The following is a 56,596-nucleotide window of genomic DNA, read 5'->3' as shown; positions in this document are numbered from 1 at the left end:
CGCCCCACGTTTTTTGTCCTGCACGGCGTTATTCGAAACGTCCGTGATCGTGCCGTTCAGATATCCGTACCGCATATACGGAAACGCCTCGATCTTCACCGCTGCGCGCTGGCCGACCTCGACAAAGCCAACATCCTTGTTGTCGAGTCGCGCTTCGACCTCCAGCGCATCATCCGGCACGATCTCCATCAACGGTTGCGCCGTCGTCACGACGCCACCCAATGTATGCACGGAGAGTTGCTGCACCGTGCCCGCGACCGGCGCTGTCAGGCTCAGAAGTGCTTGCCGCGTCTGCGCCTTGGTCTCATCGGCCTGGCTCTGCCTGACCTGCTGCATCGCCTTCTCCAGCGCGTCGAGTTGATCGCGACGGAACTTCGAAGTGATCGCCTCCATCTGCGCCCGCTGTACCGCGATAGCCGCCGTCAGCTCACCCGCATGGCTGCGTTGCACCTTCAATTCGTATTCCTTGTCGAGCGCGCCTTGCTCTTTGTCGAGAAAATCGTTACGTGCGACATATCGATCTGCGACCAGCCCGCGATAAGCGTCCGCCTGCTGACGCGCAAGCGGCGCCATTTCCGCCAGCTTGGCGATCTGCGCGCGGGTGCTTGCAAGTGCAGCTTCGCGCTTGAGCAACTCGGCCTGCTCCCCGTTGTAGCGGTCTTGATATTCAAGCCATGCGCCCTCTGCAAGGCGCTGTGCCTCTCGCGCTCGATCCGTCGGCGCATCGTTCACCACGACCACTACCGGCGCGCGGTTGTCGCGCTGCGCTGCCAGCAGGGCGGCGGCGCGTGCGGCGGCCAGTTGCGCATCGAGGCGCGCAGAACGCGCCTTGTCCGCGTCGGCTGCTGCCTGCGTCGTGTCGAGTTTCATTAGCAGTTGACCGCTTTTTACGCGATCACCGTCACGAACCCGAATCTCGCGGACCACGCCCGTAATGGCAGGCTGAATGACTTTCACGCGCGCGTCAGGGATGAACTGCCCATTCGCCGTGACCACGATGTCGAGACGCCCGACGAGCGCGACGAGTAACACAATGGCCGCGAGCAAGACAAGAATCCGCATCGCCCAGCGCGGCGCTGGATGAACCGGCGTTTCCAGCAGCTCCAGTTCAGCCGGCAGAAATGCGAGTTGATCGGCATCGCGCAACGGGCGTTCGAGTTCCTTGCGCATATCCCAAACCGCGCGCCATGCATCCGCATGGCGTTTCATCAGATCGTGCAGGGCCTGTAGTTTCATCGATCGTGTCATCAGGCGGCGTCCTGCAGAGAAACGAGATGCGCATATAAGCCGCCGTGCGCCAACAGGGAGTCATGATTGCCGTGCTCCACGATGCGCCCGCGATCCATCGCGATGATTCCGTGCGCGTGGCGCACCGCGCTCAGACGATGCGCGATGATGATGACCGTGCGTCCCGCGCAGATCATCCTCATGTTCTCGCGGATGACACGCTCGGTTTCGAAATCGAGCGCACTGGTCGCCTCGTCGAAAATCAGGATGCGCGGGTCGTTCAGCAGGGCGCGGGCGATGGCCAGCCGCTGGCGCTGCCCGCCCGAGAGGTTGCTGCCGTGCTCGCCAACGACCGTGTCATATCCTTCGGGCAGCTCGCAGATGAACTGATGCGCGCCCGCCAGCGTTGCCGCATGGATCACGGCCTCCAGCGGCGCTCCGGGATCGGTGAGAGCAATGTTCTCGCGCACGGTGCGGTTGAACAGCAAGTTCTCCTGCAGCACTACGCCGATCTGTCTGCGCAGCCAGGCGGGATCGGCGAGCGCAAGATCGACACCGTCGATGCGCACCGTTCCTTGTTCGGGCAGATAGAGTCGCTGCAACAGCTTGGTGAGCGTGCTTTTGCCCGACCCTGAACGCCCCACGATGCCGATCACCTGTCCCGCGCCAATCTTCATCGACACGCCATCGATGATGAGCGGCCCGTCCGCTCGATAGCGGAAGCGGATATTCTCAAACGCGATTTCGCCGCGAATCGCCGGTAACGCCTGCCGGCTTTGCGGCAACTCGGAGCGCGTATTCAGGATGTCGCCGAGGCGTTGCATCGAGATGCCGATCTGCTGGAAGTCCTGCCACAACTGGGCGAGGCGCAGCACCGGTCCACTCACGCGCTGCGCCATCATGTTGAAAGCGACGAGCTCGCCAACGGAGAGCTGGCCGTCGATCACGAAGCGCGCACCGAAGAACAGCGTGCCGAGCGAAACCAGCTTGCCGACCAGTTGAATCAACTGCTGGCCGATATTACCGAGCTGGCTCACGCGAAAGCCTGCGCTGACGTAAGCCGCGAGCTGCGACTCCCAGCGGCGGATGAACTGCGGCTCGACCGCCATCGCCTTGAGCGTCTCGACGCCCGAGACGGACTCGACCAGAAACGACTGGCTGTCCGCGCCGCGCGCAAATTTCTCGTTCAGCCTCGCACGAAAAGCCGGCATCAGCCCGCCGGAGATTACCGCGTAGAGCGGCAGGGAAGCCACCACGAGCAGCGTCAGCCAGACGCTGTACACACACATCACGGCGATGAAAACGACCGAGAACATCAGGTCGATGAATGCGGTCAGCGCCTGGCCTGTGAGGAAGTTGCGAATGTTTTCCAGTTCGCGGACACGCGCCACAGTGTCACCCACGCGCCGCGCGCCAAAGTAGCCGAGCGGCAGCGCGACGAGATGCCGGAACAACCGGGCGCCGAGCTCGACATCGATGCGGTTCGTCGTGTGGGAGAACACGTAGTTCCGAAGCCCCGTTAGCAAGACCTCGAAGATCGAACTCACCAGCAGCGCGACACACACGACGTTTAGCGTGCTGTAGGTGCGATTCACCAGCACCTTGTCCATGACCACCTGAAACATCAGCGGCGATACCAGGCCGAAGAGTTGCAGGACCAGCGACACGCCCAGCACTTCGAGCAGTAGTACGCGGTAGCGGACGATGGCGGGAATGAACCATGAGAAGTCGAAGCGCGCCAACTCGCCAGCGAGCGATGCACGCGACGCAAACAAGATCATCCGCCCGTCGGATCGCGCAATCACTTCGTCTAAAGGTTCGATCTTCGGAGCAACGGCACCGGGTTCCAGCACCAAGCCGGTTTTTCCATCCGTTTTGGCGAGGATCACATGACGCCCCTCGCGACCCAAAACGAGTGCGGGCATAGGCACAGTGCCGAGCGTCGCCGGACGAAGCGCAACGGTTCGAGCCTTAAGTCCAAGCGTACGGGCTGCACGGACCAAGTCCTTGTCGGTGAACCGGCCCTTGTCGTTCGCCGCCTGATGTTTCAACTGAGCGGCATCAGCGGCGATGTCGTGAAACCGCGCGATAATAATTAATGCTGCAATTCCCGGATCATCCTCGGTTGACGCAGACTCCATTTCCTTACTTTTTAACATTCGAGAAACTTACTCTTATTGCCTATGGGGATGCTTTTATCGGTCGCATATTGGAAATCCGGGCGCGGCCTTAACACCAACCGAATATCAACGATATGCGTTTCCGCTTCGGATTCAAGCGGTTTCGAATATCGTTCAGGGCGCGGACACGCAGGAGAAGTGGCCTGACATATCCGATATTCGCGCGCTACCACGAACGGTCGCACAGTAGCGCTTGCTCGGCGGGCGAAACTTAAAGGGGGTTTATTTCAAGAGAAATGGGGATAAACCTTTAGGCCAAAAACACTGACAATCGGCAGTCTTTAAAATTTTTAATTCTCTTAAAATCAAGAAGCGGTGTTGTCATTCATGTTTTCGGCTCCGGCGCGTGATGCGTCGGAACAGGCCTGGAAACCTCACAGCCAGGAAATAGCCGCTCGCGACGCCGACCCAATATGTGCGTCTAGAACTGCTCGATCATCCCCACCTGCACACCGCGAACCGGCGCTCCCGGATATGCCGCCGGAATCCCGGCGACGTTCACCCCGCGAAGCGTGAACGTCGCGTCGCCGCGATTGCGCAGCATCGCACCGCTCGCGTAGAGCAGTAGCTTCGGCGACACATCGTATTCGCACGCCACGCTGAACTGGTCTGCATCGTCGTCGCCGCCCGACCGGTCGCGCGCGTACGTGTAACCGAGCGAAGCCCTCAGGCGCGACGAAACCGCATAACGCATCGATACGGAAAGGCCATCGTCGTGATATCGCGGCGAGCCGCCGTCGCCGTTGAAGAAGGCAACGAATGCAGTCGCCTTGCCGACGCGATACGACACGCCGCCGAGATTCGAGCGCAATGCCCCGCTGCCGTTCGTCTGCTGATGCGCATAGGAGATGCGAAACGGTCCGTTGTGATAGGCGAATGTCTCGTAGGAACCGGACAGTCCATTGCCGTCGCCGCTGTCGCGCAACGCGAGCATGAGCGTCGTCGAGAACCCGTGGATGTCGGGCGAAAGCCAGGCGATGCCGTTATCCGTATAAGGCGTGATCTTCGACAGGTTGTTGAGACCCGACGCGATGGTGCCCGCGCCGAACGCATCGAGTTGCCCCTTGAAGGGAATATAGATCGGCGAATACTGACGACCCATGCGAACTTCGCCCCAGGGCGCGCCGAGACCGATCCACGCCTGGCGGTTGAAGATGGTGTTGGCCGTGGCGAACGTGCCGTCGGCGGAACTGAAGCCGCTCTCCAGATCGAACAGAAGGCGCGTGTCCGAACTCAGCGGCTCCGCGCCGCGCAAGCCGAATCGGGAACCGCGATACGCGCCCGAGTCCATGCGCGGCGTCCACGACGAACCGGGATTGGTGACCTCGATGCTGGTGTCGATCGTTCCATAGAGTGTGACGACGCTTTGCGCATGAACCGCCGCTGCAAAACCGCCGCATGCGATCGACGCGGCCAGGAGCACGCCGCGTCTCGTGGCGCGCCGATCAGAAAGAAATGTCGGACGCATGAATCCTTGGGCGGATGTATCGATCCACCGCGATCAGGCTTGAGTTGTTATTCGAATGAAAGCGGCGGCACGCATGACGGCTGCCGACGCCGCCCGCCATGATAACCGCCGCTCGGGGAATCAGGGCTTCAGCGCATACGCGATGAACACGAGCCCGCATAGTCAATCGTTTGCCTGAATCGCCGCGTTACCGCCGCCTGTCGCTCACAGCAAGGGAAGCTTCGCCCTGATGTGCGCCGCGAAAGCCGCGGTCAGGGGCGACGGACGCCCGCGCTCGAATTTCAGCGAAATGCCGACGCTCGGCAACGCCGGAAGCTCCGGATCCGCATCGAGCACGCAAAGATCCGGCGGCACCGCGGTCCGCGTGATGACGGCGAACGCCTGTCCCGAACGAACGAGCGCGGTAAGACCCGCGAGACTGCTGCTCGCATAAGCGATGCGGTAAGCCCTGCCCGCGCGCTTCAGCACGTCGCAGGCCGCGGTGTGATCGAGCGTATCGGGGTCGGAGAGCGCCAGCGGCAAGGGATCGAAGTGCGCGGCGTCCATCCCCGGGTAGCCGATCCACACCAGTTGCTCGCGTCGAATGACGTCGACGTTCGGGGCGGCTTCGGGCAACGAGATCATCGCGAGATCCAGCGCACGCATGTCCAGTTGTTCGAGCAGTCTCGGCGTAGGCCCGCACACGACCTCGACGAGCGCATGCGGATGCCGGCTCGAGAACTGCCGCAGCAGCGAAGGCAAAAAGACGGCGGCATAATCGTCCGGACAGCCGAAGCGGATGTTGCCCGACAGCCCCTTGCCGCACAGATCGGCCATCGCCTCGTCGTGCAGGCGCAGAATGCGCTGGGCGTGGACGAGCAGCCGCTCGCCGGGGTTCGTCAGCACGACCCCGCGCCCGGTGCGCCGAAACAAGGGTTGATCGACGATTTCCTCGAGCCGCTTCATCTGCTGACTCAGCGCGGATTGGGTCCGGCCGATCCGTTCGGCCGCGCGGCTCAGCGCCCGCACTTCGGCGATGACGGCAAACGAGCGCAACAGATCGATCTCAAGCGAAAGGCTCAAGATATTAGCCCCTCTTCTGGCCGGCATTAGAACTATTCGTTTCTATAAAACCAGAGGGCCGTCTAGACTGCAAGTTCTTTCCATCATTCGCCGGGAGAAGCACCGTGTCCCTGAACAACGACGCAGGCTTTTGGCGCAACGCCCAAGAACATCTGATTCGCTACGGCGCCACGTTCCAGCCGATGATCATCGAGCGCGCCCAGGGAAGCTTCGTCTATGACGCGGACAGCCGCGCGATCCTGGATTTCACTTCGGGACAGATGAGCGCGGTGCTGGGTCACAGCCATCCGGAAATCGTCTCGGTCATAAGCGAATACGCCGGCAAGCTGGACCATCTCTTCAGCGGCATGCTCTCGCGGCCGGTAGTGGACCTGGCCACCCGTCTGGCCGAAATCTCGCCCGACGGCCTCGACCGGGCACTGCTGCTCAGCACCGGCGCGGAGTCGAACGAGGCCGCCATCCGCATGGCGAAGCTCGTCACCGGAGGATACGAAGTCGTCGGCTTTGCCCAGTCGTGGCACGGCATGACGGGCCATGCGGCATCCGCGACGTACAGCGCCGGGCGCAAGGGCGTCGGTCCCGCGGCCGTCGGTTCATTCGCGATTCCCGCGCCCTTTACGTATCGGCCGCAGTTCGAGCGCAACGGCAAGTACGACTACCTCGCGGAACTGGACTACGCGTTCGATCTCGTCGATCGCCAGTCGAGCGGCAATCTCGCGGCTTTCATTGCGGAGCCGATCCTGAGCTCCGGCGGGATCATCGAGCTTCCGGAAGGCTATATGGCGGCACTCAAGCGCAAGTGCGAGGAGCGCGGCATGCTGTTGATCCTCGACGAGGCGCAGACCGGCATCGGGCGCACGGGCACGATGTTCGCCTGCCAGCGCGACGGCGTCACGCCCGACATTCTCACGCTCTCGAAGACGCTGGGCGCCGGCCTGCCACTCGCGGCCGTGTTGACTTCCGCGGAAATCGAGGAGCGCGCGCATGAACGGGGCTATCTGTTCTATACGACGCACGTGTCCGATCCGCTTCCCGCGGCGGTCGGCCTGCGCGTGCTGGACGTGGTCGAGCGCGAGGGGCTGGTCGCGCGTGCGGGCGTGATGAGCGAGCGGCTCAGGCGGGGCCTGCTGGATCTGATGGAGCGCTTCGACTGCATCGGCGACGTGCGCGGACGAGGCTTGCTGCTGGGCGTGGAGATCGTGAAGGACCGCCGCACGAAAGAGCCTGCCGATGGATTGGGCGCGAAGATCACGCGCGAGTGCATGAATCTCGGGCTCAGCATGAACATCGTCCAGTTGCCCGGCATGGGCGGCGTGTTCCGGATCGCGCCGCCGCTGACCGTGAGCGAGGACGAGATCGATCTGGGTCTCGAGTTGCTCGGCAAGGCGATAGAGCGGTCGCTTTGACTTCGCCGCTTGCAGCGAACTGACCGCGTCAGTTCGCATCCCCTTCGAAGCGCGCCTGCAATTCCGCGAACGACGCGATGCTCCCGAGCAGCGCGCTCGCCGCGACCGTCGGCGGACTCGCGAGCCACACTTTTCCCGGACCCGAGCGGCCAGGAAAGTTTCGATTGGTCGCGCTGATGCTCACCTGCGCCGCATCCGTCGACGATCCCGGTCCGCAGTTCGCGCACGCACCGCACGATGGCTGAAGCAGAATCGCGCCGACGCGTTCGAAGGCCTCGACATAGCCTCGCGCGGTGCAATAGTCGCGCACGTCCTGCGTGCCGAATTGCAGATACAGCTTCACGCCATCCGGCACGCGAAGCCCGCGCGCCGCCGCCCACGAGAGCACTTGGTGGTAGTGATCGAAGTCCTCACGCTTGCCCGCCGTGCAGGAGCCGCCATACGCGATGTCGATGCGCGGCCTTTCATCGAGTGCCTGAAGCGCGACGCCATTGCCCGGATCGCCGGGCGCGGCGAGCATCGGCGTGAGTCGCGCGCAATCGATGCCGATCACATCGGCATAGCGCGCGCCCTCGTCGCTTCGCATCCACGGTTCGATCGTGAAGTCGATGCCGCGACGTTCCTTCAGGAAGCGCACTGTCTCTTCATCCGGCGCGACGATGCCGGTGAAGCCGCCGAGCTCCGCCGTCATGTTGGTGAGCGTCGTGCGCTCGTCGGTGGAGAGGCTCGCGATGGCCGTGCCCGCGAACTCGAATACCTTGCCCACGCCCACACCTGCGCGAATCCGCGCGTCCGCGAGCAGATGCAGCACGATGTCCTTCGCCGTCACGCCCGCGGGAATCGGCCCATGCAGTTCGATCCGCAACGATTGCGGCACGGTCATGCGTACCGCGCCCGTGACGAACGCGTTGGCCATGTCGGTCGTGCCGACGCCGAAGGCCACGCAGCCCAGCGCGCCGCTATGCGGCGTATGCGAATCCGTGCCCGCCACGATCTGACCCGGCAACGCATAACGCTCGGCCATCATCGCGTGCGAGATGCCTTCCGAGCCTTCGTCGATGCCGCTGTTCGCTTCGTTCAGATAGCCGTGATTGCGCACGCCATAGTCGCGCGCGAACGCCCGATGCGCCTCCGACAACTCGCGCACGTTCGGCAGCAAGCCGTTCTTCACATGCAGTTCGCTTCGATGCGAATACGACAGATGATCCTCGAACGCGAGCATGCCGTGCGGGTCGCGAAGCGTCAAAGGACGTCCGAACGTCGCGTGCAGCATGTGCGCGGCCATGCCGGTGTAGTACTCGTGGATGAAGCGCCAGTCCGCGCGCACGAAGACGCCGCTGCCCGGCTCCAGTGAGGCGCCCGTCGCATCGGTCGTCAGTGCGCGGCGCGCGAGTATCTTTTCGACGAGCGTGCGCGGCGTAGCGTCGTTCGTGACCTGACCGACGCTCACGCGCCGCATGTGCGACTGCCCGTATCGCAACAGGCCGCCGCTCTTGAGAATCGCCGCCGCCAGCGGATCGCGATCGGCGACGAGTTCCTCCACATCGATCGCCTCTCCGCGCCGGATGCGCTCGATGAGCCCGAAATCCGTCGACGTGAAAAGCCCCAGATTGTCCGCGTTCTGCCGGTAGATGCGCTCGAAGCTGCGGGCGATGACGAGGCGGATGCCCGCGTGATATTCCGCGAGCGGACTGTGCTCGCGCGACGAGCCCTTGCCGTAGCGATTGCCCGCGACCGTCACCTGAAAGCGCCCGGCGCGAACCGCGTCGTGGCCGACCGGATTGCGGCCGCCCGCATGAAAGCCGACATACGGACACTGACCGAGGCGCTCGTCGAAGCGCGTGAGCACGCTGATCGGCGTGATCTCGTCGGTGGAAACGTCGTCGCGCAACGCGCCGGCGTCGTCGGGCGACAAATCCTCGCCCGCAAGCTGACGCTCGACTTTCGCCGGGTCCGCGCAAAGAAACAGCATCCGCCCGCTTATATCCAGTCTGGCCATCGCATTCTCCCTGGCCGCCAATCTAGACGCAAAGCCGTGCCGCCGCGAAGTGTTCGTTCGGCAAAAGGGCCATCGCGAGATGCGATGTCAGCGTTTACCCTCGGAACCGGTCAGCGTATCGATCAGCGCCTGCACGGCCTTCAGCCGCGAGGACTTGCGCGGCGCATGCACGCGCAGGCAACGGCCGCTGCCCCAGGTCTCGCGCAACGGCACGCGCGCGAAATTGCGCGATCCCGCGAACGCGGAAGCCGCGCTCGTCGGCACGATGCCGATGCCGAGCCCGGCCTCCACCATGCGGCATTGCGCGTCGAAGCTGTTGACGGTCACCGTCACGTTGAGCGCCGCGCGCGCGGCCTCGGCGTGCTCCTTGAGCGTCTGATCGAGCGATCCGCCCGCCTGCAATGCGACGAGCGGAAAGCGGATCGCTTCCGCGAAGCTCAACGCGGCCGCCGAGGCGAGTTCGTGATCGGGCGGCAGCACGACCATCAGCGGATCGTTGGCGAAGTGCCACGATTCCAGACCTGCGGGCGTTTTCGTGCTCGCCGATATGCCGACGTCCGCGCGATCGTCGAGACAGGCGCGGATGACTTCGTCGCTGATCTGCTCGGTCAGCGCGATGTCAACCAGCGGATAGCGCGCGTTGAACGACCTCAGCCGCTCGGGCAGAAAGCCCACGATCGCCGATGCGTTCGCATGCAGCCGCACGACGCCCGCGATCTGGCCGCTCATCGACCGGACCTCGCGCGCCATGCGTTCGAGCTGGCCATGAATGGAGCGCGCGCTGGAATAGGCGTGCTGGCCCGCTTCGGTCAGTTGCACGCCCGACGGCGAGCGAATCAGCAGCGCCGCGCCGATGGCCGATTCCAGATCCGCGATGCGCCTGCTCAAGGCCGAAGGCGCGATGTGATTGCGGCTCGCGGCGCGCGCGATCGATCCTTCCTCGACGACCGAGATGAAGAGCTCAAGACTGTAGGGATCGATTCTCATCGCCTCTCGACTATCGTCCGCCGACCAGCGACGTGATGATCGCATACGCGGCCTTCACACGTTCGTCGTTCGGTATGTTCCTGTTCGCCAGCATGACGATGCCCACGCGCTCCTTCGGCACGAACGCGACATACGCGCCGAAGCCGTTGGTCGAGCCGGTCTTGTTGATCCAGACGTCGTCGCGCGGCGCTTGCGGCGGTTCGATCGCGGTGACGGGCGTCGCGTTCAGGATCATCGACTGCGAGTTTCCATCCAGCAGCGACTGCAATGCGACCGGATACGGATACTGCTCCCAGATCAGGTCCTGCGTCAGCGGGCCGGCGTGGAAGTAGCCCGTGTGCGTCGCGATGACCGCGCGCTGGAACGGCGGATCGATGCGCACCATGTTCATGTTGATTTGCATGAAGCGCGTCATGTCGTCTGCCGTCGATCTCACGCCATAGGCCTCGGAAGACAGCACGCCGCCCTTCATGCGGATCGGCGCGTCGTCCTTCCCATAGCCTTGAGCATAATCGCGCTGCTTCGCGGCGGGCACGTCGACATAGCTGTGCTTCAGGCCGAGCGCGGGAAAGAGGCGCGTCTGCATCAGCGCGTCGAAATCCTGCCGCATGCTCTTCGCGGTGATCAGACCGAGCGCCCCGATGCCGGGATTCGCGTAGGTGCGGATCGTTCCGGGCGGCTGCGCCGGGCGCCACGATTTGAAGTACCGCAGCAACTGGTCGTTGTCGTGAACGTCGTCGGGCACTTGCAGCGGCAGGCCGCCGGGCGTGTGCGTGCCCAGATTCAGGAGCGTCACCTTGCCGAATTCGCTTCCCGCCAGCGACGGCAGATGTCTGCTCACCGGATCGTTCAGCGAGAGATCGCCTTCGAGCTGCGCGTACGAGGCCAGCGTCGCGGTAAAGGTCTTGCTGATCGAGCCGAGCTCGAACAGCGTATCGCGCGTCACGGGCTGCTTCGTTTCCTTCGACGCCACGCCGTAATCGAACACATACGGCCTGCCTTGCACGACGACGCCCACCGCCATGCCCGCGATGCCGTGCAGCGCCATCATCGGCTTGATCGTGTCATCGACCGTCTTCCTGATCCTCGCGTCGTCGGCATCGGCCGCGTGGGCGGCGACGGATATCGCGCCAAAAGAAAAAATGGCTGCCGCCAGAAAACTCAGCGTACGAAACTTCATGGGTGTCGATCCTTCGCCTGGTTGCCGTGATTGGACTGAAGCGAAATATCCGCTCTTTCAGCCGCTTCGACAATCGAGGATAATTTGCCGCAGGCAAAAGAAAATCTTGTGCGAGCCATGCGCCCTCATCTTCCGCTGAATGCACTGCGCGCGTTCGAAGCCTCGGCGCGGCACCTGAGCTTCACGCGCGCCGCGCAGGAGCTGAACGTCACGCAGGCGGCCGTCAGCCAGCAGGTGCGCGCGCTGGAGGAACGGCTCGGCACGCCGCTCTTCAGGCGTCTGCCGCGCGGGCTCGGCGTCACCGACGAAGGCCGCGCGCTCCTGCCCGTGCTGAGCGATGCCTTCGGCCGCATCGAAGCCGTGCTCAAGCAATTCGAGGGCGGTCATTTTCATGAGGTGCTGACAGTGGGCGTCGTCGGCACGTTCGCAGTCGGCTGGCTGATGCCTCGGCTGAAGGCGTTTCGCGAAACGCATCCGTTCGTCGAGTTGCGGCTGCTCACGCATAACAATCTCGTCGATCCGGCTTCCGAGGGTCTCGACTTCGCGATCCGCTTCGGCGCGGGCATCTGGCCCGCGACGCACAACGCGCCGTTGCTCGACGCGCCGCTCGCCGTGCTGTGCGCACCCGACATCGCGCGACGCCTCGGCACGCCGTCCGATCTCGCGAACGAAGTGCTGTTGCGCTCCTATCGCGCGGACGACTGGATGAACTGGTTCGATGCCGCCGGCCTCGACGCGTGGACCATGAACGGCCCCGTGTTCGATTCGTCGCGCCTGATGGTGGAAGCTGCGGTGCAAGGCGCGGGCGTCGCGCTCGCGCCGCCGCGCATGTTCGTGCGCGAGCTGCAGGCGGGGCTGCTCGTGCGCCCCTTCGATATCGAGGTGAAGACCGGAAGCTACTGGCTCACGTGGCTCAGGTCGCGGCGCCTGTCTCCCGGCATGCGGCTGTTCCGCGACTGGATCATCGCGGAGGCAGCCGCGGCGCCCTGATTCGGACTCGATGGCGCGCCTGCGCGTCGCTCCGGTGATCAGCCGATGGCGCGTCGCGACGTGATGCCGCCGTCTACCGTGATGATCGTGCCCGACGTGTACGCCGATCGGTCCGACGCGAGGTAGACGAACAGGTCCGCGATTTCATCGACGGTCGCGGCTCGGCCGAGCGGGTAGTTCGCCAGCAAATCGCCTGAGCGTGACGCATCGCCGAAGCGCGCCTTGGCCCGCACGCTCAGCACCTTGCGGATGCGCTCGGTGTCGACGGGGCCGGGATTCACGCCCACGACGCGAATGCCGTCGTCGGCAAGACTGCGGCCGCCCAATGCGCGCGTGAACGCCATCAAGGCTGCGTTGCCCGTCGTCCCGGCGATATAGTCGAAGTCGAAGTTCTCGCCGCCGTTGCCGATGTTGTTCAGGATCACGCCACCGCCGCGCGCCTTCATGCGCGGATAGATCGCGCGCGTCAGATTGATGTAGCCGAAGACCTTCAGCTCCCAGCCCTTACGCCACGCGTCTTCGTTCACGTCCCACAGCGTGCCGCCGGGAATGCCGCCCGCGTTGTTCACGAGCACGTCGATATCGCCCGCGAATTCGGCGATCCGGTCGATCTCGCCCGGCGCCGTCATGTCGAGCGCGAGCGTCTCCGCGCGCTCGCCGGACAGCGCCGCCGCACGTTCCGCGAGCGCGGCGAGCTTGTCCGCCGAGCGCGCGACGAGCTTCAACGCGCAGCCTTCGCGCGCGAATGCGAGCGCGAGCCCTTCGCCGATGCCCTGCGACGCGCCCGTGATCAGCACGCGCCTGCCCTTCAGGTTCAGTTCCATGTGCGCTTCCTTCCGTCACTCATCGGATGTCCATTTTGAAGCAGCATTCCTTGTATTGCTACATGCCGAGATAGGCGCGTTGCACGCGTTCGTCGCGGGCGAGGGCCTTGGCGTCACCGTGCTGGATGACCGTGCCGCCTTCCAGCACGTAGGCGTAGTCCGCGACGTCAAGCGCGACCTCCGCGTTCTGCTCGACGAGCAGCACGTCGACGCCCGTATCGCGGACCACATGAATCACGCGCGCGATCTTCTCGACCACGGCGGGCGCGAGCCCGATGGTCGGCTCGTCGAGCAGGAGCATGCGCGGCGCGGACATCAGGGCGCGCGCCACCGCCACCATCTGCTGCTGGCCGCCGCTCAGCGTGCCGGCGGGCGCGCCGAGCTTCGGCACCAGATCGGGGAAGTAGCCGAGACAGCGCTCGAGATCGGCCGCGACCGCGCGAGCGTCGTCGCGACAATATGCGCCCAGCTCGAGGTTCTCGCGCACGGTCATGCCGCCGAAGAGGCGTCTGCCTTCGGGCACGAGACAAAGCCCGTGCCTCACGCGAACGTCCGCCGATGCGCCCTTCATCTCCTGGCCGTTCAGCTTCACGCTGCCCGCATTGGCCTTGATGAGGCCCGCGACGCACTTCATGAGCGTCGACTTGCCCGCGCCGTTCGCGCCGACGAGCGTCACGACCTGGCCACGGCGCACTTGCAGGCTCGCGCCGCGCACGGCGGGCACCGCGCCATAGCTGATCGACACATCGCTCACGTCCAGCACGATTTCGTCAGTGCCCATGGTTTGCTCCGAGGTAGGCTTCGATCACGCGCGGATCGCGGCGAATCTCGTCCGGCGTGCCGGTCGCGAGCATGCGGCCGTGATGCAGCACGACGATGCGGTCGCACACCTGCATCACCGCCTTCATGTTGTGCTCGACGAGCAGCACCGAGCTGCCGAACTCATCGCGGATGCGCTCGAACACGTCGAGCGTCGCCGCGACTTCCGTCTGATTGAGTCCGGTGAGCGGTTCGTCGAGACACAGGATGCGCGGACGCGACGCGAACGCGATCGCGATGCTCACGAGCCGCTGCAAGCCGTGCGGCAGGATGCCGGCGATCTCATCGAGCCTGCCTTGCAGGCCGAAGAGGCCCGCGGTCTCGCGCACGCGCTCTGCTCGTTCCGCACGCGGCAAGGCGCCGAGCGTGCCGATCAGGATGTTGTCGGCCACGCTCATGCTGCGCATCAGGCTGCCGTGCTGGAAAGTGCGCACGAGCCCTTTTCTGCTGATCCGCTCGGGCGACATGCCCGTCGCGTCCGCGCCGTCGATGAAGAGCCTGCCGCGCGTTGGCGTGTAGAAGCCGCTGATCAGATTGAACGTCGTGCTCTTGCCCGCGCCGTTCGGTCCGATCAGTCCGAGCACTTCGCGCTCGCGGATCTCGAAGCTCAGCTCCGACACCGCGAGCAACCCGCCGAAGCTGCGCGCGATGTCCTTCGCCTCGAACAATGGAGTGGCTGTCTGCATCACACGCCTCCGTTCGGACGAGCGAGCGCGGCGCGGCGTGTCTTCGCGCTGGCCATGCGGCCGCGCAGGAGACCCATCAGGCCACCGGGCAGCAGCAGCATCGCAATGACGATGGCCGCGCCGTAGAAGATATGCTCGCTCGCGCCGAGGCCCATCGTGAAGCTGCCGAGCAACACGAGCAGGATCGCGCCCGCAACCGGCCCGAGCGGATGATGCTCGCCGCCGACCTTGAGATAGGCGAGCGCGAGCGTCGACAGCAGGAAGCCGAAATCGGGCGGGCTGATGACGTTGTTCGCGAACGCGTGCAGGGAACCGGCGATGCCCGTCACGAAGCAGGAGATGCAGAAGCACGCGATCTTCACGAGATGCACGCGAATGCCGACCGAGCGCACGACGTTCTCGTTGTCGCGCACGGCGATCAGCAGCTTGCCGAACTGCGACGTCTCGATCGCATGCAGCACGAGCAGCAACACGCCGACGATCAACACGACGAACGCGGGAAAGCCCGTGCCGAACGCGGCGGGCGGAAAGATGCCCACCATGCCCGAGTTGCCGCCGAGCCAGTCCGAGCGCGTATAGACGATGCGCATGACCTCCGCGAACGCAAAGCCGATCAGCAGGAAATACGGCCCTTTCGCGCGCAGCGTGATGAAGCCGAACACCGCGCCGATCGCGCAGGCGAGCACACCGCTCAGCAACAACGTCACGGGGAACGGAATGTCCCACAGCGTCGTGCATACGCCGGCCGTATACGCGCCGATGCCGAAGAACGCGGCGGTGGCGAAGTTCAGTTCGCCCATCAACAACACGAAGCGCAGGCTCGACGCGGTCAGCGCGGCGATCGCGCACCACACGACGAGATCGGCCGCGTAGCCGCCGCCGGCGAAGAGACTGGCGGCGCCGAGCGCCAGCACCGCTAGCCCCCAGAACGGGAAAGACCTGTCAGGCATGACCGAGCACTCCTTTCGGGCGAACCAGCAGCACCAGCATGACGAGCACGAAGATCGCGAGATTCGCGCTCGACGGATCGAAATAGAAGCCGCCGAAGCTCTCGATGAACGCGATGAAGAGACTGCCGAGAATCGCGCCCGGCACCGAACCCAGCCCGCCGATCACGACCGCGATGAAGCCCTTCACGAGATAGCTTTCGCCGAATTCCGGCGAAACGATCGACACCGGCGCGATCAGCGCGCCCGCGATCGCGCCGAGCGCCGTCGCGACGACGAAGCCGCGAAATGCGATCGCGTTGTAGGGAATGCCTTGCAGCATGGCCGCTTCGTGATCGATGGAGACGGCGCGCATCGCGCGGCCCAGGCGCGTCGCGTCGAGCGACCACAGCAACCCGCCCGCGAGCGCCACGGCCACCGCGCAGAGAATCAGGCGCTGCGTGGCGAGCGTCGCGCCGAAGATCGCAACGTTGCCGTCGACGAGCGGCGGCACCGAGCGCACCGCGCCGCCGAATACATCCCGAAAGATGCCTTCGAAAAGCAGCACGAAGCCCGCCGACAGAATGAACGAGCCCGCCAGGTCGCGCTGAAAGCGGCGGAACGCGAAGCGGAACACGAGCGCGCCGAGCGCCGAGGCGAGCACCACGCCCGCGACGAAGGCCGCCAGATACGCAAGCTGCACCGGCACGCCGCGCGCGACGAGCCACGGAATCGCGACCGACACGATCAGCGCGGACAGCGTGAAGAACTGCCCGTGCGCGAAGTTCACGATCCGCAAGACGCCGAAGATCAGCGTGAGGCCGAGCGCGAACAGGACGTAGACCGAGCCGATCTGCAGCGCGGTCAACGTGAGCTGGAAGAGTGTCTGCATGACTGCTCCGCATCCTCGACGTGCGTTATTGGCCGGTCCGCTGCTTCAGTTCGGCCGGGCTGATGCGTGCGAGCTCCACGAGCTTCTCGCCCTGAATCTGCGTGACGATCACCGGCACGAGAATCTGCTGCGGGCTGCCGTAGACGCCTTTCTCGCCGAACGCGGCGCGTCCGTAGAACGAATCGAACGTGACGTTGGGCAGCGCGCTCGCGACCGCCGCGGGCTCGACGCTCTGCGCCTTCTCCATCGCGGCCTTGAGCGCCTTCACGGAATCGTAGAAGCCGATCTGCACCGCGTTGAGCGACTCGCCCGTCAGTGCGCGCGCGCCCTGATTCAACTCGCGCTGACGCGCCGTGACGCCCGGGCCGTCGAAGGTGACCGCGGCGCCGAGATACGCGCTGTCGACCGCGCGGCCGCCGGTTGCGAGCAGGCCGTCCGCGCCGGTGCCAACCTCGACCACCTTCACGCCGCTCCAGCCCATCGCGCCGAGCTCCTTGAAGACCAGGCCGCCGTCGGCCGGCGGGCTCGAGCACAGGTCGACGACATCCGGCTTCAGGCCCGCGAGCTTTGCCGCGACCGGCTGAAACTCGGTCGTGCCGCGCTCGTACCAGTCGCTCGCGACGACCTTCACGCCCACCGCTTCCCATGCCTTGCGCGCGAGCTTCTCCGTTTCCTGGCCTGTCGCGTCGTTCGGGTTGAGCAGCGCGACGGTCGTGATCTTCGGATTCGCTTCCTTCACGTAGCGTACGAGCGGCGGCGCGATTTCGATCGGCGTGTTCATCTGCGTGAAGGTCAGCGGATACTTCGGGCCCTTGATGCTCGCCCCCCACGACGTCGTGAAGAGCACCACGCCCTCGCGCTCCGTGCGCGCCTGCAACGCGCGCGTGGGCGCCGTGCCCAGCGCGCCGCCGATGAACTTCACGCCGTCCTTGCTCAGCAAGGTCTGCGCGACCCTGGCGCCGTCAGCCGCGTTGTACTTGTTGTCGTACGCGATGCATTCGTAGTTGTAGACCTTGTTCGCGACCTTCACGCCGCCCGCTTTCCGGATCTCGTCGGCGGCCTGCTTGCAGAGCCACTCACCGCCCTTTCCCCAGTTCGCTCCCGAGCCGGAAAGCGGCACGGACAACCCGACCTTGATGATGCCGGGCGCATCGGCGAATGCGCTGGGCACGGCGCCCATCGCGGCCAGCCAGAGCGCGAGCGCGCGTCGCACTGTTCTCCGTACCATGTGTGTCTCCAATCGATCTCGTTATGTGGCGTCCATTTGACGGTCGCGACGCATGAGCGTCAATCGAAGCAGACGAAGTGATCCGTACGTTGAAACGAATGGTGCTGGAGTCGATGGCGCACGGCGTTGCGCAAAGCGTGCGCCGACGCGGCCGCGGGTCGCCATGACGTGATTTCGGCCGATGAAACGAACAGCGGCCGGACATGAAGGCCGGCCGCCGTTCGACAGGATGCGGATGCGAGTCCGATCAGATCGGCGGCTTCTCCGGCAGCCCCGAGAAATGATGCTGACGAATGCGCCACTCGCCATCGCGCAGCGCGATGATCCACGTCGTGCGCAAGCGCGATCGCGAGTCACGATTGCCCGGGAATCTGCTCGACAACACGCCGTAGCCCTGCGCGACGAAGCAATCGGACGCGAGCGTCATCACATGCTGCTCCTCGAGTTCGAGCGATGCGGAGTCGATCACGCCTTCATACGACGCAAAGTACGCGCGAATCGCATCCCTGCCGATGGAATGCGCAGGCCTTCCTCCGAAGAAGAGCGCGTCCTCCGTATACAGCGCGGCGAAGGCGTCCGCGTCCCAGCGTTGCGCCGCGGCACTCCATGCGGCATTGACGGTTGCAAGCGCGCGGCGATATTCATCGTCGTTCATTGGTCTTTCTCCATGGACGTCAGCCGCATTTTCACATCGAACATGCGCGCGCGTCGCGTTCAAGTTGTTCGCGATGGTCCGGATGCGCTATCGCGATCATCCGCGGCACGCGCTGCGCGAGCGACAGCCCGCGCAAATCCGCCGCGCCGTATTCGGTGACGATCACGCACGCATCGCTGCGCGGCACGGTCACCGGTCCCGAAACGCGGACGACGATGCGGCCGTGCCTTCCCGCGGTCGAAGGAAGCGCGACGATCGGCACGCCACCGCGGCTCGCCTGCGCGGCCCGCAGAAAATCGCCGACGCCGCCGACCGCGCCCACATACGTGCCCGCCGCGACTTCCGCGTTCACCTGCCCCGTCAGATCGACCTCGACCGCCGAGTTGATCGCGACGAACCGCTCGATCCTGCCGAGCACGCACGGATCGTGCGTGTACTCCGTGCCGCGCAGTTCGAGCGATGCATTGCCGTGCGCGAAGCGCCGCAGCCGCTCCGAGCCGATCAGCACGCCGCCGACCGTGATGCCCGCATCGATCGTCTTGCGCGCGTTGCTGATCGCGCCGCTCTGGGCGAGCGCCGCGATGCCGTCGCCGATGCTGCCGCTGTGCACGCCGAGCTCGCGCCGGTCGGCAAGCGCGGCGAGCACCGCATCGGGAATCGCGCCGATGCCGGTCTGCAGCGTCGCGCCGTCATCGACGAAATCGGCGACATGCCGCCCGATTGCCTGTTCGATCTCGCCGGGCGCGTTCTTCGGATGCTCCGGAAACGCCGCATCCGAGCGCACCAGCAGATCGAGATCCGATGCACGCAGATACGGACCGCCGAAGGTCCACGGCACGCCCGGATGCACTTCCGCGATCACCGTGCGCGCGCCCTTCACCGCCTCGACGAGATACTCGCGCGCGAGACCGAGGCTATGACGGCCCTGCGCATCCGGCGGCGAGACCTGAAGCATGACGACATCGACGCGCAGCGCGCGGCTGCGGATCAAACCGGGAAGCTGTGAATAGTGCGCGGGCAGAATGTCGAGCACGCCGGCGCGCGCGAGCTTGCGGTTCGAGCCGCTGCCGCAATAGGCAAGAAAGTCGATCGAATCAGCATGCTCGGGCTCGAGCACCTCGGCGAACCCGATGCCGAGAAACACGCGAATGCGCGCGAGCCGCCTGCGCGCCCGCACGAGCGCGCGCATCAGCGTGACCGGCTCGGCGTGAGACTGGCCCCACATGATCGTGTCGCCGGGACGGATCAGGCCGTCGAAGTCGATAGCGGTTGATTCCATGCTGCGGAGCGATGCTCGCCTATTGAGTGTTCCGGTCGATTGCAGCATGCGGTACTTTCGAGGGTCAACGCGGCACGAACGACCGTTCCGTACTTTGGCGCTCCCCGGGCTCGCCACATGAAAGCGAATGGCCCATCGTTTCAAACGACGAAACCTGAAATAAAAATCCTCACTCGATAGGATGCTAACGAATAAGCTTCTCGCTATAATCCCGCCGCATGACCCAGCTAGATACATTGCGCCGCTCCGTGAGCAGCACGCTCGTGCTTGCCGCGCGACGCTGGCGGCGCACGAGCCACGGCGTGCTCGCCTCATACGGCGTGTCGGAAGCCTGCGCCGTGCCGCTTCTCACCGCCAACCGGCTCGGCGCGGCGGTGCGTCAGGTGACGCTCGCGGAACATGTCGGCATCGAGGGGCCGTCGCTCGTGCGGCTGCTCGACCAGCTCTGCGCGGCGGGCCTCGTGCGTCGCGACGAAGATCCCGAGGACAGGCGCGCCAAGACCATCACGCTCACCGACGAAGGCCGCGCCGTCACCGCGCGCATGGAAGCGCGCCTCGTCACGCTGCGCGCGCGATTGTTGAAGGGCGTGACCCGCGAGGATCTGGAAACGACGCTGCGCGTGCTCCACGCCTTCAGCGCGCCGGCCGATGCAAAGATCCTCGCCGCGATGGCCGCGGCCGAGGAGCCCGCCAAGCCTGCCCGGCTCGCCGGAAAGCGCGGAGCGTAGCACCATGTCCTTTCCTTCCGCGCGCGAGTGGCTCTTTTCCGCAAAGACCTTCGCCGCCGCGATGATCGCGCTTTATATCGGCCTCGCGCTCGAATTGCCGCGTCCCTATTGGGCGATGGCGACCGTCTACATCGTCTCGAATCCGTTCGTCGGCGCGACGCGCTCCAAGGCGCTCTATCGCGCGCTCGGCACGATGATCGGCGCGGCCGGCGCGGTGCTGATCGTGCCGCCTTTCGTCGAGTCGCCGTTTCTGTTCAGCGTGATCGTCGCGTTGTGGACGGGCACGCTGCTCTATCTGTCGCTGTTCGACCGCACCGCGCGCAGCTATGTGTTCATGCTCGCGGGCTACACGCTGCCGCTGATCGCGCTGCCCGCCGTGACCAACCCGACGACCGTCTTCGATCTCGCGATCACGCGCACCGAGGAGATCCTGCTCGGCATCGTGGTGGCGAGCATCGTCGGCAGCGCGGTGTTTCCGAGCCGTCTCGCGCCAACGCTCATCGAACGGACGGACGCATGGTTCCGCGACGCTGTCTTCTACGCGAGCGAAACCCTCTCGGGGCATATCGCGGGCGCATCGATCTCGGCGGCGCGACAGCGGCTCGCGGCGACAGTCAACGGCCTCGAACTCCTGCTGAGCCAGCTGACCTACGATCACACGCGGCCCGACATCATCCGCCGCGCGCGCGCGTTGCAGGGCCGCATGCAGATCTTCCTGCCGCTGATTTCGTCGATGGCCGATCCGCTGATCGAACTGATCGACAAGCACGGCAAGCACCCTGAAGGACTCGACAAGCTGCTCAAGGACGTGGCCGCGTGGGTCGCCTCGCCCGCGCCGCGCGCGGAGAAGGCCATCGAAAACGAGCGCGAGCCCGATGCGCTGCGCGAACGTGTGGCCGCGATGCGCCCATCTGTCGAAGCACTGGCGAGCGCCGAAGGCGCGCTGCTCTCGAATGCGCTCTGGCGTCTCGGCCAGGTCATCGACGTATGGCAGGACATTCGCGCGCTGCGCGCGGCCATTCTGAACGAGACGAGCGAATGGCGTCCGCACTTCCGTCACTGGCGTCTCGGCGGCACGGCGCGCTTCTTCGATCGCGGCATGATGCTGTTTTCGACGGGCGTCGCGGTGAGCGCGATCATCGTCGCGTGCGGACTGTGGATCGAATCGGGCTGGAACGACGGCGCGGGCGCCGTGACGCTTGCGGCGGTCTCGACCTGCTTCTTCGCCGCGCTCGACGAGCCCGCACCGCAAGTGTTCAAGTTCTTTCTCGCGACCTGCATGAGCGTGGTGCTCGCCGGCCTTTACGTGTTCGTCGTGCTGCCGCACGTGCACGACTTCCCGATGCTCGTGCTGATTTTCTCGGGGCCCTTCCTCATCATCGGTACGCTGATTCCGCAGCCGCGCTTCACGCTCGTGACGCTGCTCGTCGCGGTGAACACGGCCACCTTCATCAGCATCCAGAGCGCGTACGAAGCGAACTTCTTCGTCTTCGTCAACAGCAATCTCGCGGGCGTCGCGGGCCTGCTCTTCGCGTTCATCTGGACGCGCATGACGCGCCCCTTCGGCGCGGAGCTCGCCGCCGAGCGCCTCACGCGCTCGGCGTGGGCGGATATCGTGTTGAGCGCGTCGTCGGCGGAAGTCATCGAGGATCAGCGCAATCTGTACGCGCGCATGCTCGACCGCCTGATGCAACTGCTGCCCCGTCATGCGGCGACGGACTCGCATCGTCATCCGTCGATCGAAAGCTTCCGGGATTTCCGCGTCGCGTTGAATGCGCTCGATCTGCGCCGCACGCGCCGCAAGCTCCCCCTCGAATTGCAGACATCGGTCGACGATGTGCTCGACGCATTGCGCCGCTACTTCGAACTGTGCATCGCGCGGCGCTCGCGCCAGCCCGTGCCGCCCGAACTGATCCGCAACATCGACGCCACGAGCGCCCAGGTCACCTCACGCGCCATTGCGCAATCGCAAGCGGTCGATCCCGTCGCCGAGCGCTGGCTGCGCGATACGCTGCACGCACTGGTCGGCATGCGCCTGTCGCTGCATCCGCCCGCGACGCAAGCGCAACCGGGCGCAGCCAACGGCGCGCCGCCGCGCGAGGAGCCGGCATGACCCTCGTCCTTCATCTTTCACCGGAACGCCACACATGATCGGCGAAATCGACATTCTCGGCGTGTTCGTGCCGGCCGTGCTCGTGCTGATGTTCATCGCCTATCTCGTGAATCTGGCGATCCGCACCGTGCTTGCGCGCGTCGGCTTCTATCGTTTCGTCTGGCACCGTTCCATTTTCGATCTCGGCATCTATGTACTGGTGCTGGGTCTTGTCGTCATCGTTTCGCAGCGGCTCATCACGTGAAAAAAACCTGGTTCTCCCTCGGGCAGATTCTGCTCACGCTCATCGTCGTCACGATCGCGGCCGTCGTGCTGTGGAAACTCGTCGACTACTACATGTTCGCGCCGTGGACGCGCGACGGTCATGTGCGCGCCGACGTGATCCAGGTCGCGCCCGACGTCTCGGGCCTCATCACCGACGTGAAGGTCGTCGACAATCAGCAGGTCAAGAAAGGCGACGTGCTCTTCGTGATCGATCAGGCGCGCTATGCCCTCGCACTGCGCAATGCACAGGCCACCGCGCAGCAGCGCCGCGCCACGCTCGACCAGGCGCGTCGCGAAGATGCGCGCAACCGCACGCTCGGCAATCTGGTGGCGCGTGAAGTGGTCGAGGAGACGCATTCGCGCGTCGAACAGGCGGCGGCCGCGCTCGCCGATGCGGAAGTCGCCATCGATACCGCGCGCCTCAACTTGCAGCGCACGGAAATCCTGAGTCCCGTCGACGGCTATCTGAACGACCGCGCGCCGCGCGTCGGCGAGTTCGTGTCGGCGGGACGCGCGGTGCTGTCGGTGGTCGACATGCACTCGTTCCGGGTCGATGGCTATTTCGAGGAAACCAAGCTGCGCGGCATCGACATCGGCCAGCCGGTCGATATCAAGGTGATGGGCGAGCCGAACGTCTTGCGCGGACATGTGCAGAGCATCGTGGCGGCCATCGAGGACCGTGATCGTCAGCAGAGCCCGAGCCTCCTGCCGAACGTGAATCCCGCATTCAGCTGGGTGCGTCTCGCGCAGCGCATTCCGGTGCGCGTGACGCTCGATGAGATTCCCGCCGACTTCCGCATGATCGCGGGCCGCACGGCGACGGTATCGGTGCGCGGCATCGGACCCTCGATCGGCAAGCGCGCGGCGTCGGAGACATCGCCTGCTTCCGCGCCGGCGCCGACTTCGAGCGTGTCGGCACCCGCAACCGCTTCGGGTGCTTCGCAATGACCGGCGTGCGGATCGTGAAAGCGATAGCCATCGCTGCTTCGTCGGCGTTCGCGCTGTTCGGCTGCACGACGGTCGGCCCGGACTACAAGCTCCCGGAGAACGCGACCGTCAACGCAGCGTTTGCAAACGCGGCCATCGACGGCGCCGATCGGGCACCCGTCACGCAGGGCGCGGTGCCGTCGAAATGGTGGCGCCTCTACGACGACCCCGTGGTCGATCAGCTCGTCACGCAAGCGCTCGCATCGAATGCGGATTTGCGCGTGGCCGCTGCAAATCTCGCGCGCTCGCGCGCCGAGGTCGAATTCGCGAACCAGCAAGGCGGGTTCTCCGGCAAGACATCGGCGGCGTTTCAACGCGCGCAGGAATCGGCGGAACAATATCTTTTGACGGAGAAGCTTCCCGTCGTCAACGAAGGCGCGCTCGATCTTTCCATCTCGTACGAGCTCGATCTGTTCGGCAAGCTCAAGCGCGGCGTCGAGGCGGCGAACGCCGACGACGAGGCCGTGGAAGCCGCGCAGGACCTCGCGCGCATCACGGTGGTCGCGGATGTCGTGCGCGCGTATGTCGAATCGTGCTCGGCAGCGGAAGAACTGGAGATCGCGCAGAAATCGCTTGCCTTGCAGAAGCAGCGCGTGAAGCTCACACAGCGTCTGCGCGATGCGGGCCGCGGCAATCAATCGGAAGTCACGCGCGGACAGACGCAAGCCGAAACGCTCGCCGCCGATATCCCCCGCTTCGTCGCGCGCCGCCGCGTCGCGCAATATCGTCTCGCCATGCTGCTCGCGCGTGCGCCTTCCGACTTGCCGAAGGCGGCGCTTGCCTGCAGGAAGCTGCCGAAGCTGCGCGCGCCGATTCCCGTCGGTGATGGCGCCGCGCTGCTGAAGCGCCGCCCCGACGTGCGTCAGGCCGAACGGCAGCTCGCGTCATCGACGGCGCGCATCGGCGTGGCGACGGCGGCGCTGTATCCATCGGTGAGTCTCGGCGCGTCGGTGGGGTCGGTGGGCGTCGCGGAAGACCTGTTCGGCGCGAACACCAATCGCTGGGCGTTCGGGCCGCTCATCAGCTGGAGCTTCCCGATCAACGGCCAGCGCGCCCGCGTGCATCAGGCCGAAGCGGCGACGAACGGCGCGCTCGCGCATTTCGACGGCGTCGTGCTGAAGGCTTTGCAGGAAACGCAAAGCAGCCTCGCAAACTACGCTTCCGACACCACGCGCGCCGATGCATTGCGCACCGCGTACAAGTCGGCGATCGAATCGGCGGATGAAACCAATCGGCTCTATCGCGCGGGCCGCGAGTCGTTCCTGAACGATCTCGACGCGACGCGCACGCTCACCGGCGTCGCGGCGCAAGTCGCGGCCGCCGAGGGCCAGGTCGCCATCGATCAGGTGAATCTGTTCCTCGCGCTCGGCGGCGGCTGGGAAACCGACGAAGCCATCGCGCAAGACGCGAAGGGAAAATAGGCGGTCCGGAGGCGATCGTGCGCGCGAGCGAATACTGCTTCATCACGACCTGGCGCATCGAAGCGCCGCTTCAATCGGTGTGGGACGCCATTCACGATCCGGCCGCGTGGCCGCAATGGTGGAGCTGCGTCGAGCGCGTGATCGAAGTCGAAGCCGGCGCGGACGATGGCGTCGGCGCGCTGCATCGCTATACGTGGAAAGGACGCTTGCCGTATCGCGTGCGCTTCGACATGCGCGTGGCGCGCGTCGAGCCGTTCGCCTTGCTGGAAGGCGAAGCGAGCGGCGATGTCGAAGGCCGCGGACGCTGGCGGTTTTCATCGCACGACAGCGTCACCACCGTGCGATACGAATGGCGCGTTCGCACCGGCCGCGGCTGGATGAACCTCCTCGCGCCCATCGCGCGCCCGATCTTCAAGTGGAATCACGATTACGTGATGCAGCAGGGCGGCGAGGCGCTCGCGAAGCGGCTCGATGCGCGGCTCGTGAGCATCGATCATCGTGCGCCGAACAGCTGAGACACGACGCCGCGCAACCAGCGGTTCCCTGCTTCGTGGTGATAGCGCGCATGCCAGTGCTGACGCACGGCGAATCCATCGACGGGAATCGGGCACGTGTGCACGGCAAGATCGTTGACGCGCGCGAGCGTCTCGCCGATATGACGCGGCAGCGTGGCGATCAGATCCGTCGTCTGGATGATTGCGCCCAATCCGAGAAACCCTGGTAACTCCAGCACCACGCGCCGCTCCACCTGCTCGCGCGCAAGCGCCTGATCCAGCAATTGCGCGCCCGTTCCCGCCGCAATCGTCACATGTCCTTCCGCGCGATATTGCTTCGCGCTCAGCTTCGCGCGCAAGCGCGGATGGTGCCGGTTCGACAGGCACACCCAATCCTGCTCGTACAACTGCTGCTGATAGATGCCGCCGCCGAGCCATGGCACGTAGCCGATCGCGAGATCGGCCTCGCCCGACTCCAGCGCGCGTTCGGTATTGCCGTCGATGCGCGCGGCTTCCAGACGAATGCCCGGCGCCTGAGCGCGCATATGCGCGAGCAAACGCGGAAGCAGCGTGACGTGACTCGCGTCCGTCATGCAGATGCGAAAGCGCCGCTGCGCGGTAGCCGGATCGAAGGCGATCTCCCACGCGGAAAAACGCCGCAGCGACTCGAGGATTTCGCGGCATGCGCCGATCAGCGCGTCGGCTTGCGGCGTAGGCGCCATGCCGCCGGGCGTGCGGATGAAGAGCGGATCCTGCAAGTGCTCGCGCAAGCGTCCGAGCCAGATGCTGATGGTCGGCTGGCTCTGGCCGAGCTGCTCCGCGACGCGCGTGACGCTCCGCACATCGTAAAGCAGATCAAAAAGCTGCAGCAGCTTGATGTCGGGAAGTTCGGTCGTGTTCATGGCGCGCCCATTATTGCCTATTGCAATGGCGTCATTGTACGCATTGCATTGTCGAAATGAGGCCGTACCCGTATCTTGGTCTCCATCTCAAGGAGACGCCATTGAAGATCGCAATATTGGGCGCGGGCGCGCTGGGCTGCGCCATCGGCGCCGCGCTGACCGAAGCCGGAAACGAAGTCTGGCTGCTGAATCGCGCGGCGGGCCATGTGCAAGCCATGCGCCGCGACGGCCTCCGGGTCGACGATGCCAACGGTTCGAGAATCGTCGCCGTGCGTGCGGCGCAGCAGGCCGACGAAGCGGGCCCGGTCGATCTCGTCATCGTGCTGGTCAAATCGTTTCACACGGAATCGGCGATGCGCGGCGCGCTCGCGCTGGTCGGTCCTGAAACGGTCGTGCTTTCGCTGCAAAACGGCCTGGGACATGAGGATGTGCTCGCCGATATCGTCGGACGTGAACGCGTGCTGGCGGGCAAGACCTATGTCGGCGGAGTGCTGCTCGAACCGGGACACATTCAGTCGGGCGTGTACGGAAAGGCGACCTACATCGGCGAGCTCGATGGCCGCGTCACGCAACGCGCGAACGACATCGCGCGCGTCTTCAACGACGCGGGGCTGATCACCACGGTCAGCGGCAACATCGTCGGCACGATGTGGGACAAGCTGCTCGTCAATGTCGCGACCGGCGCGCTGACGGGTCTCACCGGCCTCACCTACGGGCAGCTCTATCGCGAGCCGCTCCTCAAGGCCACCGCGCTCGCCGCAGTCGAGGAAGCGATGACGGTCGCGCGGGCCGCCGGCGTCGCGCTCGCGACGCGCGCTCCGGAAGACGCATGGACGCTCGCCGCCGACGGCCTGCCGCCCTCCTTCAAGACCTCGATGCTGCAGAGCCTGGAAAAAGGCTCCGTCACCGAAATCGACTTCATCAACGGCTCGGTCGTGCGCTGGGGCCAGCGTCACGGCGTGCCGACTCCCGTCAACGCGACGCTCGTGTCCTGCATCAAGGGCCTCGAGCGCGCGATGGCCGACCGGCAAAACAAGGAGACAGCCGCATGAGCACACCGAAGGCCTATCTGGAACATGTCGCCATCTGGGTGAAGGACATCCACTGGCACATTCGATTTTTCGAGGACGTGCTCGGCATGACGATGCGCGAAATCGACGGCACGCGCGAAGCGCCGCGCCAGTACTGGACGTTCGGCGGCATGCAGTTCATCCACGATCCGCAATACGAAGCGCCCGAAGGACGCCTCGCGCATCTCGGCGTGATGTGCGAGGACCTCGAGGCGGCGTTGAGCGCCGCGCATCGCTACGGCGTGAGCGAGTTGCCGCAGGGACGCAACTGGCTGCGTCTGCCCGATGGCCTCGCCATCGAATTCATTCAGGCCAGACCCGCGGCGTGTGTCGCGCGGGCGCTGGCCATCGACCCGCGCGCGGAGGCGTGAACATGACGATCATCGAGAAGTACTGGGACGACGCCCGTGAAGGCGACGAGTGCGTGAGCCCGACCTATACCGTGACCCGGGCGCGCATCCTCGCCTATGCGGAGTTGACCGGCGACCACACGCCTGTGCACGTCGACGAGGAGTACGCCAACGCGAGCCATTTCGGCTCGATCGTCGCGCATGGACTGTTCGGCCTGTCGATCGCCGATGGCCTCAAGACGCAGAGCGACTATCGCTTCGTGCCGGGCATGTCGCTCGGCTGGACGTGGGACTTCCTTCTGCCGATCAAGGTGAACGACGTGCTGCACGTCAAATTCCGCGTGGGCTCGATGCGCGCGAGCAAGAGCCGTCCCGGCTGGGGCATCGTCGTGCTGCCGTCGGAGCTGATCAACCAGAACGGCGAGACCGTTCATCGCGGCGAGCATCGACTGATGGTGCCGCGCCGTCCGGGAGCGTTCTGATGCAGGCACGGCCACTTGAAGGCATACGCGTCGTCGACTACAGCCACTTTCTCGCGGGTCCGTACGTGGGCCGCTGTCTCGCCGCGCTCGGCGCCGAAGTCATCAAGGTCGAGCGGCCCGGCAGCGGCGATGCCGGACGCCAGCACGCGACCGTTCTCGACGACGAACAAAGCGGCTACTTCCTCCAGCTCAACATGGGCAAGCGCGGCGTGAGCGTCGACATGAAAGACCCGCGCGGCAAGGACTTCATGCAGCGTCTGTGCGATTCCGCGGATGTGTTCATCGAGAACTACCGGCCCGGCGCGCTGACGAAGCTCGGGCTCGGCTATGAGGCGCTTTGCGCGCGCAATCCGCGGCTCGTCTACTGCTCGATTTCGGCATACGGGCACAGCGGACCGGATGCGCATCGCGCGGGCTTCGGTCTCATCGCGGAAGCAAAGAGCGGCATCATGCAGATGATCGGCACGCCCGGCGAGCGCCCCCCGCTGCTGCGCATCTCGCTCGGCGACATGTATACGGGCATTCACGCGGTGGCGGCCATCAACGCGGCGCTCCTCGGTCGCGAGAAGAGCGGCCGGGGCCAGCATATCGACATGGCGCTCTACGACACGCTCGTATCGATGCACGAATATGCGGTGCAGTGCTACACGATGCAGGGCGTGCTGCCCGAGCAGACGGGTCACGACATGCCCACGTCCACGCTCTACGGCGTGTTCCGCGCGGCCGACGGCGATCTCGTGATCGCCGCGCAAGTCGACGATGCCTGGAAGCGCTTCGCCGCTTTGATCGAGTCGCACGGCGGACCGCAAGGCTTCGCCGCCGACCCGCGCTTTCACAGCCTCGACGGACGCAATGCGAATCGCACGGAGATTCTTTCCGTCGTCGAGCCTTGGGTCGCGAGCCGTTCGGTCGCGCAGGTTCTGGATTTGCTCGATGGCATCGACGTGCCGTGCGCGAAGGTGCAGCGCATCGACGAAGTCCTCGCGGATCCGCAGATCGCCGCGCGCGGCATGGTGATCGAGCAGGAGCATCCGCGCTATGGCAAGTTGCGCTTGCCCAACCTGCCCTTCCGTTTCTCCGACTGCGACACGACCATCCGCGAAGTTGCGCCCGATCTGGGCCAGCACAACGCCGATATCGCGAGCACCCTCGGCTTCACCGCCGCCGAGATCGACGCGATGCAAGCCGCGGGGGTGCTCTATTCGAAGCGAGGCCATCATGACTGACCGCTACGCCGTGATCGGAAATCCGATCGGACACACGAAATCGCCCCTGATTCACGGGCTTTTTGCGGAAGCGACGCATCAGGACATCGCGTACGAAGCCATCGAGGCACCGCGCGAGGGCTTTGCGCAAACCGTGCGCGCGTTCATCGCGAGCGGGGCGAAGGGCATCAACATCACCGCGCCCTTCAAGCTCGAAGCCTTTGCAATGGCCGACGAGCGCAGCGAGCGCGCCACGCTCGCGGGCGCGGCCAATGCGCTCAGGTTCGAGAGCGGCCGCATCGTGGCCGAGAACTTCGATGGCGTGGGCCTGCTGCGCGATATCGAAGTGAATCTGAACATGCCGCTTGCGGGCAAGCGCGTGCTCATGCTCGGCGCGGGCGGTGCAGCGCGTGGCGCGTTGCTGCCGTTTCTTGCGGCGCGGCCAGCGGAAATGGTCATCGCGAACCGGGATGTCGCCAAGGCCAGGACCCTGGTGTCGCAAGTGAAGGCGTCCGTACCCCTCAGCGCCCGCGGCTATGCCGATCTCGAAGCAATGGGCAGTTTCGATCTCGTCGTCAACGCGACATCGGCGAGCCTGACCGGCGAACTTCCGCCCGTCGCGCCTGGCGTCTTCAGCCCGCAAGGCACGGCATACGAGCTTGCCTATGGCAAGCGGCTCACGCCTTTTCTGCGTCTCGCGCGCAATGCCGGTGTGCTCGGCGTGGCGGATGGCGTCGGCATGCTGGTCGAACAGGCGGCCGAAGCCTTCGCATGGTGGCGCGGCGTGCGGCCCGATACGCGCCCGGTGATCGACCGTCTCACGGTGCCGCTCGAGTGAATGCCTGAGGAATACGCATATGACGAAGAAAGTCCTGATGCTGCATGGAGTGAATCACAACATGTTCGGCAAGCGCGATCCGGTGCAGTACGGCACGATCACGCTCGCGCAAATCGATGAGCGCTTGCAGGCGCTTGCCGCCGAGCTCGGCGTGACGCTCGATTCGTTCCAGACGAACAGCGAAGGCGCGATGTGCGAACGCATTCATCGCGCCTTCGAGGATCGGCGGGACGCGGTGCTCATCAATGCCGGCGCGTGGACGCATTACAGCTACGGCATTCGCGATGCGCTCGCGATACTCGAATGTCCGATTGTCGAGATCCATATGTCGAACATTCACGCGCGCGAGGCATTTCGGCGTCACTCGGTCTTTGCCGAGGTCGTGCAGGGGCAGATATGCGGATTTGGCGTCGAAAGTTATTTGTTGGGTTTGCGTGCGGCGGTGGCGGACTGCTAAGTCTCGCATAAGGTTCGCAGGCTACGATCGCCGTAATCCTCGTCGTCCGCGAACCGCCGCATGCATACACTTGAAGCGTTCAACCGCGCGTTGTTTCTTTCGATCAACGCGACGCCCGCGACACCGCGATGGCAGATCGAAACCGCATTGACCATCGCGAATGACTTCATCTATCTGATTCCGGTTTTGCTCGCCTTGCTATGGCTGTTCGGCGATGGCCGCCAGCGAGCCGCCGCCGTTCGTGCTTGTTGCGTCGCGCTGCTGGCGCTCGGGTTCAATCAATTGATCGGCATGGTCTGGATGCATCCGCGGCCGTTCATGATCGGTCTGGGCCACACGTTCACAGAGCACGTGCCGGACCCCTCCTTTCCCAGCGATCACGCGACGGTGTTCGCGAGCATCGCGCTGACGTTCCTGCTCGCAGGGCTCCGGCGCAGCGGTGTGCTGGTTGCACTCGCGGGTGTGCTCATCGCATGGGCGCGTGTGCGCATTGGCGTGCATTTTCCGTTCGACATGATCGGCGCCGTCGGCGTTGCCTGCGTGGCCTATGTGCTTATCGAGCCGCTCTGGGTTCGAGCAGGCGATGCGTTGATGCGCATATTGATCGCGCTCTATCGCAAGCTCCTTGCGTGGCCGATCGACCGCGGCTGGCTCGCGCCATGAGAGCCCCGGTTATCAAGCCCATCCTTCCAGGCGCAGCGTCGAACGCACGAGCCGCTCCTCCTCCTGCTCGATCTCGGCGAGACTCTCGCGCACGCTCTTGATGTGCTGGCCCGCCGCGCGGCGCGCCTGCTCCGGCAGCCTGCCCGTCACCGCGTTGTAGAGCCGCGCGTGCTGCCGGTCGATTACGCGCTTCTGCGGCTCGCGGTGATAGAGATTGTTCACCGACGCGAACACCGAACTCAGCATCAGATCGTTCAACATGCCGAGCGTGTGCACCAGCACCGGATTGTGCGACGCCTCGCAGATCGCCAGATGGAAGGCGTGATCGAGCCGGGCATGCGTCGATGCGTCGGTTTCGTGCGAATCGGCGGCGACGAGCTCTTCGTAGCGCCGCCGGATCATGATGTGATCGGCCGCCGTGCCGCGCAGCGCGGCGAGGCGCGCCGCCTCCGCTTCCAGCATCTCGCGCACTTCCAGCAGGTCATAGAGCGTGCGCGGTTGTGATCCGAGCAGATGCATCATCGGCGATTGCGCGGGTTCGGCCGTCAGCCTGGCGACGACGGAGCCCTTGCCTTGCGCGGTTTCGATCAGGCCCCTGGCCCGCAGGACTTTCAGTCCTTCGCGCAATGCGGTGCGCGACACGCCGAGCTTATCCGTCAGCCGCCGCTCGGACGGAAGCGTCTGCCCCACCTTGAGCACGCCGTCGACGATCAACGCCTCGATGCGCTCGACGACTACGTCCGCCAGTTTCCGCTTGCTCTCTTCCGCCTCTTTCATCACGGTCACCACTGGTATTACCACCATTGGATGGTAGCACGCCGAGAATCGATTCGCTTCCGTCCGACGCGCTTCTATCCGCTTTCAGCGCACATTGATCGAACGAGCGCGTCCAAAAAACTGGTAATACCAGCTGGAAAATCATCGACACGGCCGGCCCGACCCGGAAGAATCGCAGAAAAACACACGTGGGCACGATTCCGCGCCCCACCGGAGACACCGCATGACCTACGCCTACGACGAAAAGCTCGACGGTCCCCTGCGCGATCACGACAAGGCCGCGATCGTGCGCGACCTGCAGGCGCTGCTTCCCGAGCTTCAGCTTCTGCATTCGAAAGAGGACCTGCGGCCCTTCGAATGCGACGGGCTTTCCGCCTATCGCATCACGCCGATGCTCGTCGCCCTGCCCGGCACCATCGACGAAGTTCAGGCGCTCCTGAAATATGCGAATGCGCATGGCGTGCCGGTGGTCGCGCGCGGCGCGGGCACCGGTCTTTCCGGCGGCGCCCTGCCGCTAGAAAAGGGCATCCTGCTCGTGATGTCGCGCTTCAACCGCATCCTCGAAATCGATCCCGAGGCATGCATCGCACGCGTGCAGCCGGGCGTGCGCAATCTCGCGATCTCGCAGGCCGCCGCACCCCACGGGCTGTACTACGCACCCGATCCCTCGTCGCAGATCGCATGCTCGATCGGCGGCAATGTCGCGGAGAACGCGGGCGGCGTGCATTGCCTCAAGTACGGGCTCACGGTGCACAACATACTTCGCGTGGAGATCGTCACGATCGACGGCGAGCGCCTCACGCTCGGCTCCGAAGCGCTCGACTCGCCCGGCTTCGATCTGCTCGCGCTCATCACCGGATCGGAAGGCATGCTGGGCGTCGTGGTCGAAGTGACCGTCAAGCTCCTGACCAGGCCGCAAAGCGCGAAAGTGCTGCTCGCCAGTTTCGACGACATCGAGAAAGCCGGCGATGCGGTCGGGCAAATCATCGCGGCGGGGGTGATTCCCGGCGGCCTCGAAATGATGGACAACCTCGCGATCCGCGCCGCCGAGGACTTCATTCACGCGGGCTATCCCGTGGACGCCGAGGCGCTGCTCCTGTGCGAAGTCGACGGCGCGGAATCCGACGTCGAAGAAGACTGCGCGCGCGTCGAAGCGCTCCTTCGCAGCGCAGGCGCGACCGATATCCGCCTCGCCGTGAACGAAGCGGAACGGCAACGCTTCTGGGCGGGCCGCAAGAACGCGTTTCCCGCCGTGGGCCGCATCTCGCCGGACTACTACTGCATGGACGGGACGATTCCGCGGCGCGAGCTGTCGCGCGTGTTGCGCGGCATCGCGAACCTCTCGGAGCAATACGGGCTGCGCGTCGCCAACGTGTTCCACGCGGGCGACGGCAACATGCATCCGCTGATTCTCTTCGACGCCAACGCGCCCGGCGAAATGGACCGCGCCGAAGCGATCGGCGCGCGCATCCTGGAGTTGTGTGTCGCGGTGGGCGGCAGCATCACGGGCGAACATGGCGTCGGCCGCGAGAAGATCAACCAGATGTGCGCGCAGTTCAACGGCGACGAGCTGACCTTCTTTCATGCCGTCAAGGCCGCATTCGATCCCTCGGGTTTGCTGAACCCCGGCAAGAACGTGCCGACGCTGCATCGCTGCGCGGAGTTCGGCGCGATGCACGTGCATCACGGCGCGTTGCCTCATCCCGAACTGGAGCGCTTCTGATGCGACGCGACCTCATCTCCCTCGACGATAGCGCGCGCCTCGTCGATCAAGTGCAAGGCGCAATCGCGCGCAAGCAGCCGTTGCGCATTCGCGGCGGCGACAGCAAGGCGTTTCTCGGCAGGCTCGTCGAAGGCGAGGCGATCGACACGCGCTCGCATCGCGGCGTCGTGAGCTATGACCCGAGCGAGCTTGTCATCACCGCGCGTGCCGGTACGCCGCTCGCCGAGCTGAACGCGTTGCTCGACGAAGCCGGTCAGATGCTGCCCTGTGAACCGCCGGCCTGCGGCGAATCGGCGACGATCGGCGGGGTGGTCGCGACGGGTCTCTCGGGTCCGCGCCGTCCCTGGGCTGGCTCGGTACGCGATTTCCTCCTGGGCTGCCGCATCGTCACCGGCGAAGGCAAGCACCTGCGCTTCGGCGGCCAGGTGATGAAGAACGTCGCGGGCTACGACGTGTCGCGTCTGATGAGCGGCAGCTTCGGCTGTCTCGGGCTCCTCACCGAAGTCTCGCTGAAGGTGCTTCCGAAGCCGCGCGAAACGATGAGCGTCACACTCGAACTGGAAGCGAGCGAAGCGATGCGCGAGCTTTCGTCATGGCGAAGGGCCGCGTTGCCCGTCAGCGCCGCATGTCATATCGATGGCCGCCTGCACGTGCGTCTGGAAGGCGGTACCGGCTCGGTGCATGCAGCGTCGGATCGCATCGGCGGCGAGCATCTCGAGGAGACGTTCTGGGCCGAATTGCGCGAACGGCGTCTCGCCTTCTTCGACGATGAGCGCCCGCTCTGGCGTCTGTCCCTCCCCAACAGCGCGCCTCTCGTCGATCTGCCCGGCGCGGTCATGCTCGACTGGGCCGGCGCGCAACGCTGGCTCAAGAGCGATGCGAGCGCGGCGACCATTCGCGGCATCGCGAGCGCGGCGGGCGGTCATGCGACGTGCTTCACGCCGAATGTCACGGCCGATCCGTTCCATCCGCTCGCGGCGCCGCTCATGCGCTTTCACCAGCAGCTCAAGCAACGCCTCGATCCGCACGGTGTGTTCAATCCGGGCCGGATGTACGCCGATTACTGACGCCACCGATACGCACAAGCCATGCAAACGAATCTCAGCGACGAAGCCAGGACGCTCGCGCGCGCAAAGGAAGCCGAAGACATTCTGCGTTCGTGCGTGCATTGCGGGTTCTGCAACGCCACCTGCCCGACCTACCAGTTGTTGGGCAACGAGCTCGACGGCCCGCGTGGGCGCATCTATCTCATCAAGCAGATGCTGGAAGGCGAGCCGGTCACCGAGAAGACGCAGTTGCACCTCGACCGCTGCCTGACATGCCGCAATTGCGAAACGACGTGCCCTTCCGGCGTCACTTATCACGCGCTGCTCGATATCGGCAGGGCGGAACTGGAGCGCCGCGTGCAGCGCCCCGCCGGCGAACGCATGCTGCGCAACGGCTTGCGCCGGGTCATTCCACGCCCCGCCGTATTCGACGCGCTTCTGAAGGCGGGTCGTCTCGCGCGCCCCGTTTTGCCGGCCGCGCTGCGGCAGAAAATTCCCGCACGCCCGATAGCGGCCAAGGCGAGGCCGCCCGCGCGCCACGCGCGCCGTGTGCTGATGCTCGAAGGCTGCGTGCAGCCCTCCTTGTCGCCGAATACGAATGCGGCGGCCGCGCGGGTACTGGACCGGCTCGGCATCAGCGTGAGCGATGCGCCGCAGGCCGGATGCTGCGGCGCGACCGATTACCATCTGAACGCGCAGGAGGCCGGGCTCATGCGCGCGCGGCGCAACATCGACGCCTGGTGGCCCGCCATCGAAGCTGGCGCGGAGGCCATCGTGCAGACCGCGAGCGGTTGCGGTGCGTTCGTCAAGGAATACGGCCATTTGCTGCGCGACGATCCGCGGTATGCCCGCAAGGCCGCGCGCGTGAGCGAACTGGCGCGCGATCTCGTCGAAGTGATTCAGGCCGAGCCGCTCGATGCACTCGGATCCGCCGAACGACGCCGCATCGCGTTTCATTGCCCCTGCACGCTTCAGCATGCGCAAAAGCTCGGCGGCGCGGTGGAGGCGATTCTGACGAGGCTCGGCTACGACCTCGCCCCGGTGCCCGACGCGCATCTGTGCTGCGGCTCCGCGGGCACGTATTCCATCACGCAGCCGGCGCTATCGACGCAATTGCGCGACCGCAAGATGGATGCGCTCGAAAGCGGCGCGCCCGAGCTGATCGTCACGGCGAATATCGGCTGTCAGACGCATCTCGCGGGCGCTGGACGCACGGGCGTGCGGCACTGGATCGAACTGGTGGAAGAGGCGCTGCAATGAGTCGATCGCGCTCCGGCGCCTCGTACCATTCCGGATGGGACGCCTTCAGTGATGCGCCCTCGCCTTCGCCGCGGCGTTGATGCCGCCCGCGATGAACTCGCGCGCATGCTTCGCGAGATCCATGCCGTCGTCCCACAGGTTGCGCCAGATCGCCAGCGCATTGGACAACTGCTCGTTGACGACCGTCGACGAAAAGCTCTCGAAGGTCACGACGCCCTGATAATCGATCATCGCGAGCGCATGAAAGAACTGCGAAAAATCGATGGTGCCCGAGCCGAGATATCCGCGATTGCTCTCGCCGATATGCACGTAGCCAAGACGCTTGCCGCACTCCAGCACCGGCTGCATGAAGTCGGATTCCTCGATGTTCATGTGATACGTATCGAGATGAACGACGACATTCGGCGCGTTCACTTCGTCGATCAGCGCAAGCGCCTGAGATGCCGTGTTCAGCAGATTGCTCTCGTAACGATTGACCACTTCCAGCCCGAGCGTCACATTCTTCCTGAGCGCGAAATCGGCGATGTGACTGAGCGAATCCACCGCATTGCGACGGCCTTGCTTTGTGACGGGCGCGGAATATTTCGCCATCGCGCCGTACAGAATGCCGCCGAAGTAGCTTCCGCCGAGCTCCGCCGTGATCGTGATGCCTTCCTCGAGCAAGGCGACGCCGCGCGCGACCGTCGCTGCATCCTCGCTGGAGACGTCCGCATCGAATGTGAGACCGCGCGAGCAGCCGATATCCAGCTCGTGCTCCTGCAGCAGGTCACGCGTCAGCGCGAGGTCCATGACTTTCGGGCCGTGCAGGGACAGCTCGACCAGATCGAAACCGGCGGCCCTGGTCTGACTGATGACCTTGCGCGTCGATTCCGGCGTCAGGTCGCCGGCCCAGACCAGTGCATGTACGCCAAGCTTGTTCATCGTGTGACTCCCTCCGATGCGGTCACGCGCCTGCGGACCAGGGTTTTGGAAATGCCGTTGGCCCACGCCCAACGGATCAGCATCACGACCAGCAGGAAAACGCCCCACAGCGCGGTGGCGAGATGCTGGTTCGCGCCGAGCAGATTGAGCCCGGACGCGATGACCTGAAGAATCGCCAGCGCAATGACGACAGGCACCACGCGCCCGAAACCGCCGAACGGATCGACGCGGCCAAGGAAGCACGCAAGCACCGAGATGAGCAGGAACGCCTCGCCGTGACCCACGCGCACCGAGTTGAACTGGGCTGCCATCACCACGCCCGCGATACCGCACATCAACCCGGAAAGCATGTAGATGCGCGTGACGGCGCGCGTCGTCGCAATGCCGGAATAGCGCGTGGCTTCGAGATTCGATCCGATCATGCGTGTGGCGAAGCCGAGCCGCGAGCGCGTCATCACGACATGCCAGAGCGCCGCGCAGCCGATGAAGATCCAGAGCGGAATCGGCACGCCGATGAAAACGCCGTTGCCCATTTCGCGCACGAAAGGCGGGAATCCGGAGATGTCGCCTCCGCGCGTGAGGAATTCGCCCAGGCCGCGCAGGAAGATCATCATCGACAGGGAGACGAGAATCGGACTCGCGCCGGTTCGTGCGATGACGGCGCCCATCACCCAGCCGGCCGCAGCGCCCGTGGCCAACGCGGCAGCGATGCCGAGGAAGACGGCTCCCGCGCCCGCGTCGGCGCCGCCGTGCGTGTGCAGCACGTATGCCATCGCCAGCCCGGCGATATTGGCCGTGAAGGTCACCGCGAGGTTGAAGCCGCCGGAGATCAACGGCATCAGCATGGCCAGCGTGAAGAACCCCAGCTCGGGCAACTGGAAAGCCACCGACACGAACGTACTCGTCGAGAAGAAGCGGTCGGAGGCAAGACTCATGACCACGATCACGACGACGAGAAACCCGAGCAGTCCGGCGACGTCCGCGGGTATGAGCGGCTCGGACGAACGATGCGATGAGAGCGGTTTCATGACGAGGCCCTGGCGCCTTGCGACGCGAAGCGCGAACCGACGAGCTTGGCGAAGCCGCCGCTCGACAAGGTAATGGCGACGAGAATGATCGCGCCGATGATCATCTTGAACGCGTAGGGCGAAATGCCGAGCAGGTTCAGTCCGTTCGCGGTGATGGCGGTCAGCAGAATGCCGAGGATCGCGCCGAGAATCGTGCCGCGTCCGCCGCCGAGCCGCGCGCCACCGAGCACCACGGCGGCGAGCACGTCGAGCTCGCGACCATACAGCGCGTTGGGCACCACTTCCTGCACGTAGTGCGCCTGCATGAGGCCCGCGATGCCCGCCATCATGCCGAGCCAGCCGAACGCGACGTAATGCATCGCGCCGATGTTGACGCCCACGCGCCGCGCCGCCTCGGGGTTGTCGCCCATCGCGTAGAGCTGGCGGCCGGTGGTGGTGCGCCGGAGCAGGAACCAGGTCGCCGCGACCATCACGACCATCACGGCGACGGGCAGCGCGAGATTCGCGACGCCGCCCGCGGTATCGATATGCACGATCGACACCCGATCGACCCACCAGTCCGGCAGGTCGTAGATCGACACGCCACCGGTGAGAAGCATCAGGCCGCCGAAGAACACGTTGAACGTGGCGATCGTCACCACGATCGAAACGATCCGGAACCGGTAGATGATCGTCGCGTTGATGGCGCCGAGCAGAAACCCGAAGAACGCCGCCACGATGAAGCCCAGCGCCCAGTTGCCGCCGCCGAGCCGCATGACGGTCAACGCGGTCAGATACTGCGCCACCGATGCGCCGACCGCGAACGAGATGTCGATGCCGCCCGCGATCAGCACCACCAGCAGTCCCACGGCGAAGATGATGTTGACCGAGCTCTGATTGAGCAGATCGAACAGATTCGAAAGCGTCAGGAAGGTCGAGGTCGAAAGGCCGAGGCCGACGACCATCACGGCGATGACCAGGATCAGCAGCGCCTCGATCGAACCGATACCGAGTTTGCGAAGATCAGGCATGGACGTCTCGCTCGATGTGTTCCATGGTTGTCGCACCCGGCACGTACTCGCCGACGATACGGCCATTGCGCATATGCAGGATGCGGTCGGCGTTGAAATAGACCTCCGGGATCTCGTCGGAGATCAGCAGGATCGCCATGCCTTGCGCCGCGAGCTTGTGGATGATCGCGAAGATGCCGGCGCGGGCGCCTACGTCCACGCCGACCGTCGGCGAATCCAGAATCAGCAGCTTCGGGTTGGTCGCGAGCCATTTGGCGAGCACGATGCGTTGCTGGTTGCCGCCCGAGAGCGTCGACACCGCGTCGTCCGGCTTGCCGATCTTCACCGCGAGCTGTTGGATCCAGTCGTGGATCAACGCGTTGCGCTTGCGCGAAGAGATCAGATGCGTGGCGTCGAGGAGATCGTCGAGCACCGCGGCGACCGTGTTGTCTCCGATCGACTGCGGCTGCACGAGGCCGAGCTGAAGCCTATCCTCCGAGACATAGGCGATGCCCGCGCGAATCGCGTCGCGATTCGATCGAAGCACGATCTCCTTGCCATCGATGCGGATCGAACCCGCGCGCGGCCGGGTCATGCCGAACAGTGACAGCGCAAGCTCCGTGCGTCCCGCGCCGAGGCGTCCCGTGACGCCGAGAATCTCGCCCTTTCTGATCCGCAGTGAAACGTCGGCGTACTCGCGCCCGCGCGACAATCCCTGCACCTCCAGCACGACGGGAGCCGCCGCCAGGTTCGTGTCGCGGACTGCGTAGTCGAACGTCCGGCCCGTCATGAGCTCCGTCAGGCGGGTTTGCGTCATGCCTTCCGTGGGGAAGGTGCCGACATACTGACCATCGCGCAGGACGGTCACGCGGGTGCAGACCTCGAGCACTTCGGCGAGCCGATGACTGACGAACACCACGGCGATGCCATCCGCCGAAAGCCGGCGGACGATCTCGAGCAATGCCTCCGTCTCCGCATGGCTCAGCGAAGCGGTCGGCTCGTCCATGAACACGAGCCGCGCATCGCGAACCAGCGCCCGCGCGATGGCGACGATCTGCCGCTGCGCGATGGACAGCGAGCGCACCGGACGATTCAGGTCGATGACGACGCCCAGACGCTCGAGAATGCGGCGCGCCGCCTCTTTCATCTTCCCGTAGTTGACGAGGCGCGGACGCGCTCCGAGATTCTGCTCGAACGCGATGTTCTCGGCGACCGTCATCTCCGGGAACAGCGCGAGATCCTGCCAGATCACCTGAATGCCGAGCTCGCGCGCCTTCGCGGGATCGAGACCTTCGATGGACTCGCCGTCCATGAGCATCACCGCGCCGGGTTCCGGCTGATAGACGCCGTTGATGATCTTGATGATAGTGCTCTTGCCGCAGCCGTTCTCGCCCGCGAGGCAGAGGACTTCGCCGGGCATGACGTCGAACTTCACGGCTCGCAGCGCGTTGACGCCGCCGAAGACCTTGGAGATGTTCTCGAGCTCGAGCAAAGGAGTGCGGCCGGCGGCGGCGGCAACCGGCGCTTCGCTCGGGTCGCCTCGTTGCGAAGCGAGGCGACCGGTGGATGCTGCATGAACCATGGAGCGCTCCGATGCGACGTGTCGGTTCATCCGGCCGAGCACGGCTCCCGCCGCGCCCGGCCGCTCGTCAGATCGTTGGTCAGAGGCCCGTCTTGGCCAGATCGTCGACGGTCTTGGCGTTGAGATCGACCAGTTGATCGACGATCAGGTTGTGGCCGTCCGGATGCACGACGCCCAGACCCGGAATGTTCGTGCCGTCCTTGATCGGCTGGCCCTTGGCGACCATGGTGCCCAGCGTCACGAAGACTTCGCCGGCCTGCTCCGGATTCCACATGTAGCCGCCGGTCAGGACGCCGTCGTGAACGAGGCGCCTGCCCTGTCCTGGCGAGAACGGACCGAGCACCAGCACCTTGCCTTTCGCCTGCTTCTCCTGCACCGCGCGAGCCGCGCCGATCGGCCCCTGGCTGCCGAACGCGAGAATGGCCTTCAGGTCCGGATGCGCGCGCATCAGATCGAGCGCCGTCTTGCGCGAGGCGTCGACGTCCTCGGCGACGCCATAACGATCGCCGACGAGCGTCATTCCAGGGTAGTTGGCCTTGATGTAGGCGATGGCCGCATCCGCCCATGCGTTGTGCAGGGGAACGGTCAGCGAGCCGACGAAGACGGCGTATTCGCCCTTGCCGCCCAGGGCATCGCCGAGGCGCTTGGCGTACGCTTCGCCGAAGCCCTTGACGGAGGCGAGCTCGAAATCCCAATCGGTGTTCTTCTGCTTCGGCGACTCGTGCGTGATGACCTTGATGCCGGCCGCCCTGGCGCGCTGCAACACGGGCTCGAGCACTTCCGCATCGTTGGGCACGACGCCGATCACGTCGACCTTCTGCGCGATCAGATCCTCGATCGCGCGAACCTGGAGCGCGGGATCGGCGCTGGTCGGCCCGACCATGAACGCCTTGACGCCCAACTGGTCGGCGCGCTTCTTGATGCCGGCGTCCATCGCGTTGAACCATGGAATGCCGCCGATCTTGACGACGACACCGATGACGGGCTTGTCGGGCGACGCTGAGGCCAGGTTGACTGCCAGCGCGAATGCGGCGACGCCTGCACACAACGTGCGAATCAGTTTCTTGGACATGTCTCCTCCGGCGGACGCCCGCGCACCTCAGGCAGACGCCCAGTTGGGTATTCGGAATTTCCGATGCGCTGTCCTGCTGAACTCGATGCTAAATCCATTTAGCAACGCGAGTTGGGGTATGCTGAATCTATTCAGCACCATGGTCGACTCGGACAAACCCTATGCGGTTTCCCGTTTTGAAAAGGCTGACGTCTGGACACGTGAATGGAAGTGCGCCTGGAGCAAGCCCTGATGGCAAGCAATCTCTCTGCAAGAAAATCCACAATCTACGATATCGCCAAGGCGACGGGATCTTCGACGTCCACGGTGAGCATGGTGCTGAACGGCACCTGGACGCGCTATCGCATCAAGGAGGAGACGGCGCAGCGGATTCTCGAAAGCGCGCGGAAGCTCGGCTACAACGTCAACATGAAGGCGCGCGGGCTGCGGCTGTCGAGATCGGGTCTGGTCGGCATGGTGCTGCCTCATTACCGGAACCGCTTTTTTGCGGGGCTCGCGCAGACCTTCGAGGATCAGGCGCGCAGCCGGGGGCTCTGCCCTATCGTCGTCGGGACGCAGCGCGATCCGTCAGTGGAGGTGAGCGTCACCGAGACGCTTCTTTCCCAACGCGTGGAACTGCTTTTCATCGCCGGGGTGCGCAACCCGACGCCGCTGAACGAACTCTGTGCGGCCGCGGGCGTGCCGTCGATCAACCTGGATCTTCCCGGCGATGGCGCGCCGTCGGTCGTTTCGGACAATCGCGGCGGCGCCCGCGCGATTACGGATGTGCTGATCGAGAAACTGATCGCGCGCGGCAAGTCTGCGGACGAGCTGGTTCTGCTGGGCGGCCTGCCCGGTGAGTACGCGACCGAGATGCGTATTGCGGGATTTCGCGACGCGTTCGAAGCCCGGCGGATCGCGCCCGCGGCCGATGCCGTCGACAGCTGCGGCTATAACGCCGCTGCTGCGAGGCGCGCGCTTGCCGTCCGCTATGAGAAGCTCGGGCGGCTTCCATCCGGCTTGCTGATGAACTCCATCACCGCTTTCGAAGGTCTGGTGCAGTTCACGTCCACGTTGCCGCCCGATGCCTGGAAATCGACGGTTGTCGGTTGCTTCGACTGGGATCCCTTTGCCGCTCACCTGGCCTTCGACGTGACGATGCTGCGGCAGGATGTGCAGGCGATCATTTCGGAAGCGTTCGCGCTGGTCGATAACTTCGACGCTGCCGAGCGATCGGTCGTCGTCGTGCCTACCGGGTTCGGCGGGATATTCGAAGAGGCCGAGCAGACGAAGGAATTCGATCGCTAGGCATCGTCAGAAGCACCGTACACGATCAGCGCGGCGGGAGTACCGAAACCGCTCCGTTTGCGGCATCCCCCGCGCTTCGGTCAACGAGATCTACTGTGCCGGGTCAATGAGCACCTTCATTTTGCGACCAGCCCGCAGTTCCTCGAAACCTTCTGCGACAACGTTCGCGAGCGGAACTGTTTCCACCCAGCCCGTCGTCTTGTAGTGTCCGCGCTCCATCAGGTCGATCACGCTCTTGTAGTCCTTGCTCGTGTAGCAGAGCGTCCCCTGTATGCGTCGTTCACGCATGACGGTATCGAGCAGAGGAGTCAGCATTGGCTTGTCGTAGATCGCAACACTGACAAGAGTCCGGTGCTCGCCCAACGATTTCAACCCAGCCGCGACAGCCGCCGGCACGCCGGCGGCGTCATACGCTGCATCGACTCCTTCACCGTTGGTCTTATCGGCGATGAAGGCCGGCACATCAGTGCTCGTCGGGTCGATAGTGCGCGCCCCCAGCCCTTCAATCGCTTGGCGACGAGTCGGCGATGGCTCGACTACGTCGATCTCGGTCACCCCCATACCGCGCAAAGCGAACCAGAGACCAATACCAATGGGACCCGCACCGAAGATCAACGTGCGACTCTGGTCGGTGACCTCTCCGAGTGTGGCGGCATGGTAGGCAACCGCCATGGGTTCGACGAGCGCGCCCATCTCAACGGGGACATTATCCGGAAGTTTGTGAACCATGTGGCGCGGTACGACCGCATACTCCGCCATCCCGCCATCGGATGAGAGTCCCTGGAATCCGACACAGTTGCATACGTTGTAGTAGCCGGATTTGCAGGGTCTGCACATGCCACAACGGATAACCGGTTCGATGGCGACCTTGTCACCTTCCTTGATGTCGGTCACGTCCGGCCCGACTTCGACGACAGTTCCCGAGAACTCATGCCCGATCACGACAGGCAAGGTCTTGCCGGTCAGCGGATGTGGCTCCGTCTTCGGAATCAGAACCGGACCGTCGAAGTATTCGTGAATGTCGGTTCCGCATATGCCGTTTCGACTGACTTTGACCTTCACTTCGCCTGTGACCGGCCACGGCTCCGGCACGTCGTCGATCGTGAGCTGGCGGTTGCCATAGTAGACTGCAGCTTTCATCGTGAATCGCTCCCGTTGAGATACGAACTGCGGTTTCACACCAACCTGGAGGCTATCGGGTGGGTCCGTCGTGTGCGCCCATCGACCCGCGTCTTGCCCTTTCAGCCGCTCCTGCACTTCCGCTCTTCATTCGTAGCGCGTCAATGCTTGCAACAAGAGAACGCGCTATCGGTTCACTGGACAAGCGTATCGAAGTAGTTGAGCGCCTTTGCCGCATACACGGCACCCGGGCCACCGCCCATTTCGACATTGACGGCGAGTACCTCGGCCAGTTGTGCACGCGTTGCACCGTGGTGTATCGCCTGCACGGTATGGAACAGCACGCAATCGTCACACCCCTTGAAAACGGCGAGCGCGACAGCGATGAGTTCCTTCAATGCCGGGCTCAGGGTGCCCTCCTGTACGGCCGCTTTCATCACGGACTGAAACCCCGTCATGACGAGCGGCTGCGCCTGCCCCAGTGCTGCAAACTGCTTGTTGACCAGGCTCAGGCGGCTCTTGAGTTCGACGCTCGATTCATTGCTCATAGTCGGTATCGGATAGGTTCGTAAAGGGAAACGTCGCGAAATTTGCCCCGAGACCTCGGGGCCGCTGCTGAAGTGGAGGTGGTGATTCGTGCAGAGGCAGTCAAGTCTCGTTGAAGACGGGATTGGCGGCGACGCCGAAGAGCCGCTTGTCCCGATCGGACATATGTCTCCTTTGCCTCGGATGGGCGTTGGAATCGTTGTGCGGCGAATAAAGGCAAGCGCTATGCCAATCGCATCGGCGCCTGGAAGAGGATGAAAGCCAAGGGATTACCCCGAGAAACCGGGCGTTTTGGTGATGTGTACGGCCCGTCGTCGGTGACACGTGTCACAGCGACACATGTACTGGGCGTTACAGCCGTATCGGCGCGGAGCAAGCGACAGCCTCCGTCGCGCCGGCTTTCGGGGAAGTACGGTGCAAGGGATACCGCAGGGCGAACACCGGTTCGTTAAAGGTACGCGTCTGTGGATGATGCTGCAGGCGGCGTCACGAAAATGGATTCTCTGCGCTCACTCATGGGAGCGCGATTGGAGCGCGCCGCACGCTGCCCCGACTCGACTGTGCGCCCCGCGCAAGTACAATGCTTCCGTGAACGCGCGCATCGGCACACACCCAGCAGGCGCAATGGAGCCACCATGACAGGTCCGGCGAACAACCTCTATGAGAGCTGGCAGGAGCAGATCCAGCAGGATCTGAAGGCGCGCATCAGGGCGCACCAGCAGGAGGTGCTGCAGACGAAAGCGCTGCACGCCCGCCAGGCCGGCGCGCCCGCGCCGCTCATCCTGATCGGCGACGGCGATTCCTGGTTCGACTACCCGTTGCCGGATCCGCTTCATGCCACCGACGTGCTGGAGGCACTGAGGGCCGCGGGCGAACCGGCTCCGATGATCCTCAAGCTGGCGCACTACAGCGACGCGACCACCACGCTCCTTGGCGTGACCAAACGCAACCGTCTCATCGCCCAGTTGCAGGACCCGGCCAACGGACCCGTCGACGCCCTGCTCTTTTCCGGCGGCGGCAACGACGTGGTCGGCGACCAGTTCCGCTTCTGGCTCAACGACGCGAGCGCGGTCGGCAACGACCCTGCGCAAGGCGTCAACATCCAGCGCATCGGTGACATCTTCGGCGTGGTCGAGAGTGCCTATCTCGACCTGATCCGCATCCGCGACCAGTTTGCGCCTCACGCGCCGATCTTCGCGCACGCGTATGACTTTGCGATTCCCACGGGCGTCTCGGCCTGCCATCTCGCGGGACCATGGCTGCGCCCATCGCTCGTCGATCGCGGCTGGTCGAGCCTTACGCCCGGCACGCTGATCGTGAAGACGATCCTCGTGCAGTTCCGCGTGATGCTGCAACGGCTCGCCAGCGATCCCGCCCACAACATGGTGCTGGTCGAGACGCAGGGCACGCTCGCGCCTGACGACTGGGCCAACGAGCTGCATCCGACCGGCGCCGGCTTCGCCAAGATCGCAGCCCGCTTCAGGGCCGCGCTCGCCACGCGCTTCGCGCATCGCATATGAGAGCCGTGTGTGCACGCATTGCGGCGGCGCACGGCTTTGCTACCCTGCCAGACGAGGTTTCGCCGTGTTACTCGTAGTCGGTTTCCCATATGAAGAGAGTGAAGGAAAACAAACTCCCGCTTTGCTTCTGGCAATGCGTGCAATGACAAATCGCGCTTGCCAGCGGTTCGCCCTTCAACGGTGTAACGCACCGCCCCGCACAGGCAGCCACCTTTTCCGAACCGCATGATTCGTTCTCTCGTCTCATGAATCGTCGATGCCGCTCGCGGGCGCGGCGCCGCAGGATCTACAGGAAGTGTGGGCGCCCGAGTTGATCATCCGCGCGTCGGACGGGCCGCGTCGTGTGCCGGGTCAGGCGCCCCGACGAGCGCGCGCGGTTCGGGCGTAAGCAGGGAATCATCGTGCCGCCGACACCACTTCCAGCGCCACCAGGTTAGAGACGTAGCGGCCAGCCTTGCCATCGCCGGGAATCACGAGGCGCGCGAAGCCAGTCGTCGTCAAGGGCGCGCCATTCATCGCATAGGCGACGATATCGGGCTGATTGCCGAAATCCGGCGAAAGCTCGGCCAGCGAAACCACCACGCGATAACCATCGCTTCCGGTTGCGACGAGATAGAAACCCAGCAAGTCGTTTTTCACCGACGAATCGGTCTGGATACCGGCTGCGTTGATCAGGTCCCAGAGACTCACTCCCGTGTACGTCGTCGTACCCACCGTGCGCGTCACGACGGGGAGCGCCTGCAGCGCCGCGAGGTCGTAAGTCGCCGGTTTCGTCACGGCGCCTGAAAGCTGGAACTTCGTAGTGGTGCCGCCGCCGCTGGCCGTGACCGTCGACGTGGCCGTTCGCACTTCCAGCTTCACCAGATTGGACACGTAGCGGCCGCCCTTGATATCACCCGGCGCGGTTACGCGCAGCGGGCCGTCCGTCGTCGTCAGCGCGGCGCTCGTGCCGTTGATCGTTTCGGCGTATGCCACCTGATTGCCACGATTGCCGAAGTCCGGGCTCAGCTCGCCCATTGCGAACAACGAGCGGTAGTTGTCGCTGCCGGTGGCGATCACGTATTTCCCAAGCACATCGTTGTGAACGGCCGGATCGGTCGTGATGCCGATCTGGTTCAGCAATGTCCAGAGGCTCGCGCCGGTGTAGGTGTGGGTCTGCTGGCCGGTGCCGCTGGCGAAGGAGACCGTCTGCGTGCTGGCGGGCAGCGCCTGAATCTGTGCGAGCGTGAGACTCGCCGGTGCGGTGACATCGCCGGAAACCGACAAGACGGTTTGGGGAGCCGGAGGCGGCGGGTTGTTATCGTCGTCGCCGCCGCCGCAAGAGGCCGTCGCGAAGAGAAGCAGCGCCAGCAGAAACAGCGGCGATGCCAGACGCCTCAGATCAAGGGCAAATCTCATCGGTCAACTTCCTCCAATGGTGGCGCGATGCATGTTGCATCATGTCGCCCGTTATATTTGTAAATATACAGCGACGATGACAATTGCAGAATTGCGCTTGAAAGGCAATGCGTAGTAGCTCGGACAACGATTCAACAGAGGAATGGCTGGATCTGGCAAGCGGCGTCACAGACTCGACGCTCATCGAGCGTGTCGCAGAACCACCCGCGATCGCCATTCCCGACGTCGAACCGGTGATGAACCCGGTGGCCGCCGTCGACCGCATCGAAGATCGCGGCAAAGCGCGGATCGCTCACGTCCACCGCGCCGATCGGCGCGCGGCAGGCCTATCTTCAAGCCGCCCGCCGGCGAGACATGCCCCTCTCGCGCATCCGCCTGGCTTCTCGAATGGCGCGGTCGAAGGTCGACTCAGTCGCCACGTGGCGATGATCGACGCTCACAAGCCAGCAGCCATCAGCCTGGCACCACCGGATACGTCGCTCTTCCATCAGCAGAGAGAACCAGCGCCAGAGATCGCCATCCTGCGCATTCGCCTGCGTCGCGGCATGCGTACGCGCCAGATCGAGTTCGTTCATGGCTCGCTCCTCAATCAGCCGCTAAAAGACCTTCCCGGGATTGAGCAAGCCTTGCGGATCGAGGGCCTGTTTGATCGCGCGCATGGCATCGATATCAGCCTCGCGCCGACACTGCGATAGAAAGTACCGCTTCTTGACGCCGATGCCGTGCTCCGCCGAGATCGAGCCTTCGAACTCGCGCGTGACGTCGTAGATGACGCGATCGATATCATCGTGTTCGTGCTTGCCCATGCCGGGCACGTCGACGACGACATGAATGTTGCCGTCACCGAGATGCCCGTAGGTCATCACGGTCGCTTCTGGCCAGCGCGCACGCAGACGCGCCTCGCATTGCGCCGCCGCATCACCCACCTGCGCGATGGAGAAGCTCACGTCGTACGCCGCATGGTTCGGAATGAAACGCTGATATTCGCCAGGCGCGTCGCGGATCGCCCAGAAATCGCGCGCGTGCGCTTCCGAGGACGCAATGGCCGCGTCGCTCACCACGCCTTCTTCGAGCATGCCGCCGAGAAATTCCTCGAAGGCTTCGCCGTGCCGCACGGGATCGGTGCCGACGCTCTCCAGCAGCACATAGAACGGATGCGAGTCGGCCAGTGGCGCACGCAGGTTTTTCAGGTTGCCGATGACGGTATCGTGATAGCCCGCCCACATCACCTCGAACGCGGACACCCCCGGCGCAAGGCCTGCCTGCGAGTGCGTGAGCAGCGTGGTGACGGCGTCGAAATCCGGCAGGCCGCACCATGCGGTAGCGGTTGCCGTCGGTTTCGGGCGCAACCGCAGCACGACGCGCGTGATGACCGCGAGCGTGCCTTCGCTCCCGATCAGCAAATGGCGCAAGTCGTAGCCGCTGTTGTTCTTGATCATCTTGCTCAGGCCGCCGACGACCTCGCCGCTCGCCAGCACGGCTTCGACGCCGAGCACCTGGTCGCGCATCATGCCGTACTTGATGACGCGATTGCCGCCTGCATTGGTCGCGAGATTGCCGCCGATCGTGCAACTGCCTCGGGCGCCCAGATCGAGCGGGAAATAGAATCCGGCCGCGCTGGCTGCGTCCTGAACCACTTGCAGCGGCGCGCCGGCTTCCACCGTCATCGTGGCTGAAACTTCATCGATCTCGACGATGCGATTCATACGCTCGAGACTGAGCGCCACTTCACCGCCGAGCAGATTCGCGCCACCGACGAGACCCGTCAGACCGCCCTGGGTGACCACGCCCTGCCTATGCTTCGAGCAGATCGCGAGCGCCTCCGCGACTTCCTCCGTCGTGCGCGGACGGATGATCGCGAGCGGCGTCGCGCCCGGCAATCCGCTCCAGTCCTCGACGCGTCTCTCACCGAACTCTTCGGGCAGCGTCACGACTTGCGCACCGAGTGCCTCGCGCAGCGCGATCACGTTTTTATTTACTTTCATGACTCGTGTCTCTGTTATAGGTTCCAAAAGCCGAAGTGCACCTCGGGTCGAGAGCCAAGACCGTCACCAAACCGTATAACCGCCATCCATCACAAGGTCCGAGCCGGTCACGAACGCGCTCGCTCGCGACGCCAGGAAGATCACACCCGGCGCTATTTCCTCGGGTGTCGCCATGCGCGCCATCGGCGTGCCGTCGATCCACACCTTGCGCCACTCCTCGATTTCGAAGCCGCGCTTCGTGAGTTCCGTGGCTACATACCCCGGCGAGATCGAATTGACGCGCACGCCGTGCGCCGCCCATTCCGCAGCAAGCGAGCGCGTCAGGTGAATCACGCCCGCCTTTGACGCGTTGTACGAGGCCTGCGGCTGCGGCTTGTTCGCAATCGACCCGCTCATGCTCGCAATGTTCACGATGCGCCCGGAGTTGCGCCGCACCATATGCCGGGCCGCGCTGCGGCTGCAATAGAACACGCCGTCGAGATTGACCGCGAGGACCGCGCGCCATGCGGCGTCGTCTGTTTCCAGTGCGGGCGCGTTCTTCACGATACCCGCGTTGTTCACCAGCACGTCGAGTTTGCCGTGTCGCGCAACCACGGTATCGAACGCGGCGTCGACTGTCGAAGAATCCGTTACGTCGAGCACGACGAAGCTGCCACCGAGCTCTTCCGCCGCACGCTGGCCGAGCGTTTCATCGCGATCCGCGATCACCACCGTCGCTCCGGCCTCCCGCAAGCCCTTCGCGATCGAAAAGCCGATGCCCTGCGCCGCGCCTGTGACCACGCAGACGTCGCCGTCCAGGCGAAACGCGTCCAGCGTCGAACCCGTGCTCATGAGTGCGCTCCCTCGAACACCACGATCTCGGCGCTGCCGTCTGCGTGACCAACGATCATTTCGCTCGCAATGCCGACGAAAAGCCCGTTCTCCACCACGCCCGGAATTGCATTGAAGCGCGGCGCGAGCGCAAGCGGATCGGCAATGGCTTCGAGATGACAGTCGAGAATCCAGTTGCCGCTATCGGTCACCACGAGCTCGCCGTTCGTCCTGCGCCGCTCGATGCGCACGCCTGCATCGAAGCCCGCGGAGACGAACAGCTCACGCAGCAGGCGCTCCGTGCTCTGCCAGCCGAACTGAATCACTTCGATGGGCAGCGGAAAGCGGCCCAGCGTGTCGAACACCTTCTTGTCGTCGACGACCGCGACCATCTTGCGCGAGGCCGCGGCGACGATTTTCTCCCACAGCAAACAAGCGCCTCCGCCCTTGATCATGCTGCCGCGATGATCGATCTCGTCCGCACCGTCGATGGTCACGTCGAGCCGGTCGATCTGCCCGAGGTCGGTGAGCGGCACGCCGAGTTCGAGCGCGAGCTCACGCGTCGCATTGGAAGTCGGCACGCCGACGATATCGAGCCCTTCCTTCACGCGCGGCGCGAGCGCGCGCACGAACCAGTGCGAAGTCGTGCCGGATCCGAGCCCGACCTTCATCCCGGAACGCAGATAGTGGTCGACGGCCTTGATGCCTGACACGAGCTTGGCTTCATCCTGCTTCGAGGCGGGTTTCATGTGGGCGTAGCCCGGTTCGATATGCGTGCTCAATTGCACCTCCGTATTGATCTCAACTGGCCTGGAAAACGAGCAGGCCTATTCCACAAACTTGTCGGTAAACCAAGGGTCGAGCGCGGCCAGGTTATCGGGGAGTTCGCGCCCTTGTTTCATGCCCAACATCGCGACCAGCATGTTCACCACGAGCAGATGATTGATACGCGCGGTGAGCGGCGTATACAACTCGGTATTCGCGTAGGCCGGGACGGCAATGGTCAGGTCGCAGGTCTGCGCCAGGCGCGATCCGGGCGCGCAGATCGCGATGGTCACCGCGCCCCGGCCCTTGGCCATCGCAGCGGCCATTACGAGCGCTTTCGTGGAGCCGGAGTGCGAGAAGAACACCGCGACTTCGTCATTGCGCAAGGTCGGCGCGAGCAGCAGTTGCCGCTGACTTTCCAGCACGACGCGGCAATGCAGTCCCAGACGAAAGAACTTGTGCTCGGCATCGAACGCGATGGTCTCGGAGATCCCGAGCCCGAACAGAAAAATGCCCTTCGCTTCGATCAGATGAGCAGCAGCGCGCTCGATGGCCGCGGAGTCCACGTCCGAAGCGAAGCGCTGAATCGCATGCAGCGAGTTGTTGACGATCTTGTTGCATACATTCTCGGGCGTATCGTTCGCGGTGATCGCCTCATAGTCGAACGGCGCCTGCGGAATCAGCCCCTGGCCGAGACGGACCTTGAAGTCCTGATAGTCCGCGCAATCGAAGCGCCTGAAGAAGCGGACCACTGTCGGGTCGCTCGTCTGCGCGGCCTCGGATAGCTCGGCCATACTCATCTTCAGCACCGCTTCGGGCGCGCCCAGCAGGACATCGGCAATGCGCAGTGCGGCGCCCGTCAAGGCGGGACGCTCCAGCGCGACGCGTCGCAACAGATCGTTTCTCATTAGGCTCCTGGCATGCGCGACGCATTGAGCGTGGCGCATCTCGTCACAAGTTCAGCAAAGGAATCGAGCCTTGCATCCTCGGCGACGGGCACGCTCGGGCCAGTGCCCCAGTTGACGATCAGGCAGCGCACCTGCGCGCGCGCCGCGCATTCGGCGTCGATGCGCGTATCGCCAACGTAGAACGTGCGCTCGGGCGCGACCTCCATCTGTTCGAGCGTCGCGAGCAAATGCCGGGGATGCGGCTTTCTCTGCGAGAGCATATCTCCTCCCACGACCGCGCTGATATAGGGCGCGATACCGAAATGTTCCAGTACCGCATGAGCGAGCTGTTGCGCCTTGTTCGTGCATACGCCGAGCTTGACGCCGGCCGCGTACAGCGCGGGAATCGCCGCGAGTGCGTCCGCATATATCGTGGCCTTCTCGACCGGATTGCGTTTGTAGATTTCGAGGTACTTCTCGACGTCCGCATTCACTCTTGCCTGGTCGAGCGTGAGACCAAGGCCTTTATAAAGCTTGTCGATGAGGCCGAACGAGCCTTCGCCGATGAAGCCCTCGACGAAGCCCACCGTCTGCGGCGGAAGACCGTGGGTCGCGAGAAGGCGGTTGACAGCGTTCGCGATATCGGGCGCCGTATCGACGAGCGTGCCGTCGAGATCGAACACCACCGCGTCCACGGGAAGGGCAACGGGCGATTCTGCGAGGCCACTGGCTATGCGAGTCATGAGGCGGAGCTCTCCGGTGAGGGCAGTCGGCCGTCGCCGCTGCCGGTGTTGTCGGGCGAAGCAGGCTCCGCGGCGATTTGCTGGAACGCGGGGCGCAAGGTGTCGTAAAGCGTGCGGAACGTGTCGAAGCGCGCGTCATAGAGCGAAGCGAGCGTCGGATCCGGCAGGACGCGGCTCGTCACGCGCAGCGACCCCGCAGCTTCTTCGAGCGTCGACCACCATCCCGCACCGACGCCCGCGGCGAGCACCGCGCCATACGCACCGCCCTCGGCGGCACCGGTGACGGTCGTGACTTCGCGCTGCAGGACATCGGCGAGCAGTTGAAGCCAGAACGGCTCGGCGGTCGCGCCACCCGATGCGCGCACCTCATCGCATGTGAGGCCGGACGTCGCACACAGCGCTGCGATCGAACGAATATTCAACAGGACGCCTTCCATCACGCTGCGCACCATGTGGCTTGTGTCATGCATCGAGGTGAGGCCAATCCACGCCGCGCGGCCATCAGCGGCGACATGCGGACAGCGCTCACCCAGAAGGTAAGGCAGGAACAGCAGACCGTGCGAACCGGCCGGCGCAGTCCTTGCAAGCGCGGTCATGTCTTCGAAGGACAACGAGGGCATCATGCGCATGAGCGCGCCGCGCAGCCATTCAAAGGCGCCGCCCGCCGACAGTGTGACCCCCATCACGTGCCAGCGCCCCGGCGCGTTGCCACAGGAAATCTGCAATTGGCCGGTCGGCTCCGGGCACGCGCGCGTCCCGCCTGCGACGATGCCCGCCGTGCCGATCGTGACGCCCAGCGGGCCGCTGTCGATCGCGCCCATCGAAGTGGTCTGGATCACGGAATCGCCACCGCCGCCATAGATCGGCGTACCCGCGGGTAAGCCCCACGCTTCGGCCAGTTCCGGGCGCAACACGCCCGCGCGCGCGGTGGACTCGACCGCCTCGGGCACGAGGCTCACGGGCAGATCGAGCAGCGACAGCATCGCCTTCGACCATGCGCGTTCCTTCACATCGAAAAGGCCGGTGCCGGACGCGTCCGACACGTCCGTGAGGTGCTCCCCGCTCAAACGCAGGCGCAGATAATCCTTCGGATTGAGCATGCGGCGCATGCGCGCGAACAACTCGGGTTCATGCTGGCGCATCCACAAGAGCTTGCCTGCCGTGAAGCCCGGCAGCATGCGGTTCTGCACGAGACCGAGCACGCCGTCGAGACCACCCGCGCGTGCGGTGATGTCGTCGCAATGAGGCGCGGCGCGCTGGTCGCACCACAGGATTGCCGGGCGCAAGACCTCGTCGTTCGCGTCGAGCGCGGTAAGCCCGTGCATCTGACCGGAAAGTCCGATGCCCCGCACCGCGCGGCGATCAGGCAACGCGGCGAGCACCTCGGCAAGCGCCTTTTGCGTGGCACGCCACCATTGCTCGGGCTCCTGCTCCGCCCAGCCGGGGCGCAGCGAGATCACGGGATATGAGGCGAGTGCCTTCGCCGCGACGCGCCCGACGCTGTCGACCGCGATGACCTTGCACGCCGACGTGCCGATGTCGATGCCCAGAAGATAGCGTTCCATCTCGCCTCCTCGCTCAGACGCCATGCCGCAGGCGCACGTGCTTCAGGTGCAGGTAACCTTCCAGGCCCTCGCGGCCATGCTCGTAGCCCGTGCCGCTCTGTTTGCGGCCGCCGTAGGGCGCGTTCATGATGCCGGCATCCACGTTGTTGATCGCCACGTTGCCGAAATCGAGCTCGCGCGAAAGCACGAAGCTCTCCTTGATGCTTTCGGTGTAGGCATAGGCGGCGAGTCCGGCGGGCGTGCCGTTGGCCGCATCAATAGCCTCGTCAAGCGTCTTGAACGGCGCAATGCCGACAACCGGACCGAACGTTTCCTCGTGCATCACAAGCGCATCGGGCTGGCAGTCTGCGATCACCGTCGGCGCATAAAAGAGTCCCTGTGCCGTCGATCCGAGCGCTTCGGGCCGTCCGCCGCCGCACAGAATGCGCGCGCCACGCGTGCGCGCATCGTCGACGTGACGCAACACCTTTTGCAGGCCCGCCTGCGTTGCCATCGGGCCGACGTCGGCGCGTTCGTTTGCGATACCGTCCGCGACGACCAGCCGCTTCGCTTCTTCGGCCAGGCGCTCGATGAACTCGCCGTATACCGCTTCCTGCACATATGCACGGTTGATCGAGATACAGATCTGTCCCGCGTTGCGAAACGCGCGCCTCAAGGTCCCCGCCACGGCGAGCTCGATATCCGCGTGCGCCGTCACGATGAGCGGGCAACTGCCGCCCAGTTCCAGCGACAAACCCGTGATGCCGCGCACCGTCTTGTAGATGTCCTCGCCCGCCGCGCCCGAGCCGGTGAAGGCAACCTTGTCGATCGCCGGGTGACCGACGAGCCGCCTGCCGGTTTCACGCGCGCCCATCACGAGATTGGCGACGCCCGCAGGCACGCCCGCGCGGTGCACGCAGCGAAACACCGCTTGCGCGCTCGACGGCGTGTACTCGGACGGCTTCACGACGATCGTGCAACCCGCCGCCAGCGAAGCGGCCAGCTTCCAGCCAATCAGCTCGACCGGGTAGTTCCACGGCGCGATCGCCGCGACGACGCCCACCGGTTCTTTCTCGACGAAGCTTACGAACCCGTCCTCTTCGTTCGGGATCGTCTGGCCGAAGATGCGCACCGCCTCTTCCGCGTAATAGTGAAACGCTTTCGCGAGCTTGCGTGCTTCTCCCCTCGCTTCGGCGAGCGGCTTGCCCATTTCAGTCGTGATTGCGAGCGCGATCTCGCGTTCGTCACTCTCGATGCAATCGGCAATCGCGTGCAGGAGACGCGAGCGCTCGAACGGATTCACGCGGCGCCAGCTTTTGAATGCCCGCCGGGCGGCGTCCACAGCGGCATCGATCGCATCCTGGCCGGCATCGGGGGCGCGCGCGACCACGCGTTCGGTGCTCGGATTGACGACGTCGATCCACTGCATGACGCCGTCATGCGTGAAGCGGCCGTCGATATACATCTCGCATTGTTTCGGTTCTGTCATGGCGACTCTACTCTGGTAATCAGGTGCGGCGGTCACTGCGAAACGAAGTTGACGCGGATCGCATCCACCGCCACGGCGATAAAGATCAGGATGCCGCCGATCATCTGCACGTAAAAGGACGGCACTTCCGTGATTGCGAGTCCGACGTGTATGACCGTGAGCAGCAGCACGCCGCCGAGAATCCCCATTGCGCCGCCGCGCCCGCCGAACACGCTCACGCCGCCGATGATCGGCGCGGCGATCGCGTAGAGCAGGAAGCCTTCTCCCTGGTCGGAGGTAATCGCCATCTGCCAGGCCGCAAGCAGATAGCCTGCGACGCCGGA

At 64.7% G+C, this 56,596-nt stretch carries 55 protein-coding genes (2 of these 55 cut by a window edge); 21 read left to right on the top strand and 34 right to left on the bottom strand.

Going from position 1 to position 56,596, the window contains the following annotated elements; translation table 11 throughout:
• From AWB83_RS20165 to AWB83_RS20150, 4 genes are all read right to left on the bottom strand, one after another.
• Positions 1-1,236, bottom strand: the 5' portion of a protein-coding gene (locus AWB83_RS20165; RefSeq protein WP_244197811.1) for an HlyD family type I secretion periplasmic adaptor subunit. The gene continues 177 nt to the left of window position 1, outside the view; 1,236 of the gene's 1,413 nt are visible here — the first part of the coding sequence; it begins with the start codon at positions 1,234-1,236; the stop codon falls past the left edge of the window.
• Positions 1,237-1,247: 11 nt separating this feature from the next.
• A complete protein-coding gene (locus AWB83_RS20160; RefSeq protein WP_159463065.1) occupies positions 1,248-3,368 on the bottom strand; it encodes a type I secretion system permease/ATPase in 2,121 nt (706 codons plus the stop codon).
• 460 nt (positions 3,369-3,828) lie between these two features.
• Positions 3,829-4,875 (bottom strand): porin, encoded by a 1,047-nt coding sequence (locus AWB83_RS20155; RefSeq protein ID WP_087047377.1) that lies wholly within the window; start codon positions 4,873-4,875, stop codon positions 3,829-3,831.
• A gap of 204 nt (positions 4,876-5,079) precedes the next feature.
• A complete protein-coding gene (locus AWB83_RS20150) occupies positions 5,080-5,964 on the bottom strand; it encodes a LysR substrate-binding domain-containing protein (RefSeq protein WP_208636776.1) in 885 nt (294 codons plus the stop codon).
• A gap of 77 nt (positions 5,965-6,041) precedes the next feature.
• On the opposite strand from AWB83_RS20150, the gene AWB83_RS20145 reads away from it, so the two are divergent.
• Complete coding sequence (locus tag AWB83_RS20145) at positions 6,042-7,343, top strand: aspartate aminotransferase family protein (RefSeq protein ID WP_087047375.1); 1,302 nt, start codon at positions 6,042-6,044, stop codon at positions 7,341-7,343.
• Between the two features lie 28 nt (positions 7,344-7,371).
• Here the strand turns inward: AWB83_RS20145 and AWB83_RS20140 are convergent, their stop codons facing one another.
• From AWB83_RS20140 to ampC, 3 genes are all read right to left on the bottom strand, one after another.
• Positions 7,372-9,342, bottom strand: coding sequence for an aconitase family protein (locus tag AWB83_RS20140; protein ID WP_087047374.1), 1,971 nt, complete (start codon positions 9,340-9,342; stop codon positions 7,372-7,374).
• Positions 9,343-9,429: 87 nt separating this feature from the next.
• Complete coding sequence (locus tag AWB83_RS20135) at positions 9,430-10,329, bottom strand: LysR family transcriptional regulator (protein ID WP_087047373.1); 900 nt, start codon at positions 10,327-10,329, stop codon at positions 9,430-9,432.
• Between the two features lie 10 nt (positions 10,330-10,339).
• The gene (ampC, locus tag AWB83_RS20130; protein ID WP_087047372.1) at positions 10,340-11,509 is read right to left on the bottom strand and encodes a class C beta-lactamase; all 1,170 of its coding nucleotides are present in this window, start codon (positions 11,507-11,509) and stop codon (positions 10,340-10,342) included.
• 108 nt (positions 11,510-11,617) lie between these two features.
• On the opposite strand from ampC, the gene AWB83_RS20125 reads away from it, so the two are divergent.
• Entirely contained in the window at positions 11,618-12,499 is an 882-nt protein-coding gene (locus AWB83_RS20125; RefSeq protein WP_087047395.1) for a LysR substrate-binding domain-containing protein, read from the top strand.
• Between the two features lie 38 nt (positions 12,500-12,537).
• On the opposite strand, the gene AWB83_RS20120 is transcribed toward AWB83_RS20125, so the two are convergent.
• The 8 genes from AWB83_RS20120 to AWB83_RS20085 all read right to left on the bottom strand — a co-directional run bounded on the left by AWB83_RS20120 (position 12,538) and on the right by AWB83_RS20085 (position 19,808).
• Positions 12,538-13,323 carry an SDR family oxidoreductase gene (locus AWB83_RS20120; protein WP_087047371.1) on the bottom strand — a complete coding sequence of 262 codons (786 nt, stop codon included), beginning with the start codon at positions 13,321-13,323 and terminating at the stop codon, positions 12,538-12,540.
• 58 nt (positions 13,324-13,381) lie between these two features.
• Positions 13,382-14,104: an ABC transporter ATP-binding protein gene (locus AWB83_RS20115; RefSeq protein ID WP_087047370.1), complete on the bottom strand. Its 723-nt coding sequence runs from the start codon at positions 14,102-14,104 to the stop codon at positions 13,382-13,384.
• Positions 14,094-14,828: an ABC transporter ATP-binding protein gene (locus tag AWB83_RS20110; RefSeq protein ID WP_087047369.1), complete on the bottom strand. Its 735-nt coding sequence runs from the start codon at positions 14,826-14,828 to the stop codon at positions 14,094-14,096. Before AWB83_RS20110 ends, AWB83_RS20115 begins: the two co-directional genes overlap by 11 nt.
• The gene (locus AWB83_RS20105) at positions 14,828-15,778 is read right to left on the bottom strand and encodes a branched-chain amino acid ABC transporter permease (protein ID WP_087047368.1); all 951 of its coding nucleotides are present in this window, start codon (positions 15,776-15,778) and stop codon (positions 14,828-14,830) included. The genes AWB83_RS20110 and AWB83_RS20105 overlap by 1 nt, the downstream gene beginning before the upstream one ends.
• Positions 15,771-16,646, bottom strand: a complete 876-nt coding sequence (locus AWB83_RS20100; RefSeq protein ID WP_087047367.1) for a branched-chain amino acid ABC transporter permease — start codon at positions 16,644-16,646, stop codon at positions 15,771-15,773. Before AWB83_RS20100 ends, AWB83_RS20105 begins: the two co-directional genes overlap by 8 nt.
• A gap of 25 nt (positions 16,647-16,671) precedes the next feature.
• The gene (locus AWB83_RS20095) at positions 16,672-17,874 is read right to left on the bottom strand and encodes an ABC transporter substrate-binding protein (RefSeq protein WP_087047366.1); all 1,203 of its coding nucleotides are present in this window, start codon (positions 17,872-17,874) and stop codon (positions 16,672-16,674) included.
• Between the two features lie 247 nt (positions 17,875-18,121).
• A complete protein-coding gene (locus tag AWB83_RS20090; protein ID WP_087047365.1) occupies positions 18,122-18,529 on the bottom strand; it encodes a YybH family protein in 408 nt (135 codons plus the stop codon).
• Positions 18,530-18,560: 31 nt separating this feature from the next.
• On the bottom strand, positions 18,561-19,808 hold the full coding sequence (locus tag AWB83_RS20085) for an acetyl-CoA hydrolase/transferase family protein (protein WP_087047364.1): 1,248 nt from the start codon (positions 19,806-19,808) through the stop codon (positions 18,561-18,563).
• A 218-nt stretch (positions 19,809-20,026) separates the two neighbouring features.
• Here AWB83_RS20085 and AWB83_RS20080 point away from each other — a divergent pair, with 218 nt between their 5' ends.
• Genes AWB83_RS20080 through AWB83_RS20055 form a run of 6 tightly spaced genes read left to right on the top strand, consistent with a single transcriptional unit; the run spans position 20,027 to position 25,836 of the window.
• Complete coding sequence (locus AWB83_RS20080) at positions 20,027-20,536, top strand: MarR family winged helix-turn-helix transcriptional regulator (RefSeq protein WP_087047363.1); 510 nt, start codon at positions 20,027-20,029, stop codon at positions 20,534-20,536.
• A gap of 4 nt (positions 20,537-20,540) precedes the next feature.
• The gene (locus tag AWB83_RS20075) at positions 20,541-22,649 is read left to right on the top strand and encodes an FUSC family protein (protein ID WP_087047362.1); all 2,109 of its coding nucleotides are present in this window, start codon (positions 20,541-20,543) and stop codon (positions 22,647-22,649) included.
• Positions 22,650-22,683: 34 nt separating this feature from the next.
• The gene (locus tag AWB83_RS20070; protein ID WP_087047361.1) at positions 22,684-22,893 is read left to right on the top strand and encodes a DUF1656 domain-containing protein; all 210 of its coding nucleotides are present in this window, start codon (positions 22,684-22,686) and stop codon (positions 22,891-22,893) included.
• Entirely contained in the window at positions 22,890-23,861 is a 972-nt protein-coding gene (locus tag AWB83_RS20065; protein WP_087047360.1) for an efflux RND transporter periplasmic adaptor subunit, read from the top strand. Before AWB83_RS20070 ends, AWB83_RS20065 begins: the two co-directional genes overlap by 4 nt.
• A complete protein-coding gene (locus tag AWB83_RS20060; RefSeq protein ID WP_087047359.1) occupies positions 23,858-25,321 on the top strand; it encodes an efflux transporter outer membrane subunit in 1,464 nt (487 codons plus the stop codon). Before AWB83_RS20065 ends, AWB83_RS20060 begins: the two co-directional genes overlap by 4 nt.
• 17 nt (positions 25,322-25,338) lie before the next feature.
• Positions 25,339-25,836, top strand: coding sequence for an SRPBCC family protein (locus tag AWB83_RS20055; protein ID WP_087047358.1), 498 nt, complete (start codon positions 25,339-25,341; stop codon positions 25,834-25,836).
• Here the strand turns inward: AWB83_RS20055 and AWB83_RS20050 are convergent.
• The gene (locus AWB83_RS20050; protein ID WP_087047357.1) at positions 25,815-26,717 is read right to left on the bottom strand and encodes a LysR family transcriptional regulator; all 903 of its coding nucleotides are present in this window, start codon (positions 26,715-26,717) and stop codon (positions 25,815-25,817) included. The two genes, AWB83_RS20055 and AWB83_RS20050, sit on opposite strands and share 22 nt — an antisense overlap.
• A 101-nt stretch (positions 26,718-26,818) precedes the next feature.
• Between AWB83_RS20050 and AWB83_RS20045 the strand changes: the two genes are divergently transcribed.
• From AWB83_RS20045 to AWB83_RS20015, 7 genes are read left to right on the top strand one after another with little or no spacing between them, the layout of a single operon-like run.
• Positions 26,819-27,769 carry a ketopantoate reductase family protein gene (locus AWB83_RS20045; protein WP_087047394.1) on the top strand — a complete coding sequence of 317 codons (951 nt, stop codon included), beginning with the start codon at positions 26,819-26,821 and terminating at the stop codon, positions 27,767-27,769.
• A complete protein-coding gene (locus tag AWB83_RS20040; protein WP_087047356.1) occupies positions 27,766-28,158 on the top strand; it encodes a VOC family protein in 393 nt (130 codons plus the stop codon). The genes AWB83_RS20045 and AWB83_RS20040 overlap by 4 nt, the downstream gene beginning before the upstream one ends.
• Before the next feature lie 2 nt (positions 28,159-28,160).
• Positions 28,161-28,619, top strand: coding sequence for a MaoC family dehydratase (locus AWB83_RS20035; protein WP_087047355.1), 459 nt, complete (start codon positions 28,161-28,163; stop codon positions 28,617-28,619).
• Positions 28,619-29,845: a CaiB/BaiF CoA transferase family protein gene (locus AWB83_RS20030; protein WP_087047354.1), complete on the top strand. Its 1,227-nt coding sequence runs from the start codon at positions 28,619-28,621 to the stop codon at positions 29,843-29,845. The genes AWB83_RS20035 and AWB83_RS20030 overlap by 1 nt, the downstream gene beginning before the upstream one ends.
• Entirely contained in the window at positions 29,838-30,662 is an 825-nt protein-coding gene (gene aroE / locus AWB83_RS20025) for a shikimate dehydrogenase (protein WP_087047353.1), read from the top strand. Before AWB83_RS20030 ends, aroE begins: the two co-directional genes overlap by 8 nt.
• Positions 30,663-30,681: 19 nt before the next feature.
• Positions 30,682-31,119 carry a type II 3-dehydroquinate dehydratase gene (gene aroQ, locus AWB83_RS20020; protein WP_087047352.1) on the top strand — a complete coding sequence of 146 codons (438 nt, stop codon included), beginning with the start codon at positions 30,682-30,684 and terminating at the stop codon, positions 31,117-31,119.
• Between the two features lie 60 nt (positions 31,120-31,179).
• On the top strand, positions 31,180-31,782 hold the full coding sequence (locus AWB83_RS20015) for a phosphatase PAP2 family protein (RefSeq protein ID WP_087047351.1): 603 nt from the start codon (positions 31,180-31,182) through the stop codon (positions 31,780-31,782).
• Between the two features lie 12 nt (positions 31,783-31,794).
• Here AWB83_RS20015 and glcC read toward each other — a convergent pair whose 3' ends face one another.
• Positions 31,795-32,559, bottom strand: coding sequence for a transcriptional regulator GlcC (gene glcC, locus AWB83_RS20010; RefSeq protein WP_087047393.1), 765 nt, complete (start codon positions 32,557-32,559; stop codon positions 31,795-31,797).
• A 223-nt stretch (positions 32,560-32,782) separates the two neighbouring features.
• Between glcC and glcD the strand changes: the two genes are divergently transcribed.
• From glcD to glcF, 3 genes are read left to right on the top strand one after another with little or no spacing between them, the layout of a single operon-like run.
• On the top strand, positions 32,783-34,282 hold the full coding sequence (gene glcD / locus AWB83_RS20005) for a glycolate oxidase subunit GlcD (protein WP_087047350.1): 1,500 nt from the start codon (positions 32,783-32,785) through the stop codon (positions 34,280-34,282).
• Positions 34,282-35,349, top strand: coding sequence for a glycolate oxidase subunit GlcE (gene glcE, locus AWB83_RS20000; protein ID WP_087047349.1), 1,068 nt, complete (start codon positions 34,282-34,284; stop codon positions 35,347-35,349). Before glcD ends, glcE begins: the two co-directional genes overlap by 1 nt.
• Before the next feature lie 21 nt (positions 35,350-35,370).
• Positions 35,371-36,588 (top strand): glycolate oxidase subunit GlcF, encoded by a 1,218-nt coding sequence (gene glcF, locus AWB83_RS19995; protein ID WP_087047348.1) that lies wholly within the window; start codon positions 35,371-35,373, stop codon positions 36,586-36,588.
• Between the two features lie 45 nt (positions 36,589-36,633).
• On the opposite strand, the gene AWB83_RS19990 is transcribed toward glcF, so the two are convergent.
• From AWB83_RS19990 to AWB83_RS19970, 5 genes are all read right to left on the bottom strand, one after another.
• Positions 36,634-37,509 carry a sugar phosphate isomerase/epimerase family protein gene (locus AWB83_RS19990; RefSeq protein ID WP_087047347.1) on the bottom strand — a complete coding sequence of 292 codons (876 nt, stop codon included), beginning with the start codon at positions 37,507-37,509 and terminating at the stop codon, positions 36,634-36,636.
• On the bottom strand, positions 37,506-38,537 hold the full coding sequence (locus AWB83_RS19985; protein ID WP_087047346.1) for an ABC transporter permease: 1,032 nt from the start codon (positions 38,535-38,537) through the stop codon (positions 37,506-37,508). Before AWB83_RS19985 ends, AWB83_RS19990 begins: the two co-directional genes overlap by 4 nt.
• Positions 38,534-39,547, bottom strand: a complete 1,014-nt coding sequence (locus tag AWB83_RS19980; protein WP_087047345.1) for an ABC transporter permease — start codon at positions 39,545-39,547, stop codon at positions 38,534-38,536. Before AWB83_RS19980 ends, AWB83_RS19985 begins: the two co-directional genes overlap by 4 nt.
• Positions 39,540-41,108 carry a sugar ABC transporter ATP-binding protein gene (locus AWB83_RS19975; protein WP_087047344.1) on the bottom strand — a complete coding sequence of 523 codons (1,569 nt, stop codon included), beginning with the start codon at positions 41,106-41,108 and terminating at the stop codon, positions 39,540-39,542. Before AWB83_RS19975 ends, AWB83_RS19980 begins: the two co-directional genes overlap by 8 nt.
• A gap of 79 nt (positions 41,109-41,187) precedes the next feature.
• Positions 41,188-42,180: a substrate-binding domain-containing protein gene (locus AWB83_RS19970; RefSeq protein WP_087047343.1), complete on the bottom strand. Its 993-nt coding sequence runs from the start codon at positions 42,178-42,180 to the stop codon at positions 41,188-41,190.
• Positions 42,181-42,384: 204 nt separating this feature from the next.
• Between AWB83_RS19970 and AWB83_RS19965 the strand changes: the two genes are divergently transcribed.
• Positions 42,385-43,467 carry a substrate-binding domain-containing protein gene (locus tag AWB83_RS19965; protein ID WP_244197810.1) on the top strand — a complete coding sequence of 361 codons (1,083 nt, stop codon included), beginning with the start codon at positions 42,385-42,387 and terminating at the stop codon, positions 43,465-43,467.
• 90 nt (positions 43,468-43,557) lie between these two features.
• On the opposite strand, the gene AWB83_RS19960 is transcribed toward AWB83_RS19965, so the two are convergent.
• On the bottom strand, positions 43,558-44,607 hold the full coding sequence (locus AWB83_RS19960) for a 2,3-butanediol dehydrogenase (protein ID WP_087047391.1): 1,050 nt from the start codon (positions 44,605-44,607) through the stop codon (positions 43,558-43,560).
• Positions 44,608-44,780: 173 nt separating this feature from the next.
• Positions 44,781-45,134, bottom strand: a complete 354-nt coding sequence (locus tag AWB83_RS19955; RefSeq protein WP_087047342.1) for a carboxymuconolactone decarboxylase family protein — start codon at positions 45,132-45,134, stop codon at positions 44,781-44,783.
• 633 nt (positions 45,135-45,767) lie between these two features.
• Here AWB83_RS19955 and AWB83_RS19950 point away from each other — a divergent pair.
• On the top strand, positions 45,768-46,652 hold the full coding sequence (locus AWB83_RS19950; RefSeq protein ID WP_087047341.1) for a hypothetical protein: 885 nt from the start codon (positions 45,768-45,770) through the stop codon (positions 46,650-46,652).
• Between the two features lie 67 nt (positions 46,653-46,719).
• Here the strand turns inward: AWB83_RS19950 and AWB83_RS37655 are convergent, their stop codons facing one another.
• Positions 46,720-46,899: a GFA family protein gene (locus tag AWB83_RS37655; RefSeq protein WP_341866723.1), complete on the bottom strand. Its 180-nt coding sequence runs from the start codon at positions 46,897-46,899 to the stop codon at positions 46,720-46,722.
• A gap of 149 nt (positions 46,900-47,048) precedes the next feature.
• Positions 47,049-48,050, bottom strand: a complete 1,002-nt coding sequence (locus AWB83_RS19940) for a molybdopterin-dependent oxidoreductase (RefSeq protein WP_087047340.1) — start codon at positions 48,048-48,050, stop codon at positions 47,049-47,051.
• Positions 48,051-48,157: 107 nt separating this feature from the next.
• Here AWB83_RS19940 and AWB83_RS36515 point away from each other — a divergent pair, with 107 nt between their 5' ends.
• The gene (locus AWB83_RS36515) at positions 48,158-48,745 is read left to right on the top strand and encodes a hypothetical protein (protein WP_159463064.1); all 588 of its coding nucleotides are present in this window, start codon (positions 48,158-48,160) and stop codon (positions 48,743-48,745) included.
• Here the strand turns inward: AWB83_RS36515 and AWB83_RS19930 are convergent.
• The 8 genes from AWB83_RS19930 to AWB83_RS19895 all read right to left on the bottom strand — a co-directional run.
• Positions 48,647-50,035 (bottom strand): FAD-binding oxidoreductase, encoded by a 1,389-nt coding sequence (locus AWB83_RS19930; protein ID WP_087047338.1) that lies wholly within the window; start codon positions 50,033-50,035, stop codon positions 48,647-48,649. The two genes, AWB83_RS36515 and AWB83_RS19930, sit on opposite strands and share 99 nt — an antisense overlap.
• A gap of 63 nt (positions 50,036-50,098) precedes the next feature.
• Positions 50,099-50,866 carry an SDR family NAD(P)-dependent oxidoreductase gene (locus tag AWB83_RS19925; RefSeq protein ID WP_087047337.1) on the bottom strand — a complete coding sequence of 256 codons (768 nt, stop codon included), beginning with the start codon at positions 50,864-50,866 and terminating at the stop codon, positions 50,099-50,101.
• Entirely contained in the window at positions 50,863-51,627 is a 765-nt protein-coding gene (gene rpiA / locus AWB83_RS19920; protein ID WP_244197809.1) for a ribose-5-phosphate isomerase RpiA, read from the bottom strand. Before rpiA ends, AWB83_RS19925 begins: the two co-directional genes overlap by 4 nt.
• 45 nt (positions 51,628-51,672) lie before the next feature.
• Positions 51,673-52,518: a MurR/RpiR family transcriptional regulator gene (locus tag AWB83_RS19915; RefSeq protein ID WP_159463063.1), complete on the bottom strand. Its 846-nt coding sequence runs from the start codon at positions 52,516-52,518 to the stop codon at positions 51,673-51,675.
• Positions 52,518-53,240 (bottom strand): HAD family hydrolase, encoded by a 723-nt coding sequence (locus AWB83_RS19910; RefSeq protein WP_087047335.1) that lies wholly within the window; start codon positions 53,238-53,240, stop codon positions 52,518-52,520. Before AWB83_RS19910 ends, AWB83_RS19915 begins: the two co-directional genes overlap by 1 nt.
• Positions 53,237-54,805: a xylulokinase gene (gene xylB / locus AWB83_RS19905; protein WP_087047334.1), complete on the bottom strand. Its 1,569-nt coding sequence runs from the start codon at positions 54,803-54,805 to the stop codon at positions 53,237-53,239. The genes AWB83_RS19910 and xylB overlap by 4 nt, the downstream gene beginning before the upstream one ends.
• A gap of 13 nt (positions 54,806-54,818) precedes the next feature.
• On the bottom strand, positions 54,819-56,273 hold the full coding sequence (locus tag AWB83_RS19900) for an aldehyde dehydrogenase family protein (RefSeq protein ID WP_087047333.1): 1,455 nt from the start codon (positions 56,271-56,273) through the stop codon (positions 54,819-54,821).
• Positions 56,274-56,305: 32 nt separating this feature from the next.
• Positions 56,306-56,596 carry the final stretch of an ABC transporter permease gene (locus AWB83_RS19895; RefSeq protein WP_087047332.1) on the bottom strand. 744 nt of this gene lie beyond the right edge of the window, so only the last 291 of its 1,035 coding nucleotides appear in the window; its start codon lies off the right edge, out of view — the gene reads right to left on this strand; it ends in the stop codon at positions 56,306-56,308.

Origin of the sequence: Caballeronia ptereochthonis (genome assembly GCF_001545075.1) — a bacterium.
GTDB classification, from domain to species: domain Bacteria; phylum Pseudomonadota; class Gammaproteobacteria; order Burkholderiales; family Burkholderiaceae; genus Caballeronia; species Caballeronia ptereochthonis.
Note: the sequence above shows the minus strand (reverse complement) of the source record. Positions and strands in the feature narration are given on the sequence as shown.

Bases quoted from the DNA above. Each gene is read 5' to 3' on its own strand.
- AWB83_RS20160 (WP_159463065.1), bottom strand. From the start codon at position 3,368: ATGGAGTCTGCGTCAACCGAGGATGATCCGGGAATTGCAGCATTAATT.
- AWB83_RS20155 (WP_087047377.1), bottom strand. From the start codon at position 4,875: ATGCGTCCGACATTTCTTTCTGATCGGCGCGCCACGAGACGCGGCGTG.
- AWB83_RS20150 (WP_208636776.1), bottom strand. From the start codon at position 5,964: ATGCCGGCCAGAAGAGGGGCTAATATCTTGAGCCTTTCGCTTGAGATC.
- AWB83_RS20140 (WP_087047374.1), bottom strand. From the start codon at position 9,342: ATGGCCAGACTGGATATAAGCGGGCGGATGCTGTTTCTTTGCGCGGAC.
- AWB83_RS20135 (WP_087047373.1), bottom strand. From the start codon at position 10,329: ATGAGAATCGATCCCTACAGTCTTGAGCTCTTCATCTCGGTCGTCGAG.
- ampC (WP_087047372.1), bottom strand. From the start codon at position 11,509: ATGAAGTTTCGTACGCTGAGTTTTCTGGCGGCAGCCATTTTTTCTTTT.
- AWB83_RS20120 (WP_087047371.1), bottom strand. From the start codon at position 13,323: ATGGAACTGAACCTGAAGGGCAGGCGCGTGCTGATCACGGGCGCGTCG.
- AWB83_RS20115 (WP_087047370.1), bottom strand. From the start codon at position 14,104: ATGGGCACTGACGAAATCGTGCTGGACGTGAGCGATGTGTCGATCAGC.
- AWB83_RS20110 (WP_087047369.1), bottom strand. From the start codon at position 14,828: ATGCAGACAGCCACTCCATTGTTCGAGGCGAAGGACATCGCGCGCAGC.
- AWB83_RS20105 (WP_087047368.1), bottom strand. From the start codon at position 15,778: ATGCCTGACAGGTCTTTCCCGTTCTGGGGGCTAGCGGTGCTGGCGCTC.
- AWB83_RS20100 (WP_087047367.1), bottom strand. From the start codon at position 16,646: ATGCAGACACTCTTCCAGCTCACGTTGACCGCGCTGCAGATCGGCTCG.
- AWB83_RS20095 (WP_087047366.1), bottom strand. From the start codon at position 17,874: ATGGTACGGAGAACAGTGCGACGCGCGCTCGCGCTCTGGCTGGCCGCG.
- AWB83_RS20090 (WP_087047365.1), bottom strand. From the start codon at position 18,529: ATGAACGACGATGAATATCGCCGCGCGCTTGCAACCGTCAATGCCGCA.
- AWB83_RS20085 (WP_087047364.1), bottom strand. From the start codon at position 19,808: ATGGAATCAACCGCTATCGACTTCGACGGCCTGATCCGTCCCGGCGAC.
- AWB83_RS20080 (WP_087047363.1), top strand. From the start codon at position 20,027: ATGACCCAGCTAGATACATTGCGCCGCTCCGTGAGCAGCACGCTCGTG.
- AWB83_RS20075 (WP_087047362.1), top strand. From the start codon at position 20,541: ATGTCCTTTCCTTCCGCGCGCGAGTGGCTCTTTTCCGCAAAGACCTTC.
- AWB83_RS20070 (WP_087047361.1), top strand. From the start codon at position 22,684: ATGATCGGCGAAATCGACATTCTCGGCGTGTTCGTGCCGGCCGTGCTC.
- AWB83_RS20060 (WP_087047359.1), top strand. From the start codon at position 23,858: ATGACCGGCGTGCGGATCGTGAAAGCGATAGCCATCGCTGCTTCGTCG.
- AWB83_RS20050 (WP_087047357.1), bottom strand. From the start codon at position 26,717: ATGAACACGACCGAACTTCCCGACATCAAGCTGCTGCAGCTTTTTGAT.
- AWB83_RS20040 (WP_087047356.1), top strand. From the start codon at position 27,766: ATGAGCACACCGAAGGCCTATCTGGAACATGTCGCCATCTGGGTGAAG.
- AWB83_RS20035 (WP_087047355.1), top strand. From the start codon at position 28,161: ATGACGATCATCGAGAAGTACTGGGACGACGCCCGTGAAGGCGACGAG.
- AWB83_RS20030 (WP_087047354.1), top strand. From the start codon at position 28,619: ATGCAGGCACGGCCACTTGAAGGCATACGCGTCGTCGACTACAGCCAC.
- aroE (WP_087047353.1), top strand. From the start codon at position 29,838: ATGACTGACCGCTACGCCGTGATCGGAAATCCGATCGGACACACGAAA.
- aroQ (WP_087047352.1), top strand. From the start codon at position 30,682: ATGACGAAGAAAGTCCTGATGCTGCATGGAGTGAATCACAACATGTTC.
- AWB83_RS20015 (WP_087047351.1), top strand. From the start codon at position 31,180: ATGCATACACTTGAAGCGTTCAACCGCGCGTTGTTTCTTTCGATCAAC.
- glcC (WP_087047393.1), bottom strand. From the start codon at position 32,559: ATGAAAGAGGCGGAAGAGAGCAAGCGGAAACTGGCGGACGTAGTCGTC.
- glcD (WP_087047350.1), top strand. From the start codon at position 32,783: ATGACCTACGCCTACGACGAAAAGCTCGACGGTCCCCTGCGCGATCAC.
- glcE (WP_087047349.1), top strand. From the start codon at position 34,282: ATGCGACGCGACCTCATCTCCCTCGACGATAGCGCGCGCCTCGTCGAT.
- glcF (WP_087047348.1), top strand. From the start codon at position 35,371: ATGCAAACGAATCTCAGCGACGAAGCCAGGACGCTCGCGCGCGCAAAG.
- AWB83_RS19990 (WP_087047347.1), bottom strand. From the start codon at position 37,509: ATGAACAAGCTTGGCGTACATGCACTGGTCTGGGCCGGCGACCTGACG.
- AWB83_RS19985 (WP_087047346.1), bottom strand. From the start codon at position 38,537: ATGAAACCGCTCTCATCGCATCGTTCGTCCGAGCCGCTCATACCCGCG.
- AWB83_RS19980 (WP_087047345.1), bottom strand. From the start codon at position 39,547: ATGCCTGATCTTCGCAAACTCGGTATCGGTTCGATCGAGGCGCTGCTG.
- AWB83_RS19975 (WP_087047344.1), bottom strand. From the start codon at position 41,108: ATGGTTCATGCAGCATCCACCGGTCGCCTCGCTTCGCAACGAGGCGAC.
- AWB83_RS19970 (WP_087047343.1), bottom strand. From the start codon at position 42,180: ATGTCCAAGAAACTGATTCGCACGTTGTGTGCAGGCGTCGCCGCATTC.
- AWB83_RS19965 (WP_244197810.1), top strand. From the start codon at position 42,385: ATGGAAGTGCGCCTGGAGCAAGCCCTGATGGCAAGCAATCTCTCTGCA.
- AWB83_RS19960 (WP_087047391.1), bottom strand. From the start codon at position 44,607: ATGAAAGCTGCAGTCTACTATGGCAACCGCCAGCTCACGATCGACGAC.
- AWB83_RS19955 (WP_087047342.1), bottom strand. From the start codon at position 45,134: ATGAGCAATGAATCGAGCGTCGAACTCAAGAGCCGCCTGAGCCTGGTC.
- AWB83_RS19950 (WP_087047341.1), top strand. From the start codon at position 45,768: ATGACAGGTCCGGCGAACAACCTCTATGAGAGCTGGCAGGAGCAGATC.
- AWB83_RS37655 (WP_341866723.1), bottom strand. From the start codon at position 46,899: ATGAGACGAGAGAACGAATCATGCGGTTCGGAAAAGGTGGCTGCCTGT.
- AWB83_RS19940 (WP_087047340.1), bottom strand. From the start codon at position 48,050: ATGAGATTTGCCCTTGATCTGAGGCGTCTGGCATCGCCGCTGTTTCTG.
- AWB83_RS36515 (WP_159463064.1), top strand. From the start codon at position 48,158: ATGCGTAGTAGCTCGGACAACGATTCAACAGAGGAATGGCTGGATCTG.
- AWB83_RS19930 (WP_087047338.1), bottom strand. From the start codon at position 50,035: ATGAAAGTAAATAAAAACGTGATCGCGCTGCGCGAGGCACTCGGTGCG.
- AWB83_RS19925 (WP_087047337.1), bottom strand. From the start codon at position 50,866: ATGAGCACGGGTTCGACGCTGGACGCGTTTCGCCTGGACGGCGACGTC.
- AWB83_RS19915 (WP_159463063.1), bottom strand. From the start codon at position 52,518: ATGAGAAACGATCTGTTGCGACGCGTCGCGCTGGAGCGTCCCGCCTTG.
- AWB83_RS19910 (WP_087047335.1), bottom strand. From the start codon at position 53,240: ATGACTCGCATAGCCAGTGGCCTCGCAGAATCGCCCGTTGCCCTTCCC.
- xylB (WP_087047334.1), bottom strand. From the start codon at position 54,805: ATGGAACGCTATCTTCTGGGCATCGACATCGGCACGTCGGCGTGCAAG.
- AWB83_RS19900 (WP_087047333.1), bottom strand. From the start codon at position 56,273: ATGACAGAACCGAAACAATGCGAGATGTATATCGACGGCCGCTTCACG.